General features: G+C 54.2%; 63 protein-coding genes (1 of these 63 cut by a window edge). 52 read left to right on the top strand and 11 right to left on the bottom strand.

Annotated elements, in window-relative coordinates; all coding sequences use genetic code 11:
- The 3 genes in view from gcvT to gcvPB are tightly spaced (at most 25 nt apart) and all read left to right on the top strand, a layout consistent with a single transcriptional unit that may run on beyond the window.
- Positions 1-300, top strand: partial view of a glycine cleavage system aminomethyltransferase GcvT gene (gene gcvT, locus KNP85_RS08735; protein ID WP_214802677.1) — the final stretch only. The gene continues 774 nt to the left of window position 1, outside the view; only the last 300 of its 1,074 coding nucleotides appear in the window; the start codon falls outside the window, past its left edge; the stop codon is at positions 298-300.
- A 25-nt stretch (positions 301-325) separates the two neighbouring features.
- Positions 326-1,663 (top strand): aminomethyl-transferring glycine dehydrogenase subunit GcvPA, encoded by a 1,338-nt coding sequence (gcvPA, locus tag KNP85_RS08730; RefSeq protein WP_214802841.1) that lies wholly within the window; start codon positions 326-328, stop codon positions 1,661-1,663.
- Positions 1,663-3,138 (top strand): aminomethyl-transferring glycine dehydrogenase subunit GcvPB, encoded by a 1,476-nt coding sequence (gene gcvPB / locus KNP85_RS08725; protein WP_021067714.1) that lies wholly within the window; start codon positions 1,663-1,665, stop codon positions 3,136-3,138. Before gcvPA ends, gcvPB begins: the two co-directional genes overlap by 1 nt.
- 87 nt (positions 3,139-3,225) lie before the next feature.
- Here the strand turns inward: gcvPB and KNP85_RS08720 are convergent, their stop codons facing one another.
- Entirely contained in the window at positions 3,226-3,600 is a 375-nt protein-coding gene (locus KNP85_RS08720) for a rhodanese-like domain-containing protein (protein ID WP_081637957.1), read from the bottom strand.
- Between the two features lie 170 nt (positions 3,601-3,770).
- Here KNP85_RS08720 and mntR point away from each other — a divergent pair, with 170 nt between their 5' ends.
- On the top strand, positions 3,771-4,199 hold the full coding sequence (gene mntR, locus KNP85_RS08715) for a transcriptional regulator MntR (RefSeq protein ID WP_021067712.1): 429 nt from the start codon (positions 3,771-3,773) through the stop codon (positions 4,197-4,199).
- Between the two features lie 179 nt (positions 4,200-4,378).
- Positions 4,379-4,906, top strand: coding sequence for a hypoxanthine phosphoribosyltransferase (gene hpt, locus KNP85_RS08710; RefSeq protein WP_029595267.1), 528 nt, complete (start codon positions 4,379-4,381; stop codon positions 4,904-4,906).
- A 35-nt stretch (positions 4,907-4,941) separates the two neighbouring features.
- Here the strand turns inward: hpt and KNP85_RS08705 are convergent, their stop codons facing one another.
- Both KNP85_RS08705 and KNP85_RS08700 read right to left on the bottom strand, forming a co-directional pair.
- Positions 4,942-5,355, bottom strand: a complete 414-nt coding sequence (locus tag KNP85_RS08705; protein WP_021067710.1) for an SA1362 family protein — start codon at positions 5,353-5,355, stop codon at positions 4,942-4,944.
- Positions 5,356-5,371: 16 nt separating this feature from the next.
- A complete protein-coding gene (locus KNP85_RS08700; protein WP_029595268.1) occupies positions 5,372-6,316 on the bottom strand; it encodes a DUF1385 domain-containing protein in 945 nt (314 codons plus the stop codon).
- A 142-nt stretch (positions 6,317-6,458) separates the two neighbouring features.
- Between KNP85_RS08700 and aroQ the strand changes: the two genes are divergently transcribed.
- From aroQ to spo0A, 15 genes are all read left to right on the top strand, one after another.
- Positions 6,459-6,896, top strand: a complete 438-nt coding sequence (gene aroQ / locus KNP85_RS08695) for a type II 3-dehydroquinate dehydratase (RefSeq protein ID WP_021067708.1) — start codon at positions 6,459-6,461, stop codon at positions 6,894-6,896.
- Positions 6,892-7,959, top strand: coding sequence for a M24 family metallopeptidase (locus KNP85_RS08690; RefSeq protein ID WP_031200299.1), 1,068 nt, complete (start codon positions 6,892-6,894; stop codon positions 7,957-7,959). The genes aroQ and KNP85_RS08690 overlap by 5 nt, the downstream gene beginning before the upstream one ends.
- Positions 7,960-7,988: 29 nt before the next feature.
- Entirely contained in the window at positions 7,989-8,555 is a 567-nt protein-coding gene (gene efp, locus KNP85_RS08685; RefSeq protein WP_021067706.1) for an elongation factor P, read from the top strand.
- A gap of 112 nt (positions 8,556-8,667) precedes the next feature.
- Complete coding sequence (gene accB / locus KNP85_RS08680) at positions 8,668-9,123, top strand: acetyl-CoA carboxylase biotin carboxyl carrier protein (RefSeq protein ID WP_021067705.1); 456 nt, start codon at positions 8,668-8,670, stop codon at positions 9,121-9,123.
- Positions 9,124-9,130: 7 nt separating this feature from the next.
- Positions 9,131-10,474, top strand: a complete 1,344-nt coding sequence (gene accC, locus KNP85_RS08675; RefSeq protein ID WP_214802674.1) for an acetyl-CoA carboxylase biotin carboxylase subunit — start codon at positions 9,131-9,133, stop codon at positions 10,472-10,474.
- 112 nt (positions 10,475-10,586) lie between these two features.
- Complete coding sequence (gene nusB, locus KNP85_RS08670; RefSeq protein ID WP_021067703.1) at positions 10,587-10,970, top strand: transcription antitermination factor NusB; 384 nt, start codon at positions 10,587-10,589, stop codon at positions 10,968-10,970.
- Between the two features lie 88 nt (positions 10,971-11,058).
- A complete protein-coding gene (gene folD / locus KNP85_RS08665) occupies positions 11,059-11,895 on the top strand; it encodes a bifunctional methylenetetrahydrofolate dehydrogenase/methenyltetrahydrofolate cyclohydrolase FolD (protein ID WP_021067702.1) in 837 nt (278 codons plus the stop codon).
- Positions 11,888-13,237, top strand: coding sequence for an exodeoxyribonuclease VII large subunit (gene xseA, locus KNP85_RS08660; RefSeq protein WP_021067701.1), 1,350 nt, complete (start codon positions 11,888-11,890; stop codon positions 13,235-13,237). Before folD ends, xseA begins: the two co-directional genes overlap by 8 nt.
- Positions 13,206-13,436 carry an exodeoxyribonuclease VII small subunit gene (gene xseB, locus KNP85_RS08655; protein WP_029595272.1) on the top strand — a complete coding sequence of 77 codons (231 nt, stop codon included), beginning with the start codon at positions 13,206-13,208 and terminating at the stop codon, positions 13,434-13,436. The genes xseA and xseB overlap by 32 nt, the downstream gene beginning before the upstream one ends.
- Entirely contained in the window at positions 13,433-14,311 is an 879-nt protein-coding gene (locus tag KNP85_RS08650; protein ID WP_214802671.1) for a polyprenyl synthetase family protein, read from the top strand. The genes xseB and KNP85_RS08650 overlap by 4 nt, the downstream gene beginning before the upstream one ends.
- 123 nt (positions 14,312-14,434) lie before the next feature.
- Entirely contained in the window at positions 14,435-16,327 is a 1,893-nt protein-coding gene (gene dxs / locus KNP85_RS08645) for a 1-deoxy-D-xylulose-5-phosphate synthase (RefSeq protein WP_058764538.1), read from the top strand.
- Between the two features lie 6 nt (positions 16,328-16,333).
- Positions 16,334-17,155 (top strand): TlyA family RNA methyltransferase, encoded by an 822-nt coding sequence (locus tag KNP85_RS08640; protein ID WP_029595275.1) that lies wholly within the window; start codon positions 16,334-16,336, stop codon positions 17,153-17,155.
- A 141-nt stretch (positions 17,156-17,296) separates the two neighbouring features.
- Entirely contained in the window at positions 17,297-17,746 is a 450-nt protein-coding gene (gene ahrC / locus KNP85_RS08635) for a transcriptional regulator AhrC/ArgR (protein WP_021067696.1), read from the top strand.
- Between the two features lie 13 nt (positions 17,747-17,759).
- Positions 17,760-19,457 carry a DNA repair protein RecN gene (gene recN, locus KNP85_RS08630; protein ID WP_021067695.1) on the top strand — a complete coding sequence of 566 codons (1,698 nt, stop codon included), beginning with the start codon at positions 17,760-17,762 and terminating at the stop codon, positions 19,455-19,457.
- Positions 19,458-20,189, top strand: coding sequence for a sporulation transcription factor Spo0A (spo0A, locus tag KNP85_RS08625; RefSeq protein ID WP_021067694.1), 732 nt, complete (start codon positions 19,458-19,460; stop codon positions 20,187-20,189).
- A 615-nt stretch (positions 20,190-20,804) separates the two neighbouring features.
- On the opposite strand, the gene KNP85_RS08620 is transcribed toward spo0A, so the two are convergent.
- Complete coding sequence (locus tag KNP85_RS08620) at positions 20,805-21,053, bottom strand: DUF2627 family protein (protein ID WP_021067693.1); 249 nt, start codon at positions 21,051-21,053, stop codon at positions 20,805-20,807.
- A 131-nt stretch (positions 21,054-21,184) separates the two neighbouring features.
- Between KNP85_RS08620 and KNP85_RS08615 the strand changes: the two genes are divergently transcribed.
- The 8 genes from KNP85_RS08615 to KNP85_RS08580 all read left to right on the top strand — a co-directional run bounded on the left by KNP85_RS08615 (position 21,185) and on the right by KNP85_RS08580 (position 30,797).
- Entirely contained in the window at positions 21,185-22,822 is a 1,638-nt protein-coding gene (locus KNP85_RS08615) for a sigma-54-dependent Fis family transcriptional regulator (protein ID WP_021067692.1), read from the top strand.
- 122 nt (positions 22,823-22,944) lie between these two features.
- Positions 22,945-23,841 (top strand): phosphate butyryltransferase, encoded by an 897-nt coding sequence (yqiS, locus tag KNP85_RS08610; RefSeq protein WP_214802668.1) that lies wholly within the window; start codon positions 22,945-22,947, stop codon positions 23,839-23,841.
- Positions 23,842-23,861: 20 nt separating this feature from the next.
- The gene (locus KNP85_RS08605; RefSeq protein WP_214720377.1) at positions 23,862-24,983 is read left to right on the top strand and encodes a Glu/Leu/Phe/Val family dehydrogenase; all 1,122 of its coding nucleotides are present in this window, start codon (positions 23,862-23,864) and stop codon (positions 24,981-24,983) included.
- Between the two features lies 1 nt (position 24,984).
- On the top strand, positions 24,985-26,076 hold the full coding sequence (gene buk, locus KNP85_RS08600) for a butyrate kinase (RefSeq protein WP_214802665.1): 1,092 nt from the start codon (positions 24,985-24,987) through the stop codon (positions 26,074-26,076).
- Positions 26,060-27,469, top strand: coding sequence for a dihydrolipoyl dehydrogenase (gene lpdA, locus KNP85_RS08595; protein ID WP_214802661.1), 1,410 nt, complete (start codon positions 26,060-26,062; stop codon positions 27,467-27,469). Before buk ends, lpdA begins: the two co-directional genes overlap by 17 nt.
- Before the next feature lie 21 nt (positions 27,470-27,490).
- Positions 27,491-28,489 carry a thiamine pyrophosphate-dependent dehydrogenase E1 component subunit alpha gene (locus KNP85_RS08590; RefSeq protein WP_214802839.1) on the top strand — a complete coding sequence of 333 codons (999 nt, stop codon included), beginning with the start codon at positions 27,491-27,493 and terminating at the stop codon, positions 28,487-28,489.
- Positions 28,489-29,466, top strand: coding sequence for an alpha-ketoacid dehydrogenase subunit beta (locus KNP85_RS08585; RefSeq protein WP_029595281.1), 978 nt, complete (start codon positions 28,489-28,491; stop codon positions 29,464-29,466). The genes KNP85_RS08590 and KNP85_RS08585 overlap by 1 nt, the downstream gene beginning before the upstream one ends.
- 11 nt (positions 29,467-29,477) lie before the next feature.
- A complete protein-coding gene (locus KNP85_RS08580) occupies positions 29,478-30,797 on the top strand; it encodes a dihydrolipoamide acetyltransferase family protein (RefSeq protein ID WP_214802658.1) in 1,320 nt (439 codons plus the stop codon).
- Between the two features lie 81 nt (positions 30,798-30,878).
- On the opposite strand, the gene KNP85_RS08575 is transcribed toward KNP85_RS08580, so the two are convergent.
- Positions 30,879-31,655: a sporulation protein gene (locus KNP85_RS08575; protein ID WP_029595283.1), complete on the bottom strand. Its 777-nt coding sequence runs from the start codon at positions 31,653-31,655 to the stop codon at positions 30,879-30,881.
- Positions 31,656-31,754: 99 nt separating this feature from the next.
- Between KNP85_RS08575 and KNP85_RS08570 the strand changes: the two genes are divergently transcribed.
- The 8 genes from KNP85_RS08570 (at position 31,755) to KNP85_RS08535 (ending at position 37,507) form a co-directional block, all read left to right on the top strand.
- Positions 31,755-32,939 (top strand): class I SAM-dependent methyltransferase, encoded by a 1,185-nt coding sequence (locus KNP85_RS08570; protein ID WP_029595284.1) that lies wholly within the window; start codon positions 31,755-31,757, stop codon positions 32,937-32,939.
- 34 nt (positions 32,940-32,973) lie between these two features.
- On the top strand, positions 32,974-33,402 hold the full coding sequence (locus KNP85_RS08565; RefSeq protein WP_021067682.1) for a BrxA/BrxB family bacilliredoxin: 429 nt from the start codon (positions 32,974-32,976) through the stop codon (positions 33,400-33,402).
- 55 nt (positions 33,403-33,457) lie between these two features.
- Positions 33,458-33,799, top strand: coding sequence for a DUF952 domain-containing protein (locus KNP85_RS08560; protein WP_021067681.1), 342 nt, complete (start codon positions 33,458-33,460; stop codon positions 33,797-33,799).
- 183 nt (positions 33,800-33,982) lie between these two features.
- On the top strand, positions 33,983-34,771 hold the full coding sequence (locus KNP85_RS08555; protein WP_029595285.1) for a transporter substrate-binding domain-containing protein: 789 nt from the start codon (positions 33,983-33,985) through the stop codon (positions 34,769-34,771).
- Positions 34,772-34,827: 56 nt separating this feature from the next.
- On the top strand, positions 34,828-35,487 hold the full coding sequence (locus KNP85_RS08550) for an amino acid ABC transporter permease (protein ID WP_021067679.1): 660 nt from the start codon (positions 34,828-34,830) through the stop codon (positions 35,485-35,487).
- On the top strand, positions 35,484-36,206 hold the full coding sequence (locus KNP85_RS08545; protein WP_029595286.1) for an amino acid ABC transporter ATP-binding protein: 723 nt from the start codon (positions 35,484-35,486) through the stop codon (positions 36,204-36,206). Before KNP85_RS08550 ends, KNP85_RS08545 begins: the two co-directional genes overlap by 4 nt.
- A 39-nt stretch (positions 36,207-36,245) precedes the next feature.
- Positions 36,246-36,920, top strand: a complete 675-nt coding sequence (locus KNP85_RS08540; protein WP_021067677.1) for a metal-dependent hydrolase — start codon at positions 36,246-36,248, stop codon at positions 36,918-36,920.
- Positions 36,920-37,507 carry an HD domain-containing protein gene (locus tag KNP85_RS08535; protein ID WP_251136269.1) on the top strand — a complete coding sequence of 196 codons (588 nt, stop codon included), beginning with the start codon at positions 36,920-36,922 and terminating at the stop codon, positions 37,505-37,507. Before KNP85_RS08540 ends, KNP85_RS08535 begins: the two co-directional genes overlap by 1 nt.
- Before the next feature lie 32 nt (positions 37,508-37,539).
- Here KNP85_RS08535 and fadH read toward each other — a convergent pair whose 3' ends face one another.
- Together fadH and KNP85_RS08525 are read right to left on the bottom strand one after the other, a co-directional pair.
- On the bottom strand, positions 37,540-38,304 hold the full coding sequence (fadH, locus tag KNP85_RS08530; RefSeq protein ID WP_021067675.1) for a 2,4-dienoyl-CoA reductase: 765 nt from the start codon (positions 38,302-38,304) through the stop codon (positions 37,540-37,542).
- Positions 38,305-38,397: 93 nt separating this feature from the next.
- Positions 38,398-39,477 (bottom strand): N-acetylglucosaminidase, encoded by a 1,080-nt coding sequence (locus tag KNP85_RS08525; protein ID WP_353048046.1) that lies wholly within the window; start codon positions 39,475-39,477, stop codon positions 38,398-38,400.
- Between the two features lie 68 nt (positions 39,478-39,545).
- On the opposite strand from KNP85_RS08525, the gene KNP85_RS08520 reads away from it, so the two are divergent.
- Positions 39,546-40,535, top strand: a complete 990-nt coding sequence (locus KNP85_RS08520; protein ID WP_021067673.1) for an aromatic acid exporter family protein — start codon at positions 39,546-39,548, stop codon at positions 40,533-40,535.
- A 179-nt stretch (positions 40,536-40,714) separates the two neighbouring features.
- Positions 40,715-41,845 (top strand): M20/M25/M40 family metallo-hydrolase, encoded by a 1,131-nt coding sequence (locus tag KNP85_RS08515; protein ID WP_029595289.1) that lies wholly within the window; start codon positions 40,715-40,717, stop codon positions 41,843-41,845.
- A gap of 44 nt (positions 41,846-41,889) precedes the next feature.
- Here KNP85_RS08515 and KNP85_RS08510 read toward each other — a convergent pair whose 3' ends face one another.
- Entirely contained in the window at positions 41,890-42,063 is a 174-nt protein-coding gene (locus tag KNP85_RS08510; RefSeq protein ID WP_021067671.1) for a hypothetical protein, read from the bottom strand.
- A 75-nt stretch (positions 42,064-42,138) separates the two neighbouring features.
- On the opposite strand from KNP85_RS08510, the gene rnz reads away from it, so the two are divergent.
- From rnz to KNP85_RS08475, 7 genes are read left to right on the top strand one after another with little or no spacing between them, the layout of a single operon-like run.
- Positions 42,139-43,044 (top strand): ribonuclease Z, encoded by a 906-nt coding sequence (rnz, locus tag KNP85_RS08505; protein ID WP_131471245.1) that lies wholly within the window; start codon positions 42,139-42,141, stop codon positions 43,042-43,044.
- A gap of 1 nt (position 43,045) precedes the next feature.
- Positions 43,046-43,936 carry a hypothetical protein gene (locus tag KNP85_RS08500; RefSeq protein ID WP_029595291.1) on the top strand — a complete coding sequence of 297 codons (891 nt, stop codon included), beginning with the start codon at positions 43,046-43,048 and terminating at the stop codon, positions 43,934-43,936.
- Positions 43,933-44,343, top strand: a complete 411-nt coding sequence (locus KNP85_RS08495; RefSeq protein WP_021067668.1) for a DUF4430 domain-containing protein — start codon at positions 43,933-43,935, stop codon at positions 44,341-44,343. Before KNP85_RS08500 ends, KNP85_RS08495 begins: the two co-directional genes overlap by 4 nt.
- Positions 44,321-44,989, top strand: coding sequence for a hypothetical protein (locus tag KNP85_RS08490; RefSeq protein WP_214802655.1), 669 nt, complete (start codon positions 44,321-44,323; stop codon positions 44,987-44,989). Before KNP85_RS08495 ends, KNP85_RS08490 begins: the two co-directional genes overlap by 23 nt.
- Complete coding sequence (locus KNP85_RS08485; protein ID WP_214714676.1) at positions 44,958-45,917, top strand: ATP-binding cassette domain-containing protein; 960 nt, start codon at positions 44,958-44,960, stop codon at positions 45,915-45,917. Before KNP85_RS08490 ends, KNP85_RS08485 begins: the two co-directional genes overlap by 32 nt.
- Positions 45,893-46,438, top strand: a complete 546-nt coding sequence (locus KNP85_RS08480; protein WP_214802652.1) for a hypothetical protein — start codon at positions 45,893-45,895, stop codon at positions 46,436-46,438. Before KNP85_RS08485 ends, KNP85_RS08480 begins: the two co-directional genes overlap by 25 nt.
- A gap of 34 nt (positions 46,439-46,472) precedes the next feature.
- Positions 46,473-46,793 (top strand): hypothetical protein, encoded by a 321-nt coding sequence (locus KNP85_RS08475; RefSeq protein WP_214714680.1) that lies wholly within the window; start codon positions 46,473-46,475, stop codon positions 46,791-46,793.
- Between the two features lie 67 nt (positions 46,794-46,860).
- On the opposite strand, the gene KNP85_RS08470 is transcribed toward KNP85_RS08475, so the two are convergent.
- Positions 46,861-47,655 (bottom strand): SDR family NAD(P)-dependent oxidoreductase, encoded by a 795-nt coding sequence (locus KNP85_RS08470; RefSeq protein WP_021067663.1) that lies wholly within the window; start codon positions 47,653-47,655, stop codon positions 46,861-46,863.
- Positions 47,656-47,805: 150 nt separating this feature from the next.
- Here KNP85_RS08470 and KNP85_RS08465 point away from each other — a divergent pair, with 150 nt between their 5' ends.
- The 3 genes from KNP85_RS08465 (at position 47,806) to KNP85_RS08455 (ending at position 51,435) form a co-directional block, all read left to right on the top strand.
- Positions 47,806-48,708: a peptidase U32 family protein gene (locus tag KNP85_RS08465; protein WP_021067662.1), complete on the top strand. Its 903-nt coding sequence runs from the start codon at positions 47,806-47,808 to the stop codon at positions 48,706-48,708.
- Between the two features lie 9 nt (positions 48,709-48,717).
- On the top strand, positions 48,718-49,971 hold the full coding sequence (locus KNP85_RS08460; protein WP_214802649.1) for a peptidase U32 family protein: 1,254 nt from the start codon (positions 48,718-48,720) through the stop codon (positions 49,969-49,971).
- A gap of 81 nt (positions 49,972-50,052) precedes the next feature.
- Positions 50,053-51,435: an MATE family efflux transporter gene (locus KNP85_RS08455; protein WP_021067660.1), complete on the top strand. Its 1,383-nt coding sequence runs from the start codon at positions 50,053-50,055 to the stop codon at positions 51,433-51,435.
- Here KNP85_RS08455 and KNP85_RS08450 read toward each other — a convergent pair.
- Positions 51,430-52,299 (bottom strand): DMT family transporter, encoded by an 870-nt coding sequence (locus KNP85_RS08450; protein ID WP_029595301.1) that lies wholly within the window; start codon positions 52,297-52,299, stop codon positions 51,430-51,432. The genes KNP85_RS08455 and KNP85_RS08450 overlap by 6 nt on opposite strands.
- A 124-nt stretch (positions 52,300-52,423) precedes the next feature.
- Between KNP85_RS08450 and KNP85_RS08445 the strand changes: the two genes are divergently transcribed.
- A complete protein-coding gene (locus KNP85_RS08445) occupies positions 52,424-54,550 on the top strand; it encodes a DNA topoisomerase III (protein WP_214802646.1) in 2,127 nt (708 codons plus the stop codon).
- A 25-nt stretch (positions 54,551-54,575) separates the two neighbouring features.
- Here the strand turns inward: KNP85_RS08445 and ytzI are convergent, their stop codons facing one another.
- A complete protein-coding gene (ytzI, locus tag KNP85_RS08440) occupies positions 54,576-54,743 on the bottom strand; it encodes a YtzI protein (RefSeq protein WP_021067657.1) in 168 nt (55 codons plus the stop codon).
- 161 nt (positions 54,744-54,904) lie between these two features.
- Between ytzI and KNP85_RS08435 the strand changes: the two genes are divergently transcribed.
- From KNP85_RS08435 to KNP85_RS08425, 3 genes are all read left to right on the top strand, one after another.
- Complete coding sequence (locus KNP85_RS08435) at positions 54,905-56,017, top strand: PP2C family protein-serine/threonine phosphatase (protein ID WP_214802643.1); 1,113 nt, start codon at positions 54,905-54,907, stop codon at positions 56,015-56,017.
- A 114-nt stretch (positions 56,018-56,131) separates the two neighbouring features.
- Positions 56,132-56,449, top strand: a complete 318-nt coding sequence (locus KNP85_RS08430) for a helix-turn-helix domain-containing protein (RefSeq protein WP_029596097.1) — start codon at positions 56,132-56,134, stop codon at positions 56,447-56,449.
- A partial coding sequence (locus KNP85_RS08425; protein ID WP_214802833.1) for an IS3 family transposase occupies positions 56,377-56,983 on the top strand: 607 nt, incomplete at its 3' end. The genes KNP85_RS08430 and KNP85_RS08425, both read left to right, overlap by 73 nt.

Genomic DNA, 56,983 nt, shown 5'->3' with positions numbered 1-56,983 from the left:
CTCGATACTGAGTTCATCGGTAAGGACGCCCTCGTGAAGCAAAAAGAAGACATCCCGCGCCGATTGATCGGCTTGCGTCTGCTCGGGCGCGGTATCGCTCGTCAAGGCGCGACGGTCGAAGTTGACGGAGAGACAATTGGTGTTGTCACGACTGGTACGATGCCGCCGACGGTGAACGAATCAATTGCCTGGGCGCGCGTCGATCGCCGTTTCGCGGAGGCGACACACTTTATCGTTGAAGTTCGGGGTAAAAAAATAGAAGCCGAACGTGTACCGACACCGTTTTATAAACGTAAATGAAACAGGGGGATTCAGCATGAATAGAATGGAGTTTCGTTATTTACCGATGACAGAGCAAGATGAGCGTGACATGTTGCAGACGATTGGCGTAGAGTCGATTGAAAACCTACTCGAGGATATCCCAGCATCGCTCCGGGAGACGGCTTCTTTAGCGGCCATCGGTGCGCCGCTTCCGGAAGTTGATCTCGTTCGTCATATGACGAAGCTGGCTGAGAAAAACGTGCACACGAAATCGACTCCGAGTTTCCTCGGGGCTGGGATGTACGATCACCTCTCTCCAAGCGTCATGAACCATATGCTTCTCCGTTCCGAGTTCTATACAGCTTATACGCCGTATCAGCCTGAAATCTCGCAAGGTGAACTCCAAGCGATGTTCGAGTTCCAAACGATGATTTGCGAATTGACGGGGATGGACGTGGCCAACTCGTCAATGTATGACGGAATCACTGCCCTCGCCGAAGCAACGTATCTGGCGAGTGCCCATACGAAGAAAAAACGTGTCGTCGTATCAGGAGCGGTCCATCCGGAAGCGAAGGATGTCATCCGAACATACGCCGGTGGGCCAGGGCTCACGGTCGAATATACGGACGTGAGTGCGGGGGTGACCGATATTTCTGACATCGATTTGACGGACGCCTCGTGTCTCGTCGTCCAATATCCGAACTTCTACGGTCGTGTCGAGGACTTGTCAGCCCTCGCGAAAGCAGCGCACGACGCCGGCGCCTTGTTCGTCGTGTCGAGCAATCCGCTCGCGCTCGGTATACTGGAATCACCGGGTGCGCTCGGTGCCGACATCACAGTCGGTGACGCCCAACCGTTCGGAATCCCGCAAAGCTTCGGCGGTCCTTCATGTGGATACTTCGCCGTCAAACAAGCACTCATGCGCAAACTTCCAGGCCGCCTCGTCGGTCAAACGGTCGATGAGGATGGGAAGCGCGGTTTCGTCTTGACGCTTCAGGCGCGGGAACAACACATCCGTCGTGACAAAGCGACGTCAAACATCTGCTCGAACCAGGCGCTCAATGCGCTCGCGGCATCAATCACGATGTCTGCCCTCGGGAAGTACGGAATTCGTGACATGGCCGTCCGTAACATTCAAACGGCCCATTACATGAAAGAAGCACTCAAGACTGCCGGATACACGGTAATCGATGAAGGGCCGATGTTCAATGAGTTCGTCGTCGACTTCGGAGTCGATGCGGAAGATGTGTCGCGTCATCTGCTCGAGGCCGGCATCATCGGCGGCTTGCCACTCGGCTCGTATGAGACAGAACGGCAGACGCAAATGTTGCTCTGTGCGACGGAGCTTCGGACGAAAGAAGAAATCGATCAATTTGTTGAAGTGGTTGGGGGGATGAAGTGATGCAACACGAACAAACATTAATTTTCGAAGTGTCACGTGCAGGACGAACGGGCTATAACTTGCCGACACCGACCGTGCCGGAAGTCGATTTGGACACGCTCTTACCGGCTTCGATGATCCGTCAAGAAGCGGCCGAGCTTCCGGAAGTATCGGAACTTGATGTCGTCCGCCATTATACGTCGCTGTCGACACGCAACCACGGTGTCGATTCCGGCTTCTATCCGCTCGGCTCGTGCACGATGAAATATAACCCGAAAGTGAATGAAGATATGGCCCGCCTCCCTGGCTTCGCCCATATCCACCCGTTGCAGCCGGTCGAGTCGATTCAAGGGGCGCTCGAGCTCATGGTCGACCTGCAAGAACAACTTGCCGAAATCACCGGCATGGACGAAGTGACGCTTCAACCGGCAGCCGGGGCCCATGGAGAATGGACCGGTCTCATGCTCATCAAGGCGTTCCACCATCACAACGGTGATATGGAACGGACAAAAGTACTCGTGCCGGATTCGGCACACGGAACGAACCCGGCCTCGGCCGTCGTCGCCGGTTTCGAGACGGTGACCGTCAAATCAGATGAGCGTGGGCTCGTCGATTTGGAAGACTTGAAGTCAAAAGTCGGGGCCGATACGGCAGCGCTCATGCTGACGAACCCGAATACACTTGGTTTGTTCGAGGCCGACATTTTGGAGATTGCCAAAGTCGTCCACGAGGCCGGCGGCAAACTTTATTACGACGGAGCCAACTCGAATGCGATTTTAGGGATCGCCCGTCCTGGGGATATGGGCTTCGACGTCGTCCACTTGAACTTGCATAAGACGTTCACGGGCCCGCACGGTGGTGGCGGTCCAGGATCTGGACCGGTCGGAGTGAAGCGCGACTTGATTCCGTATTTGCCGACGCCGATTGCGCGCCGTGCCGAAACGGGCTTCACGCTCGATTATGATCGTCCGCAATCGATTGGCCGCATCAAACCGTTCTATGGCAACTTCGGGATTAACGTCCGTGCCTACAGCTACATCAAGACGATGGGCGCGGAAGGGTTGACGCGCGTCTCACGCGAAGCGGTATTGAACGCCAACTATATGTTCGCCCGCTTGAAAGATGCGTTCGATGTGCCGTACGATACGTTCTGCAAGCATGAGTTCGTCTTGTCTGGAAAACGTCAAAAAGCGCTCGGCGTGCGTACGCTCGATATCGCCAAACGATTGCTCGATTTCGGCTACCATCCGCCGACGATTTACTTCCCGCTCAACGTCGAGGAGTGCATCATGGTCGAACCGACGGAGACGGAATCGAAAGAGACGCTCGACGCATTCTGCGACGCGATGCTCCAAATCGTCAAAGAGGCAGAAGAGAATCCGGAAATCGTTCAGACGGCCCCGCATACCACGGTCGTCAAACGACTCGACGAGACGCTCGCTGCTCGCAAGCCGGTGCTCAAATACGAACGACGCCAACCGTCGTCCATCAATTGAAAACGAACCCGTTCGCTATAAGCGAGCGGGTTTTTTGGCGCAAAAAAACGTCCATCTCCGCTAGAAGGAGTGGACGTAGTGAGCGGGTCAGTCTTTTTTGACTTTCCCTTTCCAGTTTTTGAAGCCGCCGTCGAGCATGTAGATGTCCGTATAACCATTTTTCATGAGCAGCTTGGCCGCTTGGTTCGTACGTGACTTGCCTTGGCAATACATGAGGATCGGTTGATCTTTGCGAAGTTCTTTCATGCGCAGTTTCATTTGTCCGACCGGGATGTTACGGGCGCCGACGATGTGGCCTCCCTTGTACTCGTTCGGTTCACGGACGTCGATCAATTGACCTTTACGGAGCGATGCACGGAACTCTTCTTGCTTCATTTTCTTCAAACCGCGAGCCGGCAAGAAACGCCAGACGATGTATGCGATGAGCGCAGCCCATAGGATGATGACGAGGATAGTTTCGATTCCCATTGATGTTCTCCCTTTCTCTATTAAGTTTCACCAACATCCATTATAAAGAATTTAAGGTCATGAGACAATGATTGACTGATGGATTTCCCCGTTCTGCTTTCGGTTTCTAAATTGTTGCGTTAAAATAGAGATTGCAGAACGGAACATAAGGGGAGGCTATGCCCATGCCGACACCGAGTATGGAAGATTACTTAGAACGAATTTATTTGCTGATGGTGGAGAAAGGATACGCTCGCGTATCCGATATCGCCGAACATTTAGGGGTGCATCCCTCCTCTGTCACGAAAATGGTGCAAAAGCTCGACCGGGAAGACTATTTGATTTATGAGAAATATAGAGGTCTCATGCTGACGAACAAAGGCCAGAAAATCGGGAAACGGCTTGTCGAACGGCATGCGATGCTCGAGTCATTTCTACGCTTGATTGGCGTCGACGAAGCTCACGTCTATGAGGATGTCGAAGGGATTGAGCACCACTTAAGCTCAAATACGCTCGACTGTATGACCCAATTCGTCGAATTTTTCGAAGACAAACCGGAACTAATGGCACAGTTTCGTGCGTTTCAAGAGGTGAACCGCTCTGAAGACGAGTGAATGTAAACGACCGCGACCGATGAATCGAATCGGAAACGGTCGTTTTTTACGTAAATCTAACCTAAAACCGAACGATGACTTCATATTTTTCAAGTAAAGTCTATTTTTAAGCCGTTTTTATGATAGAATGGGTGCTGGTAAGAAAGATAAGGGGGTGACGGCGAACAATCGCCGACATTATGGATATTCAAATCAAAGGGAAACTGTTTGACGAAGCGCAGATTAAACAACGTGTGGCGGAACTCGCCCAACAAATCGAACGCGATGCGGCAGGGACACCGATCGTCCTCGTGGCCGTCTTAAAAGGGTCGCTCGTCTTCGCAGCCGACTTGATGCGCGAGATGACGGGCAGTGTCCAACTCGACACGGTCGCGACGTCGTCATACGGGAAGAAATCGGTCTCGAGTGGGAACGTCCAACTCCGTAAAGATTTAGATCTCGATGTCGAAGGAAAGTACGTCGTCATCATCGAGGACATCATCGATACGGGACAGACGCTCAAATTCTTATGCCAGCACATGACGTTACATCAACCGGGAGAATTGAAGATTTGTACACTTCTCGATAAACCGGCCCGCCGGCTCGTCACGTTGGATGCGGATTATGTCGGTTTCGAGATTCCAGATGAATTCGTCATCGGGTATGGCATCGATTATGCCGAACAGTACCGCAATCTGCCGTACATCGGCTTCGTCGAGACAGAATGAAAAACGAACCAGGCCGGATATGGCCTGGTTCGTTTTCACATATTGGCTTTCTTTTTCTTCTTGCCTTTCTTGCCTTCGATGACGGTCAAGTGAGGGGCGTCACTGCGATGCGCCGAGCGGGTCGGACGCTTCGACAGTTTCGTCACGTTCGAACTGGGTTTCACTTTCTTCTTGGCCGCAGTGGACGGCTTGACTTTCGGATTCGCACCTGGGCGTTGCATTCGTTTTTTCGAGGCTTGAGCGGTCTTCCGGTAACGCATATCCTCAGCCGAAATTTTCGGCGCCATGAACACTCGATAAATCACATAGAAAATCAACCCGAAAATCCCGATGAAGAGCAACTGTCTGAACAATCGACCAGGGTCGGTCGCGAGCATATGTCCGACACCGATGAAGCCTAAGATGAACACGATCGTGGCTGCGGTCGAGCCGATTCTTTGTCTGATCATGGTGCTTTCCTCCTCTTTATCCCTCTCTTTGCACGGCCGGTTGACCTAGTTCTGAACGTTCCCATGTCTCGAACGCCTCGATGGCGACACGGATTTGTTCGTCATTCGGTTCGCGCGTCGTCAACAATTGTAAAGACAATCCAGGCTTGCCGAGAACGGACAAGAAGCGATGTTCACGGAAGCGGTTTGTGAATTGGAGCACCTCGAACGAGATGCCGATGACCACTGGCAACAAAGCGATGCGGCTGACGAGTCGGACCCAGAGGGGGTCGATCGGGACGATCATGTAAACGCCGATGCCGACGAAAACGGTGAATAGGATGAAACTCGATCCACAGCGATAGTGGAGGCGTGAGCTTGCCCGAACGTTATCGACGGTAATCGGTCGTCCGGACTCATAACAGTTGATCACCTTGTGCTCGGCCCCGTGATATTGGAACACGCGCCGGATAAGTGGCGTCAAGGAAATCAAATAAAGGTAACTGAGCAACAATACTAATTTTATTCCCCCTTCGAGGAGGTTTTGAATCACATGACCGGACAATGCGGGCACGCTTTGGAACATGGCGGCGAGAAGGGCCGGGGTGACGTTGAAAATCAGCTTCCCGAACACGTATGAGATGACGCCGACGATGGCGATCATGACGACCATCAAGATGTTCTGTTTTTTCTCTTCTGGTTTCGTTGCCTCGTCCTCACTCGGGTCGACGTCATAACGATCGCTTGCGAACGTCATATGTGCCGAACCATTTTTGAGTGATTCGTATAGCGCGACCACACCACGCAGGAATGGGATTTTTTTTAACGATTGGACCCACGGGACGAGAATGCGGGGCTGCTGGAACGTCTCGATAGACCCGTCTTTCCGTCGAATCGCCGAAGCGCTCTCGGCGCGTCCTTGAAACATGACGCCTTCCACGAGCGCCTGGCCACCGACGGGAATCATTGGTTTAGTTTTCATGTCATTTCCTCGATTCCTACAGTTATATAGTTGAATTATACCGTGATTCACGTAAAAAACGAAACCTCACGAACGTCGATTGTCGCACGAACCGTTAAATTTGTTACAATAGAGGCGACTTGACGAACAGGGGGGAAGACTTGTGCATATACTCGTCTTAAATGGACCGAATTTGAATCTGCTCGGGAAGCGGGAACCGGACGTATACGGGGACGTCTCGTTGAAGGGATTGACGGCGGAGCTATTGCTCGCCGCCCCGGAGGATGTTCAGTTGACGTTCGTCCAATCCAACCATGAAGGCGAACTGATTGACGCGCTCCATGAAGCGTACGATTATGCGGGGGTCATCTTTAATGCGGGGGCGTACACGCATACGTCGATTGCGCTCCGTGATGCCATCGCCGCCATCAAAGCCCCGGTCGTCGAAGTACATATCTCGAACGTGCATGCACGGGAGTCGTTTCGTCATGAGTCGAAACTTGCCGCCGTTTGTCTCGGTGTCATCAGCGGTTTCGGCCTGACGAGCTATACGCTCGCGTTGCAGGCATTGCTCGTACATTGGAGGAATCGACATGATTGAACGGGTCAACAAACTGCAAGGTCAGCTAGAAGCGAACGGCATCGACGGATTGCTCGTGACGAAACGGGAAAACATCCGCTACTTATCTGGTTTCACCGGGTCGAGCGGTGTCCTCGTAATCACGGCGCAGTCGGCGAGCTTCATCACGGATTTCCGCTACACGGAACAAGCCGCTAGCCAAGTAAAAGGCTTCGACATCATCGAGCATAAGACGTCGCTCATCAAGTCGGTGGCGGAAGTCGTGACAGAGCAAGCGGTGAAGCGCCTCGGCATCGAACAAGATGACATGACGGTCGGCCAGTTCCGGACGTATGAAAAAGAAGTCGCAGCCGAGCTCGTCGAGACGTCAGGTATCGTCGAAAAGCTACGCTTGATTAAGGATGAGTCAGAGATTAAGATAATGAAGGAAGCCGCGGCGATTGCGGACGCGGCGTTTGCGCACATCCAGACGTTCATCCGTCCAGGGCGGACTGAAAAAGAAGTCGCGAATGAACTGGAAATGTTCATGCGGGCCCAAGGTGCGGACTCATCTTCGTTCGATATGATCGTTGCGTCAGGGCATCGTTCGGCATTGCCGCACGGTGTGGCCAGCGACAAGGTCATCGAGGCGGGAGAACTCGTGACGCTCGATTTCGGTGCCTACTATCAAGGATACTGCTCGGATATCACACGTACGCTCGCTATCGGGGACATCTCGGACGAGTTGCGCACGATTTACGATACGGTGCTCCGGGCTCAACTCGCAGGTGTCGAGGGCACGAAAGCTGGCATCACGGGAATCGAGGCGGACGCATTGACGCGTGACGTGATTAAAGATGCGGGCTACGGTGAGTACTTCGGACATTCGACAGGCCACGGTCTCGGCATGGAAGTGCATGAGGCACCAGGCTTGTCATTCCGTTCGGAGACGGTGCTCGAGCCGGGGATGGTCGTCACGATCGAACCGGGTATCTATATCGCCGGGATCGGCGGTTGCCGCATCGAGGATGACGTGGTCGTCACGGAGACGGGGAACATCCGTCTCACGCAGTCGCCAAAAGAGTTAATTACGATTGAGGCTTGAGTCTCAGCTCATTTTAGGAGGAAATCAACATGGTATCAGTAAACGATTTAAAAACAGGCTTAACGGTCAAGACGTCTGACGGTTCGATTTGGCAAGTCATCGAATTCCAACACGTCAAGCCAGGTAAAGGCGCGGCCTTCGTCCGCACGAAAATGCGTAACTTGCGCACAGGCGCGATTCAAGAGACGACGTTCCGTGGTGGCGAGCGCATCGAACGTGCGCACATCGAACGGAAACGCATGCAGTACCTCTATCCGATGGGCGATACGTACGTGTTCATGGACACAGAGTCGTATGAACAGCTCGAATTGACGGGCGAGCAAGTGAAAGCGGCGCTCCCGTACATGCTCGAGAACATGGAAGTAAGTATCGCTGACTACGACGGTGAGATTCTCGGAATCGAGCTTCCGACGACGGTCGTCTTAACGATTGTCGAAGCCGATCCAGGCGTCAAAGGCGACACGGCATCGAACGTGAAGAAAAACGCGACGGTCGAAACGGGCCACATCATTCAAGTGCCGCTCTTCATCGAGCCAGGCGAAAAAGTAACGGTCGACACGCGCACAGGCGAGTTCACGGGCCGCTATAACGGGTAAACCAAGGGTGTCCATTCTTCGGAATGGGCCCTTTTTTTGTCGTTGCATTCACTGGTCTGACCAGTTATAGTAGAGTAGAGATTAGTACCAGGTATAAACAGGGGGTTATTTCATGCAAATCGAACACATTAAAGAGCTGATCACATTACTCGATCAGACGTCCGTTCACGAGATGGAACTCGAGACGCCGGAGTTTAAACTTTCATTGAAAAAAGAAGCGGCCCCACAATTCGCCGCTACTCATACACCGATCGTGCACGCGGCCCCGGTCGCAGCACCTGCGCCAGTCGTCGAGACAGAACAAGAAGCGGCACCAACACCTGCGCCGAGCAACTTGCGCACGATCACGTCACCGATGGTCGGGACGTTCTATTCGCGTCCGGCACCGGACAAAGACGCTTACGTTCAAGTCGGCGACCGCGTCGAAGCCGGACAGGTCGTCTGTATTTTAGAAGCGATGAAATTGTTCAATGATGTCGAGACGGAAATCAGCGGGGAGATCGTCGAGATCCTCGTCGCAGATGGCGATTTAGTCGAATACGGCCAAGCGCTCTTCAGCGTGAAGTGAGGTATGTATGAAACTACTCATTGCTAACCGTGGAGAGATTGCGGTCCGCATCATCCGGGCCGCGAAAGAGTTGAATATCCCGACGGTCGCCGTCTTCTCGGAAGCGGACCGCGAGGCGCTGCACGTCAGTCTGGCCGATGAGGCATACTGCATCGGACCGAACCCGTCGAAAGACTCATATTTGAATATCCCGAATATCTTGTCGGTCGCGTGCGCGGTCGATGCGACGATGATTCATCCAGGTTATGGTTTCTTGGCCGAGAACGCCGAGTTCGCCGAAATGAGCGAGGCGTGCGGCATCCAGTTCGTCGGACCGAGTAGCTATGCGATTCGGAAGATGGGCATCAAGGACGAGGCGAAGCGAACGATGATCGAATCGGGCGTTCCGGTCGTCCCGGGGTCGAGTGGTGTCGTCACCGACGAGGAAGCAATCGAACTCGCCCGCGAGATTGGATATCCGGTCATCATCAAGGCGACGGCCGGAGGCGGAGGACGTGGAATCCGTGTCGCCTTCGACGAGTCTGAGCTCGTGAAAGGGCTCACCGACACACGTAAAGAAGCGAAGCAGGCGTTCGGCAACGGCGACGTCTATTTGGAGAAATACATTGAGTCGTTCCGCCACGTCGAGGTACAAGTGCTCGCCGATCAATACGGCAACGTCATCCACCTCGGGGAGCGGGACTGTACGATTCAGCGCCGGATGCAGAAGTTGGTCGAGGAAGCACCGTCTCCGGCAATCGATGAGACGACCCGTCAAGCGATGGGCGACGCAGCCGTGAAAGCGGCCAAAGCGATTCAGTATTCGGGTGCGGGTACAATCGAGTTCATTTACGTACCGGAAGTGAACGAGTTTTACTTCATGGAGATGAACACGCGAATCCAAGTCGAACACCCGGTCACCGAAATGATCACCGGCTTCGATCTCGTCCAAGCACAACTCGAAGTCGCGCTTGGCCATCCGCTTGCCATCAGCCAGGCGGACATCAAATTTAGTGGTCACTCGATCGAATGTCGCATCAATGCGGAAGATCCGTTTGCAGATTTCCGTCCGATGGCCGGGAAAATCGATCAGTATATCGTTCCTGGCGGCATGGGCGTCCGGGTCGACAGCGGTCTCTATGCCGGTGCCGTCATCCCGCCGTTCTATGATTCGATGGTGGCGAAGCTGATCGTCCATGCCCCGACTCGGGAAGAGGCGATCGCGAAGATGCTTCGCGCCCTCGACGAGTTCACCGTATCGGGCATCCACACGACGATCCCGTTCCATCAACAAGTCATGGCCCATGAACGTTTTCGAACAGGGGCGTTCGACACGAAATTTGTCGAAAAAGAAATGACGCTCACGAAATGACCTTGACCAGGAAGTCCGAACATTATTTGGGCTTCCTGGTTTTTTGTACTGAATTTATGGAGGCTTTATGCTAAACTATCACAATGAAAGCATGCAAAAGGAGAGTATCTGAATGAAACGTCATGAAGCACGGGAAAAAGCGATTCAAACGCTTTTTCAAATCGAAGTATCAAAACTTGAGGTAGACGAGGCCATCGAATTTGCCCTCGATGGCATGGAGTCGGATCCATTCTACGAACAACTCGTCGTTGAGACGTTAGAAAAGAAAGATGAGATTGACGAATTGCTCATCGAAAACTTGAAAAACTGGAGACTCGATCGTCTCGGAAATGTCGAGCGGACGATTCTTCGCATGGCGACGTACGAGTTGCTCTACGTCGAGACGATTCCGGACAAAGTGACGATCAACGAGGCGGTCGAACTCGCCAAATCATTCGCCGATGAAGAAGCGGCCAAGCTCGTCAACGGCGTGCTCGGTAACATCATCAAAGCGTAAGCGAAGACAAGCATTACGGTCTGTTAAACAAATAGAGAAGACACCACACCAACTACAGAGAAACCTAAGACAACGGGGGATGAGAGAGATGGCAGTAGTGATCGACGGGAAACAAATCGCAGCATCATATCGGGAGACGTTAAAGGAACGGGTCAGTGCGCTGCGCGCACGCGGCATCGTACCGAAACTGAAAGTCATTTTAATCGGAGATGATCCGGCGAGCCACAGCTACGTCCGGGGGAAAGAACGGGCAGCGGCTGACATCGGCATCGATTCGCAAGTGATTCGCTTCGATGACACGATTTCAGAACGTGAAGTGCTCGAACTGATTGATTCGATGAACGCGGACGACGAGTTGCACGGTATTCTCGTGCAGTTGCCGTTGCCGAAGCATATCGATGAGAATCGCGTCATTATGCGCATCTCACCGGACAAAGACGTGGATGGGTTCCATCCGACGAACGTCGGGAAGATGATGCTCGGTCTCGAGACGCTATTGCCATGTACACCGCACGGGATTCTGCACCTCGTCAAGACGCAGACCGACTTGGTCGGCAAGCACGTCGTCGTCGTCGGTCGCAGCCAAATCGTCGGGAAACCGGTCGGGATGCTGTTCTTGAACGAATCCGCGACCGTGACCTACTGCCATTCGAAGACGAATGATCTCGGGGCGATGACACGGCAGGCCGATATTTTGATTGTCGCCGTCGGTCGGGCCGGTCTAGTCACAGCTGACATGGTCAAACCTGGGGCGATCGTCATCGATGTCGGTGTCAACCGCGTCGACAGTCGTCTCGTCGGGGACGTCGACTTTGCAGGTGTCCGTGATGTCGCGAGCGCCATCACCCCTGTTCCAGGTGGTGTCGGCCCGATGACGATTACGATGCTCATGCACAACACGGTCGAGGTCGCCTCTCGTGGCTAATCCGATTCAAGTTTCCGAAGTCGTCCGCTACGTGAAGCGACAGCTCGACGATGACCCGATTCTGCAACAACTTGCCGTCATCGGCGAGATTTCGAACTTCAAACGGTACGCCTCCGGGCACTGTTATTTCACCCTCAAAGACGAATCGTCGCGGATGAAGGCGGTCATGTTCTCTCGTGACGCCCGGACGCTCAACTTCGAACCGAAAGACGGGATGAATGTGATCGTCGTCGCCCGCGTGACGATGTACGAGTCGACAGGCGACATCCAGCTGTACGTCGAACTGATGCGACAGGACGGCATCGGGATCTTGTTCGAACGGTATGAGGCACGAAAACGTGAACTCGAGGCGAAGGGATGGTTCGCAGCGGAACGGAAACGTCCGCTGCCGGCCTTCCCGGAGCGAATCGGGATAATCACTTCGCCGAAAGGCGCGGCCCTCCACGATATCGCCACGACACTCAGACGACGTGCGCCGCACGTGGCCATCACGTTCGCGCCCGTCGCCGTCCAAGGCGATCAATCCGCCCCGCAAGTGGCGAGCGCGATTCGGTGGATGAACGAACGCACCGATTGCGACGTGTTAATCGTCGGCCGAGGTGGCGGGTCGATTGAAGAGTTATGGGCGTTCAACGAGGACGTCGTCGTCGAAGCGATTCACGAATCTAGGATTCCTGTCATCTCGGCCGTCGGGCACGAGACCGATTTCACGTTGGCTGACTTTGTCGCCGACGTGCGGGCCGCGACACCGACGGCGGCGGCAGAGCTCGCGACAGCGACGATCGAGGCGCAACGAAAAGACGTCGAACGGTTGACGGCCCAGTTGACCCGGTCCGTCACGAATCAGATGTCGTCGATTCGGGAACGGCTCGGTCGGGCGACGAACAGTTACGGCTTAAAGTCGCCCCGCTTCACGCTCACACAAAAGCGGGAGCGGTTCGAACAAGCCGAGATTCGGCTCGAACAAGGTGTCACGAAACAAGTGACACATGCCAAACATCGCCTTGCCCAGTCCCGACAACAGCTCGATGTCCGAAAGCTGGCGCAGACGCTTCGTCGCAACGAGGAGACACACCGACAATTCGACGGTCGCCTCAAGCGCATCCGCCCACTCGAACGACCGACGGACCGCTTTGCAGCCCAAGTCGGTCGCTTGAACGCGGTCAGTCCTCTCGCCGTGCTCGCTCGAGGATATACGTTGATTGAGCAGGATGGGACGTACGTGAAAGATGTCAAACAACTACATGACGGCCTGGTGACAATCCGGTTTCGGGATGGCCAAGCCGTTGCGGAAGTGAAGGAGAGACATGATGGCGAAACAACAAGCAGAACAGACGTTTGAAGCGGCACTCGCCCGCCTCGAGGAAATCGTGACGCAACTCGAGACAGGAGAAGTCGCCCTTGAAGAAGCGATGACCCTCTATGAGGAAGGTGTCCGCTTGTCGGCACTCTGTCAGGCCAAATTGACGGCCGCGGAACAGAAGATGGACGAGATTCTCGAACTCGACGGGACGCTCCGTGAAAAGGGTGGCACCGTATGAGCGCGCAAGCCTATCTTCAAGAGTGGAAACAGGAAGTCGAGACGGCGACACGCCGTCTCATTGACGCGTCGTCGATGCCGGAGCGTTTGTTCCAATCGATGACGTACTCACTCGAGGCAGGGGGGAAACGGATTCGTCCGGCTCTCCTTTATGCCGTCCTCGATACATACGGACGTCCGCGGGCGCTCGGTCATGAAGCGGCTGTCGCCCTCGAGATGGTCCACACGTACTCGCTCATCCACGACGACCTTCCGGCGATGGATGATGACGACGTAAGGCGTGGGCGTCCGACGAATCACCGTCAGTTCGATGAGGCGACCGCGATTCTCGCAGGCGACGCCCTATTGACGGACGCGTTTCGGATTCTGGCCCATGCGGAGCTCGAACCAGTGAAGAGCGTCGCGCTCATCGCCCGCTTCAGTGAAGCGGCCGGCAGCGCCGGCATGGTCGGTGGTCAGCTCGATGACATGCTCGCCGAAAAACGCGCCGGCGTGTCGCTGTCGACCTTGCAATCGATTCATGAGCGAAAGACGGGGGCACTGCTCGTATATGCCCTCGAAGCAGGCGCGATTTTGGCGGACGCCCCATTGGCGGACCGACAGGCGCTCGTTCGCTTCGGGAAACATCTCGGTGTCGCCTTCCAAATCCAAGACGATATTTTAGACGTCGAAGGAGACGAGGCGCTCATCGGGAAGCGGGTCGGTTCGGACGAAGGCAACGATAAAGCGACGTATCCGAAACTGCTCGGGCTCGATGGGGCGAAGCAAGCGCTCGAACGGGAAGTCATGGAAAGTGAGGCCGCATTGGCCGAACTATCGGTCGAGGCCCCCCGTTTACGAGAGCTTCTCGACTTCGTCGTGCAGCGCAATCATTAATCTCGGTGACACGATGAGCACATCGTGTCACCTTTGTTTTTGTGAATGTATAGCATCTATGGACACATTCTTGTAAAATGTAAGGTACGAATCAGTAATAAGACAGGAGAAAGGATGGTCATCATGGACTTGACATCCATTCAAGACCCGTCATTCTTAAAAAAGATGTCGGTACCCGAGTTAGAAGCACTCGGCGCGGACATCAGACGGTTTTTGATTGAAAAATTGGCTGAAACGGGAGGGCACTTGGGACCAAACCTAGGGGTTGTCGAATTGACGCTTGCCTTGCACCGTGTATTTGACAGTCCGAAAGACCAACTCGTATGGGATGTGGGGCATCAAGCCTACGTCCACAAAATCTTGACAGGACGAACGAGTCAGTTCGACACGCTCCGTCAATACAACGGCTTATGCGGGTTCCCGAAACGTTGTGAGAGCGATCATGACGTCTGGGAGACGGGGCACAGCTCGACGTCCTTATCGGCCGCGATGGGAATCGCCATCGCGAACGAATTGAAAGGGCGCGCGAACGACCGGGCCATCGCCATCATCGGGGACGGGGCGCTCACAGGGGGAATGGCGCTCGAAGCACTCAACCATATCGGCGCCGAGAAACAAAACGTCATCGTCATCTTGAACGACAATGAGATGTCAATCGCCCCGAACGTCGGTGCCTTGCACAACATGCTCGGTCGGATGCGCTCGTCTCGTAAACTGAAACACGCCCGTGAGGAAGTCGAGACGCTCATCAAACATATCCCGATCGTCGGCAACTCGCTCGAACGGAGCGGGGAACGTGTGAAGGATATGTTGAAATCAGCGCTCATCCCGGGGACGTTCTTCGAAGAGCTCGGATTCACGTACTTCGGACCGACAGACGGTCACGATTTACGCGACCTGCTTGAGACGCTCGAATATGCCAAGAAAATCGATGGACCGGTCATCGTCCACGTCATCACGAAAAAAGGCAAGGGCTATCGCCCGGCCGAACTCGATGGTGTCGGAACGTGGCACGGCCTCGGACCGTATAAAATCGAGTCGGGAGAAGTCATCAAAGGCAAGGTCAAAGGACCGAGCTATTCGAAGGTCGTCGCTGAGACGATCACGAAAGTTGCCGAGACGGACGAGCGCGTGACACTCATCACACCCGCGATGAGCGTCGGCTCGAAACTCGATTGCTTCAACAAGCAATTCCCGGAGCGGATGTTTGACGTCGGCATCGCCGAACAGCATGCGGTCACATTGGCCGGAGGACAGGCGACACAAGGCTTGAAGCCGGTCGTCTCGATTTATTCGACGTTCTTCCAACGCGCCTATGATCAGCTCGTGCACGACATTTGCCGTCAAAACTTGAACGTCGTCTTCACAATCGATCGTTCTGGTCTCGTCGGAGCGGACGGGGAGACGCACCAAGGGGTATTCGATATCGCCTTTATGCGTCATGTCCCGAATATTCGCATCTTGATGGCGAAAGACGAGGAAGAGTTGCAACATCTTGTCTATTCAGCGCTGAAGTATGATGATGGTCCAATTGCCGTCCGCTTCCCGCGTGGTGAAGGAATCGGCACACCGATGAGCGAGACGCTCCGCGAATTGCCGCTCGACGTCTGGGAGACGGTTGCAGACGGGACGGACGTCGCCATCTTGACGTTCGGTCCACAAGTGCAAGACGCGCTCGAAGTACGCGCACTGCTTGAAGGACAAGTGAGCGTCCGCGTCATCAACGCTCGGACGATTAAACCGCTCGACGATGTTATGCTCTCCGCTTTATATGCGGAAGGCATCCCGCTCGTCACGTTAGAGGAAGCGGCGCTCGCCGGAGGCTTCGGCAGCAGCGTGCTCGAACATGCGAGCGATGCTGGGCAGTTCCCGCGTGTGCTCCGACTCGGCATTCCGGACCGCTATATCGAACACGGCGGCGTCAATCAGCTGCTCGAAGAAATCGGGCTCCGTCCGACGCAAATCGCTGACTCGGTTCAGCAGTTCGTTCAAGTGACAAATCGACAGAATGTGTGAGGAACTATGGAAAAACGAAAGAAAACTAGATTAGATGTGCTCCTCGTCGACCGCGGCTTAGCGGAGACGAGAGAGAAGGCGAAGCGGTCTGTCATGGCCGGGCTCGTCTATAGCGGGACCGAACGGCTCGACAAGGCGGGCGACAAAGTGTTCGACGACATCCCGCTCGAAGTGAAAGGCCAAGTGTTGCCATACGTCGGACGGGGCGGACTGAAGCTTGAAAAAGCGCTCCAAGTCTTCCCGTTCGATGTGGCTGGTAACATCGGCATCGATATCGGCTCATCGACAGGCGGTTTCACCGATTGTGCGCTCCAAAACGGGGCCACGCAAATGTATGCCGTCGACGTCGGCTATAACCAGTTGGCGTGGAAACTTCGGAGCGATGACCGTGTCGTCGTCATGGAGCGGATGAACTTCCGCCATGCGACCGCTGACCAGTTCCCGGTGACGCCGGATTTCGCGACGATCGATGTCTCGTTCATCTCACTTCGGCTCATGATTCCGCCGTTGAAGACGATTTTGAAGCCTAACGGTATCGTCATGGCGCTCGTCAAACCGCAATTTGAGGCCGGGAAGGCCGATGTCGGCAAAAAAGGCATCGTCCGGGACCGCGCCATCCATGAACGGGTCGTCGACGACATGGTCCGTTACTTCGCCTCGGAAGGATTCGAAGTCGCGGGACTCGACTTTTCACCGATCACCGGTGGGGATGGGAATATCGAATTCTTATTGTTCGCCCGTTTCACCGGTGTCGGCAGTGTCGACCCAGCCATCGACGTGGACGCGGTCATCGACGCCGCCCACGCGCAATTAAAGAAGAACGCTTGAGCTGCAGACGTTTCGTCTGCAGCTTTTTCATGCGCGAATGCGACCGACTGGGGAAATCATCCTGCGAATGCTAGACCTTTTTTCGACAATACTTTAGAATGATACTGAGTATGTGAAACATAAAATGAGGTGTCAGCGAGTATGAATAAAGGACAGCGCTTGATTAAGATTCGAGAAATCGTGACAAACCGTGAAATCGAGACGCAAGACGAGCTCGTCGACGAGCTGCATCGCTCTGGATATCCAGTGACCCAGGCAACAGTGTCAAGGGACATCAAAGAGCTCCATCTCGTGAAAGTACCGCTCAACGACGGGCGCTATAAGTATAGCCTTCCGGCCGATCAACGCTTCAACCCGTACGGCAAGATGAAACGGATCCTCGGCGACAGTTTCGTCTCGGTCGACTCGGCCCAAAACTTGGTCGTCATGAAAGTATTACCGGGCAATGCGGATGCAATCGGTGTCTTGATTGACCATTTGTCATGGGATGAATTGATTGGGACGGTGTGTGGCGATGATACGATTCTGATGATCGCCCGCGACGAAGACCAGGCAAAGCGAATCATCGAACGACTACTCGGAATGTTATGAGGTGAACTATCGTATGTTAGCAGAACTATCGATCAAACAATTTGCGATCATCGATGAACTGAATATCACGTTCAAACGTGGGATGACCGTATTGACGGGTGAGACCGGAGCCGGGAAATCAATCTTGCTCGATGCGATCGGCCTGCTCGTCGGGGGCCGCGGCTCGAGCGAGTTCGTCCGCTATGGCCAAGACAAGGCGGAGATCGAAGGGCTGTTCAACGTCGAACCAGACCATCCGATCATCGAGGCGGCGACCCAATACGGCATCGAGATTGAAGAAGGGACCGTCATTTTGCGCCGCGACCTACATAGTAGCGGAAAGAGTGTTTGCCGTGTCAACGGCAAGATGATGCCGCTGTCGACGCTTCGCGAGCTCGGACGGCTGCTCGTCGATATTCATGGCCAGCATGAGCACCAGCACTTGATGGATGCCGAATACCATCTCGGCATTTTAGATAGTTTTGCCGAAACCGAGCTCGCCCCGCTCCTCGAACGTTATCGAGAGGCTTACGTCGATTGGAAGAACGTCGCCGACGAGTTGAAACGATTGAGTCAAAGCGAACAAGAACTGGCCCAGCGCATGGACCTGCTCGCGTTCCAGACGAATGAGATTGAGGCGGCCGAACTGAAGGTCGGGGAAGAACAGGCGCTCACCGAGGAACGGAACGAGCTCGCCAACTTCGAGCGGATTCATCAGCACGTCCGGTTATCGTATGAGGCCGTCGCGGATGAGGCGAAAGGTCTCGATCAAATCGGGATCGCCATGCGCGAGATGGAGGAAGCTTCCTCATTGTCGACTTCGCTCGCGCCGATGGCCGAAACGATCTCGAACGCTTATTTCTTGCTCGAGGACGCCAAATTCCAGTTGCGCGATCAGCTCGATTCACTCGAATTTGATCCGATTCGGCTCGATGAAATTGAGACGAGGCTCGCCTTGTTCCAACAGTTGAAACGGAAATACGGGGCCACGATCGACGAGGTCATCACGTATGGGGAAAAAATCGCCGACGAGTTAAAATCGATGACGAATCGGGAAGAACACTTGCAAGAACTATCGGACCGGCTCGCCCAGCTCGAACAAAAAGTGCGTACGACCGGACTAGCGTTATCGGCGGCCCGCAAACAAGCGGCGACCGAGCTCGAGAAAGCGATTCAGCGTGAATTGAAGGAATTGTATATGGAGAAGACCCAGTTCGAAGTCCGGTTCAAAGAAGGGCCGTTCAAGGCAGACGGACTCGACCAAGTCGAGTTCTATATGATGACGAACGTCGGCGAACCGTTCAAGCCGCTCGCCAAAGTCGCTTCAGGCGGAGAACTATCCCGCGTCATGCTCGCGTTGAAGTCGATTTTCTCGCGCACGGTCGGTGTCGCGTCCATCATCTTCGACGAAGTCGACACAGGCGTGTCGGGACGGGTCGCCCAAGCGATGGGCGAGAAGATTTTCCGGTTGTCGGTCGGGTCACAAGTGCTCTGCATCACCCATTTGGCTCAAGTGGCCGCCATGGCGGACCAACACTTGTATATCACGAAGACGGAGACGGATGAGCGCACGAAGACGAACGTCTCGACGCTCGGGCATGCCGAACGGGTCGATGAGCTCGGACGGATGATTGCTGGGGCGCAGATGACGGAATTGACGAAACAACACGTGGAGGAACTGCTCACTATGTCTCTCCAATTAAAACGGAAGTTTATCGAAGGGGTGTCTTAATTGATTACATTATGCATCGCGGACGACAATCGAGAAATCGTCGATTTGTTGACCCGCCAACTCGAGTCCGAAGACGACTTAAAAGTCGTTGGGACCGCCTACGACGGCGAGGCATGCTTAGACGTCGTCAAGACACACCAGCCGGACGTGCTGTTGCTCGACATCATCATGCCTCACTTAGACGGCATCGGCGTCCTCGAACGGTTACAGACGGAATTGGCGCACGCTAAACCAGAAGTGATTATGCTCAGTGCGTTCGGGAAAGATGAAGTCACGAAGCAGGCCGTTCAACTCGGCGCTTCTTACTTTCTGGTCAAGCCGTTCAACATTCAACAATTGATCACGAAAATCCGCGAACTCGCTGCCGGTTCGAGCCGTGAGTTCGAAGCGATGTCGCCGGAAGAACTCGACATCTCGCTCTTGCTGCAACAACTCGGCATCTCGCCACGCATCAAAGGGTTCAAATATATCCGCCAAGCCGTCGTCTACGTCCGAGAGCGTCAGGAGCTGCTCGGATTGATTACGAAGGAGCTCTATCCGATGATCGCGAAAGAGCATGAGACGACCTCGTCCCGCGTCGAGCGGGCGATGCGCCACGCCATCAAGACGGCGTGGGAGAACGGGATGCGGGACCACGAGATGTTCAACGGTCGCCCCGAGCGCGAGCGCAGTCCGAAAAACTCGGAATTCATCTCGTATTTCGTCACGTATCAATCGTTTAAACAGCAATAATCGATCAGGAGGCCCGCCTCCTGATTTTCTTTTACTTTGTGAAAGAAATCGCTTGCAAATCATGCGGAACTTGTTATAATAAAGGTGTACCAAGTTACTTGGACGAGCGTCAGATGAACGCTTTCTAACGTGTTCCGGAACGTGTTAGAGCAAGAAATCATCTCGGACCGCTATCCGTCAATAGCTCAGAGGTGGGAACGACATCTCAAATCGTCATCGTCCCGACGAGAGGTCGCGACGTACGCTCATTCGCGAGGCGATTCCGGCATCGAGTTCGAAGCTAGGGACCGTGACCGGGGAAAACGAATCGTTCAGTTGACCAAAAGGAGTGTTGTCAACCGTTGAACAGTTTATGGCAAGCGTTCGACTTCACGATGGATGGTTCGACATGACCCGATGAATAATCGTTAGTAACTCGAATGGGTACGTTTCCGTTCACGCAAGACGGCAGTTACTAATTTCTTTCAAACTTCTTCATTAAGAAGACCATTGGACCCTCATGTCACAAGATTGTAGCAAGTAGGAGAGGAGATCATCCGTAGTGATCACAATTCAATACGAATAAAAAGGTTCCGCACTTGAAATGAAGTCAAGTTAGGGAACCTTTTTTTGTGTTCAAGAATCTATTCGTGGGACTTTGCCTGTTTTCTTGTCACGATTGAAGATATAACCTGCCACGAAACCGATCCCGCCCATCGCAATCAACAGTCCAAACGTTCCTTGTAACATCGAGGCGGCTGCCACCGACTCGATCCAAGAGAACGGGACGCTCGTCTTGAGGAAGAAACTGTCGCGAAGTAACTTGATGCCATAGACACCGAAGAGGCCAGGGATGATTAAGATCAACAGTGCGATGATGCGCATAGGATCTCCTCCTTAACACTCATAAGTTTACCAGAAAATACATAGCTCGACACGGCCTTTTTTGTGAGGTTGCGAAATCAGTTCAGGTTCAGTAGCATGAATGCAGAACGGTAAAAATGGGGGATGTCTGAATGAATAAACGATTGATGATTGTCGGTGCGGGGAAAGGCGGGACCGAAGTGCTGAAAATGTTGCTCGACTCGCCGCTCGTCACCGTCGTCGCCGTCATCGACCCGGAACAGACGGCCGAAGGGATGCAACTCGCGCGGAACCAGGGGATTATGACGGCGGAGGATTGGCGGGCATGTGCCGACAAGCGTCTCGATTTCGTAATCGAGACGACGGGCCGCTCCGAGACGTTCGATGAATTGAAAGGACATTTCGCCGACGCGGTCGTCTTGCCCGGCGAGTTCATCCGCATCGTCGTCGAACGGCTGAAGCAAAATCAACAGATGCTCGAGGCGATTATCGACTGTACGAGCGAGGCCATCTCGGTCGCCGATCACAACGGGAACACGATTTTAATCAACCCGTCCTATACGCGACTGACGGGATTCAAGAAAGAAGACGTCGTCGACAAGCCGGCGACGGCCGACATCGGCATGCAGGAGAGTGTCCACTTGAAAGTGCTGTCGACCGGGCAAGGAGTCCGCGATATCCGGATGCAAATCGGGGCGACGCGGCGCGACATTCTCGTCAATGCCGAACCGATTATCGTCGAAGGGAAGTTGCGCGGGTCGGTCGGTGTCATCCGGGACGTGTCTCAAATCCGAGCGCTCCGTGACGAGCTGCAAGAAGCGAAGACACGCATCCGCAACCTCGAGGCGAAATACCAGTTCGCCGACATCATCGCGTCGAGCGACGCGATGCGCTTCGTCATCGAACAGGCCCGCCTCGCCGCGGTCACGCCGGTCACCGTCCTTATTCGCGGGGAGTCGGGGACGGGCAAGGAACTGTTCGCCCACGCCATCCACGGTGAGTCCCCGCGCAAATACAAGAAATTCGTCCGCGTCAATTGCGCGGCCATCTCCCCGACGCTCCTCGAGAGTGAATTGTTCGGCTACGAGGACGGCGCATTCAGTGGGGCGAAACGTGGTGGGAAGGTCGGCTATTTCGAAGAGGCCGATGGCGGCTCACTCTTCTTAGATGAAATCGGCGAACTGCCGGTCGATGTCCAAGTCAAACTACTCCGTGTCCTGCAGGAGCATGAAATCGTGCGGGTCGGGGGTACGAATGCGATTCCGGTCGACGTCCGCATCATCGCGGCGACGAACGCCGACCTTGAACAAAAAGTGGCGGACGGCACGTTCCGTGAAGACTTATATTACCGGATCAACCGGATGCCGATCCACATCCCGCCGCTCCGGGACCGGCTCGAAGAAATCGAGCCACTCTGCGAACGCATCGTCCGCAAGCTGAACCAAGAGTACGGCCGCAGCGTGCGTGGGGTGAACCGCGAGGCGACCGAGCTGTTGAAGAATCAGTATTGGAAAGGCAACGTCCGAGAGCTCGAGAATGTCCTCGGGCGGGCGATCATCTATATGGCGAGTTCCGAGCAGTGGATCGCGCCGCACCACCTACAGCTGTCACCGCGTGTCGCATCGGCCCGACCGACCGACGCGCTGTCGTTACAGGATGCCGTGTCGCGCTATGAGCGTGATTTGATTGAACGGGCCATCGAGGAGGCGGACGGCAACAAGTCAGAGGCCGCCCGGCGATTACACATTTCGATTCGGACGCTGTATAATAAACTTGAACGCATGCAATAAATTACCTGCATTTTTTTTCATACCACGCAAAAAAGTGCAGAGTCTACGACCTATTAAAGCGCTTTCAAAAGTGGAAACAAAATTGCTTGTTAGTAGATGAAGACAGGCAAGGGGGGACATGCATGAATTTTGAACGGATGCTCGAAAAGGCGAAGCAGTTGGACGGGCGCACCGTCTCGATTGCCGGGGCCGCCGATGTGGAGGTCATTCGCGCCGTCAAACTCGCGACCGATCACGGTCTATCTCGATTTAAATTGATTGGAGATGCCCGGGAGATTAAACGATTATGCGACGAGCACGGCATCGAAGATCACGCGGTCGATATTATCCACGTCAAAGGCGATAAAGAGATTGCCAAACGGGCGACGCTCGCGGTCAAGACAGGAGAAGCGGATGTGCTCATGAAAGGAATGGTCGCGACGTCGACGTTCATGAAAGCTGTGCTCAGCCGAGAGGCAGGACTCCGGACGAACCGGACGCTCAGCCATATCGCCTTATTTCAAATCCCGAACCGGGAACGACTAATTGGTGTGACCGACGCGGCCATCCATATCGCGCCGACGCTCGAAGAGAAAGTGGACATCATCGCCAATGCGGTCGATGCGATGACAGACATCGGGTACGAGCTACCGCGTGTCGCTGCCATCGCCGCCGTCGAAGTGGTCAATCCACAGATGGCCGCCACGACAGACGCGGCGCTGCTCGCCCAAATGAACCGTCGCGGCCAAATCAAAGGATGTGTTGTCGACGGACCGCTTGCGCTCGATAACGCCGTCGACATGATCGCGGCCAAACAAAAAGGCATCGAGAGTGAGGTCGCCGGACAAGCCGACCTATTGCTCGTCCCATACATAGAGGTCGGCAACGTCCTTTATAAGTCGATGATGTACTTTGCCGGAGCGAGCGTGGCGGCGATCGTCGTCGGCGCAGCCGCACCGGTCGTTTTGACGAGCCGGGCCGATACGGCCGAGGCCAAACTGTACTCACTCGCATTTGCGCTCTTGCACGCTAAAAAATAAATTTTATGGAGGAATCATCAATGATGGAAACAAACATGGAACCACGCTTTCGAATTTTCGACGTCTTGCAGGCCGAGGACTATGAGCAAATCGTCTTTTGCCAAGACCAGGCGTCAGGACTGAAGGCGATTATCGCCATTCATGACACGACACTCGGGCCGGCTCTCGGGGGGCTGCGGATGTGGAACTATGCGTCGGAAGAAGAAGCGCTCACGGACGTCCTTCGTCTCGCAAAAGGGATGACGTACAAAAACGCGGCGGCGGGACTCAATCTTGGTGGCGGGAAGGCCGTCATCATCGGCAATGCGAAGACGGACAAATCAGAGGCGTTGTTCCGTGCATTCGGTCGTTACGTGCAATCGCTCAGCGGGCGCTACATCACGGCCGAGGACGTCAATACGTCGGTCGCCGATATGGACTTCATCCACATGGAAACGGATTACGTGACCGGCGTCAGCCCGGCGTTCGGATCGAGCGGCAACCCATCACCGGTGACGGCGTATGGCGTGTATCGCGGCATGAAGGCGGCGGCGAAATGGAAGTTCGGTTCGGATTCGCTCGCCGGCAAGACAGTCGCTGTCCAAGGGGTCGGCAACGTCGCCTACAACTTGTGCCGTCACTTACATGAAGAAGGGGCCCACTTGGTCGTCACCGACATCAACGAAGAGGCGCTCAAACGCGCGGAGACGGACTTCGGCGCGACGGTCGTCAAACCGGACGAGATTTATGCGGTCGATTGTGACATCTTCGCCCCGTGTGCGCTCGGTGCGATCATCAATGACAAGACGATCCCGATGCTCAAGGCTCAAATCGTCGCCGGTGCGGCCAACAACCAGCTCGCTGAGGATCGTCACGGGGACGTGCTCGAGGAGCGCGGCATTCTGTATGCGCCGGACTTCGTCATCAACGCGGGCGGTGTCATCAACGTGGCCGACGAGCTCGAAGGCTATAACCGTGAGCGGGCGATGAAGAAAGTCGAACTCATCTATGACAACATGCAGCGCGTCTTCGAGATCGCCGAGCGCGACGGGGTACCGACGCATGTCGCCGCCGAGAAGATGGCAGAGGAGCGGATTCAGATGATGTCGCGTTCGCGCAGCCAATTCTTGAAAGTCGAAAAGAGCTTACTCGGTGGGCGCTGAGATGACACGACAGCTCATTCTCGCCATCAACCCGGGGTCGACTTCGACGAAGGTCGGCTTGTTTGACGGAGCGGACGAGATTTTATCTCGTACCGTCCGTCACGAGGCCGACGTCACAGGATTGTCACTTCCGGAGCAACTCCCGCATCGAGAACGTGAAGTGCGGAACTTATTGGCCGAAACGGGCATTGCGGGCGAGGACTTGTCCGCAATCGTTGGTCGCGGGGGATTACTGGCCCCGATGACATCGGGGACGTACGCCGTCAATCCGCTCATGCGTGAGGATTTAGCGAGCGGTCGTTTCGGAATGCATGCCTCGAACTTGGGTGGACTACTCGCTTATAAACTCGGTGAATTATTTCAGGTACCGAATTTCATCGTCGATCCAGTCGTCGTCGATGAGCTCGGCCCGCTCGCGCGTGCGACGGGAATGCCGGAAATCAATCGTCGCAGCATCTTTCACGCCTTGAATCAGAAGGCGGTCGCAAAACGTTTCGCAGTCGAAAATGGAAGCGATTACAAACAGCTCAACTTGATTATCGCCCACCTCGGAGGAGGTATCACAGTCGGTGCCCACGCCAAAGGCGCCGTCATCGATGTGAACAACGGACTCGACGGCGATGGGCCGCTCGCACCAGAACGGGCAGGCTCGATTCCTGTTGGACAGGTAGTAGAACTATGTTATAGTACCAGGTATAAAGAGTCGGAAATGAAACAGAAAATCGTCGGACGCGGAGGGCTGTTTGCCCACCTCGGAACGTTCGACGCGATCGAGATCGAACAGCGCATGGCAGATGGCGATGAACAGGCCGCTCTTCTTTACGAGACGATGGCATACCGCGTCGCCCAGGAAATCGCCAAACATGGCGCCACCCTACGCGGCGACGTCGACGCGATTCTGTTGACGGGTGGCATCGCCTATTCGACTTGGCTGACCGAGCAAATCAGTGCGCGCGTCGGCTATTTGGCGCCGGTTCACATCTATCCGGGCGAAGATGAGCTGAAGGCACTCGCCGAAGGCGCACTCCGGGCCATCCGACATGAAGAAGCAGTTCGAGAATATGAGGGGGATACACATGGCACGAGAATTTGAAATCGTCGTCATCGGCGGCGGTCCTGGCGGATATGTCGCAGCCATCAAGGCGGCCCAAGCCGGGAAAACTGTCGCAATCGTGGAGGCCGAGAAACTCGGCGGGACATGTCTACATAAAGGCTGCATCCCGACGAAGGCGTTGTTGAAAGCGGCCCACGTCTATCAGACGGCAAAACACGGGAGCACGTACGGTGTTGAGACGGGATCCGTTTCGTTCAGCATGGAGCGGGCCCAGTCGTTCAAACGCGACTTGGTCGCGGGACTAGAAAAAGGTATTGAGCATCTGATGAAGCAAGGTAAAATCGAGGTGTTTCGCGGAAAGGCATCGATTTTGGGACCGAGCATCTTCTCGCCGCAGCCGGGAACGGTCGCGGTCGAAGACGAATCCGGGGAGTCCGAGCTCATCTTGCCGAACCAGCTCATCATCGCGACAGGGTCGATTCCGCGCGAATTGCCAGGGCTGCCGTGTGACCATACACGCATCTTGAACTCGGACGACCTGCTCCAGTTCGAACAGTTGCCAGAATCCATCGCCATCGTCGGCGGTGGGGTCATCGGTGTCGAATGGGCCTCGATGCTCATCGACCTTGATGTCGCGGTCACGCTGATTGAAGTCGGGGAGCGTCTGTTGCCGCTCGAAGACAAGGCTGTGTCACGGGAAGTCGAGCGACTCCTGAAAAAACGGGGCGTCCGTGTGTTGAAGAACGTCACCGTCGACCCGGAGCGTACAGAAGTAGCAACCGATGCCGTCTCGCTCGCGGTCGGCGAAGAAACGATCTCGGTCGAGTGTGTACTCGTCTCGGTCGGACGGGTCGCCAATACGGAGCATCTCGGGTTACAGAACACGTCGATTGTCGTCGAGAACGGTGTCATCCAAGTCGATGAACAGTATCGGACGAAAGAACGTCACATCTTCGCCATCGGAGACTGCATCGGCAAGCTTCAACTCGCCCATGTCGCCTCGGCGGAAGGTGTGAAGGCGGTCGAGACGATTCTCGGTCACGAGCCGACTCCGCTCGACTACGCCTTGATCCCGCGTTGTGTCTATGGGGTCCCGGAAGTCGCATCGGTCGGCATGACCGAAGAAGGTGCCAAAGCAGCCGGGCATGAAGTCAAAACGGGCACGTATCGTTTCAACGGCCTCGGCAAGGCCCGTATCGAAGGGCAAGCGGATGGATTCGTCAAACTCGTGTCGGACAAGACGACGGACGACCTGCTCGGTGTACACATCGTCGGGCCAAAAGCGACGGAATTAATCACAGAAGGCGGACTCGCTCTCGTCTTGAACGCCACGGCATGGGAAATGGGCCAACTCGTCCATCCTCACCCGGCGCTGAGCGAAGCGTTCCAAGAAGCGGCACTGGCCGTTGACGGATTACCGATTCACGCCTAAGGAGGAAACAGAATGGAACAGATGACTGTGAATTCATATGAGGAATTAGGATTGACGAAACAAGACCTCGGTGCGATGTACGAGACGATGGTCCGTGCCCGTAAAATCGATGAGCGCATGTGGAAATTGAACCGTGCCGGAAAAATCCCGTTCGTCGTCTCGTGTCAAGGACAAGAGGTGGCCCAAGTCGGGGCGGCGTTCGCGCTCGAAAAAGGGACGGACTATATTCTTCCGTATTACCGCGATGTCGCCGTTGTCCTCCACTTCGGACAGACGGCTCGCGATTTAATGTTGTCGGCGTTCGCCAAGGCGGAAGACCCAAACTCAGGCGGCCGTCAAATGCCGGGCCATTTCGGTTCGAAACAGCATCGCATCGTGACGGGCTCGTCTCCGGTGACGACACAAGTGCCGCATGCGGTCGGTGTGGCGCTCGCCGCCAAACTGAAAAAAGAAGAGCTCGTTACGTTCGTCTCGTTCGGAGAAGGCTCGTCGAACCAAGGTGACTTCCACGAAGGTGCGAACTTCGCGGGCGTGCATAAGTTGCCTGTGATTTTGTTCTGTGAGAACAACAAATACGCCATCTCGGTACCACTCTCGAAGCAACTCGCTTGCGAGCGCGTATCGGACCGCGCCAAAGGTTACGGGATGCCAGGCGTCACGGTCGATGGGACAGATCCGATTGCCGTTTATGTCGCCGTGAAAGAAGCCCGCGCCCGCGCCCTTCGCGGCGAAGGCCCGACGCTCATCGAAGCCGAAGTCGAACGTCTCGTACCGCACTCGTCGGATGACGATGACAAAGCGTATCGCTCGGTCGAAGAGTTGGCCGACCTTAAGAATCGTGACGGGAATCAATTGTTCCGGAAGCGTTTGATTGAAGATGGCGTCATGACCGAGGAAGAACTCGCAGAGATCGAGGCGAACGTCGATCGTGAAGTCAATGAGGCGACTGCTTACGCCGATAAGGCACCGTATGCGTCTCCTGAATCGACGATGGACCATGTGTACGAGGGGGAAATGTGATGAAAACGTTTATTGAAGCGATCAATGAAGCGATCCATGAAGAAATGGAACGCGATGAGAACGTCTTCGTGCTCGGGGAAGATGTCGGCGTCCGAGGCGGTGTGTTCCGCGCGACGCAAGGCTTGATTGAGAAGTACGGCGAGGACCGCGTCATCGATGCGCCGCTCGCCGAGAGCGCGATCGCAGGTGTCGGGATCGGGGCGGCCATGTATGGCATGCGTCCGATCGCCGAAATGCAATTCGCCGACTTCATCATGCCAGCGGTCAACCAAATCGTCTCCGAAGCGGCAAAAATCCGCTACCGTTCAAATAACGATTGGACGTGCCCGATGGTCATCCGTGCACCGTTCGGCGGCGGGATTCATGGCGCACTCTATCACTCCCAATCGGTCGAGGCGATGTTCAACTCGACGCCTGGACTCAAAGTCGTCATCCCATCTGACCCGGTCGATGCGAAAGGGTTGCTCAAGGCAGCCATCCGCTCGAACGACCCGGTCCTCTTCTTCGAACATAAACGGGCGTACCGCCTCTTGAAAGCCGACCTTCCGACCGACGACTATACGGTCGAAATCGGCAAGGCCGCCGTCAAGCGGGAAGGTGACGACATCACAATCATCACGTACGGTCTGTGCGTCCACATGGCCCAGGAAGCGGCGAAGACGCTCGAAGCCGAAGGCATCAGCACGCACATCCTCGATTTGCGCACGATCTATCCGCTCGACCAAGAGGGGATCGTCGAAGCCGTCAAGAAGACCGGGAAAGTGCTCCTCGTCACCGAGGACAATAAGGAAGGCAGCATCATCGGGGAAGTCGCGGCCATCATCGCGGAGAAAGCGCTGTTCGAACTCGATGCGCCGATCGAGCGTCTGGCGGGACCGGACGTTCCGTCGATGCCGTATGCACCACCGATGGAGAAGTTCTTCATCGTATCCCCTGAAAAAATCGCGGAGCGGGCACGTCAGCTCGCCGCCTTTTAAGGAGGGGTCATATGGAACAGACAATTAAAATGCCACAGCTCGGAGAAAGTGTGACCGAGGGGACGATTACAACGTTTCTCGTCAAACTAGGTGACCGCGTCGAGGAGTATGAGCCGCTCGCCGAGGTCATGACCGATAAAGTAACCGCCGAGATTCCGGCGACGAGTGCCGGTGTCGTGAAACAGATTTTAATCAGTGAAGGCGACACGGTCGCCGTCGGCACACCGGTCCTCGTCATGGAAGTCGAAGGTGCCGATTCGGCGCCAGCGAAAGCAGAAGTGGTAGCAGAACCGGCACAAGTCGAAGCGGCCCCGGTCGAGACGAAGCAAGCGGTCACTGCAGCGTCGGCCGCGCCACGAAAACAGAATAACGGTCGTTTCTCGCCGGCCGTCATCCGACTCGCCAATGAGAACGCGATCGACTTGAACGAACTCGACGGCAGTGGCCTCGGTGGTCGCATCACGCGCAAAGATGTCCTCCGCTACTTATCGGAAGGCCGTCCGGTCAAGCCGGAAGCGGCGACGCAAGTGCCGCTTCAAGAGACGATGACAAAAACGAAGCTCGACGTACCTGAGTCGGCCGCGGCACCTTCCGTGTCACCATCTGTGCCGGCAACCGACGCGTCGTCGGACCGAGTCGAATTCATTCCGACGGCAGGTGTCCGTCAAGCGATTGCCAACAACATGGTCCGCTCGAAACATGAGGCCCCGCATGCGTGGCTCATGATCGAGGTCGATGTGACAAACCTCGTCACGGCTCGGGCCAAGTTGAAAGACGAGTTCTTCAAACGGGAAGGTGTCAAACTGACGTTTATGCCGTTCTTTATGAAAGCGGCGATCGAGGCGCTCAAAAAACATCCGATGATGAACTCGGAATGGGCGGGCGATCACATCAAAGTCCATCAAGACATCCATCTATCGGTCGCCGTCGCGGCGAACGACGCCCTCTACGTCCCGGTCATCAAGCACGCGGACGAGAAGAACATCAAAGGTCTCGCCGTCGCACTTCAAGACGTCGCGGCCCGTGCCCGCGGCAACCGCTTGAAAGCGGACGAGATGCGGGGCGGCACGTTCACGATCAACAATACGGGTGCGTTCGGTTCGATTCAGTCGGCACCGATTCTGAATTACCCGCAAGCGGCGATCTTGTCGGTCGAGTCGATCGTGAAGCGCCCAGTTTGGGTGAACGGGATGTTCGCGGCGCGTGACATGGTCAACTTGTGCATGTCGGTCGACCACCGTGTCCTCGACGGTCTCGTCGCCGGTCAGTTCTTGCAGGCGATCAAACAGTCGCTCGAGTCCATCGACCCGGACACGTATACGCTCTATTGATTCACGTCCTGCCTTCGACCGAGGGCAGGATTTTTTATATGGAAAATAAAAAAGCCACGGAATTGTCCGTGGCAACATGGTTCAGATGGAACGTTCAATCAACGCTTCGATATCGCGGCGAATTCGTTCGGGCGAAGTGAGCTCGGCGTTCGTGTAGCTGAGGCGGTGTGTCGATTCGTCGGTCCCGGTCAAGTCGGCGAACAGGCTGCCGAGATTGTGGACGCTCTTGTCGACTTGAATCAATAAATCTAACGACGATTCTGTTTGGAGCATGACGACTTCGAGCTCATCGAGTTTACGTCCGTAGCTCGTCCCGTTCGGCGAGTATTCGAGCTCTTGGGCAATCGGGAGACGGCCGGAACGATGGCGGGCCGGAAGCATCTCCGTATCGGCCTTCTTCAAGCGGAAGCCGATGTCGTCGAGCACGTCGAGGACGACCTGCTGGGCCTGGTTCGGTTTGACGAGAATCGAGTCCTCGTCTTTCGGGTCGACGGCCTGGGCGATATCGAGACCGGTCTCGATCCACGATTTCGATTGGCTGACCGAAATCGGCGTGTTGAACGGCACGTCAATCGTGAACGGGATTTCCTTCACTTCTTCGGGATCGATCATGAACGGCGCTTCGTTCAACAAAATCTTCTCGATCGTGAACGTCGAATACGTCGTCTTGTCGTTCACCTCATGCTTATAGAGCGTGTTGAAGAAGATGTAAATCCGGTCGACCGATTGCTCGGTGCTGCCGCCCTTGATATGGACGACACCATTCAGTGTCCCGCCTGGCACACAGGCACTCTCTTCGAGTCGCGTATCCACCGTCGCGGCGCCGATTCCAATCGATGATAATAACTTTTTGAACATACAATGATCCTCCTTTGACGTTTGCACGTGTTCGTGTAATAGTATGTACGAATACACGTGAACAAAAGTTTCGAAACTATTGAAAAAAGGATGAACGCAGTGGAATATACAGCATTAACCGAACGGCTGGCTGATGTGATTCGCCAGAACGAGCTCGTCACAGCGACAATCAGTCAACCGCGTCAAAAGTCGAACGATTTACGCCGGGTCAAATTGAAGCCGGTCCTGTTGAAAGGCGAGTACCATATACAATTCGAATACCAATTTGAACGGGTAATGAAACATAAAAATCTCACACCGGACGAGGCGGTCATCGAACTCGATGAATTGCTCGAGACGTTCCGCCAAGGACAGTTCCAGTTGAAGGCGTCCGAGTTCCACTTTCAACTGTCTAAAAAGTTCAAAGTGACGTTCAAGGAGCGCGAGACGGCCGTCAAACAAGTGAAGCTGAGTCATAACCGCGAGAAGCAGTACCTGTTGCCGCTCGATGAGCCGGTACCGTTCCTCATCCGACTCGGCGTCCAGTCCGAGGATGGGAAAGTGAAACGCCAAAAGTATGACAAGTTCAAGCAAATCAACCGCTTCCTCGAATTTATCGAAGACTCGATCAAACATTTACCGACCGACCGGACCATCCGGATTCTCGATTTCGGCTCCGGGAAGTCGTATTTGACGTTCGCCCTCTATCACTTCTTGCATGAGATGAAAGGCTATGACGTCCATATCACCGGGCTCGATTTGAAGAAAGAAGTCATCGAGGAATGTGCCGGGATTGCGCGCGACCTTGGGTATGAACGTCTCGAGTTCCTCGTCGGTGACATCAATGAGTTCGAAGGGGAGACGGCGGTCGATATGGTCGTCACACTTCATGCGTGCGACGTCGCAACGGATATGGCGCTCGCTCGGGCCGTGCGTTGGGGGGCGAAAGTCATCTTGAGCGTGCCGTGTTGTCAAAAAGAATTGAACCGTCAACTTGAGGCACCGAGCCTTGACGTCATGTTGCAGCATGGACTCATCAAAGAACGGTTCGCGGCGCTCGCCACCGATTCGATTCGGGCCGAATTACTTGGACTCGTCGGCTATGAGGCGCAACTCCTCGAGTTCATCGATATGGAGCACACGCCGAAGAACATCCTCATCCGGGCCTATTTGACGAACCGGGAAGCGACCGCTGAAGCGCGGGCCCGCTATGTGGCCTTCAAGACGCTGTTGAACGCGACACCGTTCCTCGAAGGACAATTGAGCGATAGACTTGTCCTAACCGATCCACTAGACGTAAAATAAGAAAGAACAGACGCAAGTCGAAAGGGGAAACAATATGGATTTTCAATTATACTTTCAAGATGTAGTCGAACAAGCTCGCAATGAGGTACGCTCTGCAGGTTACACAGAACTCACCACACCGGAAGAAGTCGACGCGGCGTTAACGAAAGAAGGCAAAACGCTCGTGCTCGTCAACTCGGTATGTGGCTGTGCCGGTGGCATCGCTCGTCCGGCAGCAGCGTACGTGAATAAGATGGAAGGCGTCAAACCGGACCAGTTCGTGACTGTGTTCGCGGGTCAAGACCGTGAAGCGACTGACCGCGCCCGTGAATACTTCGAAGGTTACGCCCCGTCGTCACCATCGATCGCGCTGTTAGAAGACGGCAATATCGTCACGATGGTCGAACGGAGCACAATCGAGTCATCAACGGCCGAAGAGCTCGTCGAGCAGTTACAGACGTTGTTCGATATTTACTACGCCTAAGAAGTGAGCGCAGAGGCATTGCCTTTGCGCTTTTCCTTAAGAAGGGATCGATGAGATGGAACCAGTCGTCAAAATCATGAGCGAGGCCGAATATACGATTGCTTTGTCGCGCGGCGAGATCAACGAGCCGACCCTCCAAACGGAAGGGTACATTCGTTGTTGCACCCCGCAACAAATCGGGAAATTCGTGCGTCGACATTATCATGGGGAGCGAGTCGTGCTCGTCTCGTTCCATGTCGGACGTCTCGGCAGCCTGCTCCACTATGAGTTTGACGAGGACGGGGAACGCTATCCCCACGTGTATAGCGCCATTCCCATCGCTTCGGTCAAACGAGTGCAGCCCTACGGCTCTCGGGACAATGGTACGGTCACTTATTTTGCTTACGAGCGAATGTGACCGTATTTTTTTTAGATTTTATGCATGAATATACTTTACAAGTAATAATTATGTGTATATAGTGGTTGAAGAACAAGTCGGACATATGATGAGTCAGAGAACAGTTGAGCAACATTCACATATATGTCATAATTTTGTTAAAGTTCTGATAATTTCATCCTATTGAAGAAAGGGACGATGAACATGAAAAAAGGTTTTCTAGCATTATGTATCGCAAGCCTAGCCGCTTTTACTGTAGCCTGTGGGGCAGACGTGAACGAAGGAGGTTCGACATCGACCGATGAAGATGACAAAGTCATCGTCATGGGGACGAGTGCGGACTACTTCCCATATGAATTCGTCGATACGGCGAACGGGGATGAGATTGTCGGATTCGATATCGATATCGCCAAGCAAGTGGCCGAGAACATGGGCTACGAATTGAAAATTGAAGACATGGACTTCGGGAGCCTGCTCGGGGCGCTCAACGCCGGTCGTGTCGATTTCGTCATGGCGGGTATGACACCGACAGAAGAACGGAAAGAGAACGCCGATTTCTCAGACATCTACTTCACGGCGAAGAACTTGATTTTGTCAAAAGGGGATGCCATCCAGTCGCTTGAGGACTTGGACGGGAAACAAGTCGGGGTCCAACTCGGATCGATTCAAGAAGGGATTGCCAAAGAGCAAATCCCGGGTGCTGAAATCGTCGCCTTGAACAAGATTCCAGAGATTATTCAAGAAATCAAGACCGGCCGCATCGATGCGATGGTCATCGAGGACACGGTCGCGAAGAAATATCTCGATCAAGACAGCGAACTCACGACGTTTGAAATCGTCGACGAGGAAGAGGCCGGTTCAGCCGCTGCCTTCCGTAAGGACGACGAGCTCCGTGATCAGTTCAATGAAGAGTTGAACAAGATGATCGATTCAGGAGAAATCGAGAAGTTGGCTCAAAAATGGTTCGAACAAGAAGCTGCACCAGCTGAATAAAGATTGTAGAAGGCTGACTGAAAGCATCAGTCAGCCTTTTTTAGGAGGAACTCACAATGGATTTTAGTCGGATTTATGATTCTATCCCGTATATTCTCGAAGGGATTCCCGTCATGTTCCAAGTCGTGCTCGTCTCGGCCTTGTTCGGGATTACGCTTGGCGTCGTCGTCGCCACATTCAAAATCGTCCCAAACCGTCTCGTCAACTTCATCGGGCACGCCTATACGGCCGTGTTCCGCGGAACCCCGCTCATCTTGCAACTCGCGATCATCCACTTCGGATTGCCGCAGTTGACCGGATATATCACGACGCCATACCAATCGGCCGTCATCGCCTTCTCACTGAACTCGGCGGCGTATATCTCGGAAATCATTCGGGCCGGGATTCAAGCGGTCGATAAAGGCCAGTGGGAAGCGTCGGATGCCCTTGGCGTCCCGTACGTCAAACAACTGCGATCAATCATCTTGCCGCAGGCGTTCAAAAACATCTTGCCGGCCCTCGTCAACGAGATGATCACGCTCACGAAAGAATCGGCGCTCGTCTCGACGGTCGGTGTGCTCGACATCATGCGCCGGGCGCAAATCGTCGGTGGGCAAAAGGCGATCTACTTTGAACCGCTCCTGTTTGCCGGTGTGATATACTTTACAATAGTGATGGTGTTGACGTATCTTGGTCAACGTCTAGAAAAACGGCTTAGAAAGAGTGATGGCAGATGATACAAGTAAACGATTTATACAAACAATTTGGTGACCTCGAGGTCCTCAAAGGCATTACGACATCGATTGAGAAAGGGGAGGTCGTCGCCGTCATCGGTCCGTCCGGTTCGGGGAAATCGACGTTCCTCCGTTGCTTGAACATGCTCGAGGTGCCGACGTCTGGAACGGTCAGCGTCGCCGGCTATGAGCTCACGAAAAAAGGGGCGAACGTCTCGAAAGCACGCCAAAATATCGGGATGGTGTTTCAACAGTTCAACTTGTTCCCGCATATGAGCGTGCTCGACAATTTGATATACGCGCCGATCAACGTCTTGAAAGTGAGCAAGGCCGAGGCGATTGAACGGGCGAAAAAGCTCCTCGAACGGGTCGGATTGTCCGAGAAAATCGACGCCTATCCGAGTCAACTGTCGGGTGGACAAAAACAACGTGTCGCGATCGCCCGGGCGCTCGCCATGGAGCCGAACGTCATGTTGTTCGATGAGCCGACGTCAGCGCTCGACCCAGAGATGGTCAACGAAGTGCTCGATGTCATGAAAGGGCTCGCCGAGTCTGGGATGACGATGGTCGTCGTCACGCACGAGATGGGCTTTGCCCGTGAAGTGGCGGACCGTGTCCTCTTCCTCGACGAAGGCATCTTGATGGAGGAAGGCAAACCGGCCGACTTGCTTCTCAACCCGCAAACCGACCGCGCAAAACGCTTCTTAGAAAAAGTCTTATAACTGAAACGATCCATCTGACACCAGAAAGGGAGGATTTCAATGAAGATCACATACTATGGCCACGCGACCGTGCAACTCGATATCGACGGGACTTCCGTCTTAATCGACCCGTTCCTGACGAGCAATCCGCATACGGACGTCGACCCGGCAAGTGTCAAAGCAGACTATATCTTGCTCACCCACGCCCATTTTGACCATATCGAAGACGTCGAATTGATTGCGAAACAGACGGGCGCAACGATCGTCGCGACACACGAGCTGGCGACATATTATGAGAAGAAGGGTTTTTCGGTCCACGGCATGAACATCGGGGGCGGCCATTCGTTCGCGTTCGGCCGCGTCACGATGACGCAGGCGTTCCATAGCTCGAGTCTCGACATGGGCGACATCCCGGTTTATATGGGAATGCCGGGCGGGTTCATCATCGAGACGAACGCACTCACGGTGTACCACGCCGGGGACACGGCGCTATTTTCGGATATGAAACTGTACGGCGAACGCTTCGAGATTGACGTCGCCTTCCTCCCGATCGGGGATAACTTCACGATGGGACCGGTCGACGCACTCGATGCGGCGCACTGGCTCCAAGCGAAACGAGTCGTCCCAATCCATTTTGATACGTTCCCGCCCATCAAACAAGACGCACGGGCGTTCTGCGATCAATTGCACCAACGTGGTCTCTTGATTGAGCCGAACACGACGATTGAGATTTGATGATGCATCCAGCGGTGCTCGAGACCGAACGGTACGTGGCGAAGCTGCATGCCGGAGACCATACCGGCCATGATATGGCCCATCTCGACCGCGTGCGCCGTTTGACGACGCATCTCGCGGAAGGCGAAGCGGTCGACGGTCTCGCTTTGACGCTCGCGGCGCTCTTGCATGATGTCGAGGATGAGAAGCTTGGACGTGATAAAGGTCTCGTCGCACGTCACCTTGACACGTTACCGATCGACCCCGAACAACGGGCTCACGTCCTGACGATGATTGAAGAGTCGTCCTTTTCAAAAGGACGGTCCCCGTCGTCACGTGAGAGCGCGATGCTGCAAGACGCCGACCGGCTCGACGCGATTGGGGCAATCGGCATCGCCCGGACGTTCCAATTTGCCGGCGCACGTGGCAATAGCCTCCACGGCGAGGGTGACTCGAAAAGCGCGATCGCTCATTTCGAGGAGAAGTTGCTCCGGCTCGCGAATCAAATGCATATGGAACGGGCGAGACGAATCGCCCGGGACCGCCACGCGTTCATGGTTACTTTTTTGGACCGGTTCGAAGCGGAATGGACAGGGCAAGACATATGAAACGGCCGAGGAATCCCTCGGCCGTTTTTTGGTTAGAACGGATGTTTATTTAGCCAATGGCCACCGTCGAGGGAAATGCATTCCCCGTTCAAATAGCGCATCTCGTCCGACGCCATCCAAAAGGCGAGGTCGGCAATCTCTTCCGGTGTCCCGAACCGTCCGAGCGGCACATTGCGGCGGATGCGCTCGACTTCTTTGACGTGGACGGCTAGTTTGTCGGCTCCACCTGTCCGCTCGATTGGCCCCGGGCTAATCGCGTTCACACGCGCCCCGAACTGATATCCCCATTCGACGGCGAGCGTTCGCGTCAAATTGAGCACACCGGCCTTGGCGGCCGCGCTCGGTGCGACACCGGCGCCCGCTTGCCAGGCATACGACGCGACCATGTTGATGATGGAGCCGTCACGCAGTTGCTCCCGTTCCCAATGCTTGCCGAGCACGTGGGTGCAGTTGAACGTCCCGTTCAAGACGATGTCGATGACGCTCGTCCATCCGTTCGGCGTCAAGTCGAGCGTCGGGCAGACGAAATTACCGGCCGCGTTGTTAACGAGCGCGTGCACTGGACCGAACCGTTCAATGATTTGATCGAGCGCAACGGCACACCCCTCATAGTCACGCACATCGTGTTGCACGGCTATCGCCGCTCCGGCCCCGATGGTCTCCAGTTCGCCCATCGCTTCTTGTAGCCGCTCCTCGTTGCGGCCGCTGATGGCGACGTTCCAGCCCTCGGTCTTGAATTTTAGCGCCATCGCCTTGCCCATCCCCGATGAGCCACCTGTGATCCAAATCGTTTTCATACAAATCCCCCTTTGGAATGAATGGTCGTTCAGTTTATGTATTCGCTCAGCGAAGAGGGGATTCCTGCAAAAAAAGTGACGGCCGTTGGGCCATCACTTCAACTGCTCTAAATAGGTCAATCCGAGTTCACGGTCGATGCGATACATCGTCCCGGCGACTTTCTCGCCCCAATACGGGTCCGAGGCGTAATTGACGTTGACGCCTTCTTGTTTATTGCCAGGGAACGGTCCTCGGTCATAGGCGCCCGTCACGTACTTTTCGGCGAATAAACGAGCCGCCGCATCGATGCTCGCCTCGACAGACGGGTAGGAGGCTGCATTTCCGCTCGGGTCGTTGTCAGTCGCTTGGAAGCCGAACAAGTTATTCTTTTCCCGGGCGATGGCTGACGTACCGAACCCGGACTCGTGTCCGGCGACGGCCATGAGGAACAAGGCGTTGATGCCGAACTCTGCCTCGGCATCTTTGAAGGCGTCGCCTTTACCGGTGAGCGGGCTGTCGTCGAGTGAGCCGAGGAAGGCGTCGAGCTCGCGAGCCGAATACGGTGCCTTCGACGCGATCGAGGCGAACTGGTATGGCGAATCGAACACGTCGCGCACGTCCTCCGTGTAATAGCGGTCGGACGACTGTTGCGGCGCCGGTCCGACGAGGAACGTCCCGGCCAAGTTGCCGTTCGCCTCGACGGTATGGAACACTTGTCCGTCCCGCATCTGATAGAAGCCGCGACGCTCGACGACGGCGTCCGGATAAAGCGTCATGTCGGCCGGCTTCACGTAGACGTCGGCGCCGGAAATGTTCACCAACAAATGCTTGTCGGCCGTCTGCACGAGACGGAGGCGGGTCCCGCCGGCGACATACGACTGCCGTTTCTTAAACTCGGCGTCTTGATACAAGTTCGTGATTCGGTCGGTCGGGGTGACGGCGATACCGGTACCTATGAAGTCGATGACGTCGCCTGACGCATCGAGCAGGGCCCGGTTGCCCCCACGTTCCATATAGGCCCGCGCCTCGTCGAGTGACTCAAATGATCGGGTCGAGACGTCCCCGCTGTCATAGGTCTGAACGGTATACGAGCCGCTCGGACGGTCTTGGAGCCAAAGGAAACCTAAAACGGCGAGGGCGAGCGTGAGCAGCGTGGGAATCACGCCACGTTTTTTTCTTTTCAATACGATCACTTCCAAACATATGGATTGCCAAACGGAACAAACTAGTGAACAATTTTGTGAGAGAGGAGGAGATATTTATGAAAATCGGATCACGCACGCTCAAGACTGCGGCGGCAGCCGGGATCGCCATGCTCATCTCCGAGACGATTCATCTCGATTACTACGTCTTCGCAGCCATCATCGCCATCCTCAGTATTCAGGAGACACGGAAAAAGTCGTTTCGGGCTTCCTATGAGCGGGTCATGGCCAGCCTGATTGCAATCGGCATGGGGGCATTGATGTTCACCTTGCTCGGTTATTCACCGGCGACGCTCACACTTTATTTTGTCATGTTCATCCCGCTCGTTCAACAGCTCAAACTGCAGGACGGCATGATCACGAGTGTCGTCATCTTGACCCATCTATATACGGAAGGGCAGTTCTCGCTCGATTTGTTCGTGAACGAGCTGTTATTGATCGCCATCGGCGTCGGGGTCGGACTCGTCGTCAACATGTATATGCCGACACTTGATAAAGAGATCGAGCGCATCAAAGACAATATCGACCGGGCCCTCGCCGTTCACTTTTATGATGTGGCCGCCTGTGTCGAGACGGGCGTCTATAACGACCATTCGATGATGCTCTTGAAGACGCGGGATTATTTGAAACAAGGGAAAGACCTCGCGCTCCGTCGCATGGGGAACTCGATTGGGAAGCGGAACGAGGACATGGATTACCTGTACTTCCGAATGCGGGAGCGGCAATATGACATCTTGAAGCGCATCGCCGAGAACTCACGGGAGATCACGATGGTCGTCAATGAGGCCAAACCGGTCGCGACGTTCCTTCGGCGCGTCGGCGACAACGTCAACCAACGGGCCGACGCTTCGACGTTCCTACGGGAGCTCGAAGAGACGATTGAGCATTATCGAAAAAACGTACCCCTCCCCACGTCGCGTGAGGAATTTGAGGTACGTTCATCGTTATTAAATATTTTGTCGGACGTGAAGAGCTACTTGATTTTAAAAGAGCGGTATATCCTGCTGTTACAGGAACATGGCCACCCCGGACAAAAACGTGCTCAATAAAAAGATGGATACGATGACGACGACACCGATTTGAATGATGCGTTGACGCTTTTTCTGTTTCTTACTCATGACGTTCCTCCAAATGTGTTTGTCCTCATTGTACAGAATGGAAAAGGTTCGTGCAAACGGCACGAGTTTGTTATAATAACCTAGAAATGTTTGGATGGAGGGATGTTTTCATGGTAAACGAGAAACGAGTGCTTGACACATTTTTACAACTGGTCGGGATCGACTCAGAGACGAAAGAAGAAGCAGTCATCTGTGAGCATTTAAAGGCGGTCTTCACAGAGCTCGGATGCGACGTCTATGAAGACGATGCGTCGACGAAAACGGCTCATTCAGGTAACAACTTGATTATTACGCTACCGGCGACGAAACAAGGCGTCGACCCGATCTATTTCACGGCGCATATGGATACGGTCACACCTGGTAAAGGGATCAAGACGAGTATTCAAGACGGTTACGTCGTGACGGATGGGACGACCATCCTCGGGGCGGATGATAAAACCGGATTGACGGCGATGATCGAACTCGTTCGCGTGTTGACGGAACAAGCGATTCCACACGGTCAAATCCAGTTCGTGATCACAGTCGGAGAAGAATCTGGGCTCGTCGGGGCAAAAGTGCTCGATCTTTCGAAAATTGATGCGAAGTTTGGATTCGCGCTCGATTCGGATGGCCCGGTCGGCGACATTATCGTCGCAGCACCGACTCAGGCGAAAGTGAACGCCAAAATCTATGGCAAGACGGCTCATGCCGGTGTAGCCCCGGAAAAAGGTGTATCGGCGATTCAAATCGCGGCGAAAGCAATCGCGAAGATGAAGTTAGGTCGCATCGATGATGAGACGACGGCAAACATCGGACGCTTCGAAGGCGGCCGTGCCACGAACATCGTCTGCGACTACGTCGAAGTCCTCGCCGAGGCGCGTTCATTGATTCATGAAAAAATGGAAGCACAAGCCGAAGCGATGAAACAAGCGTATCTTGACGCAGCTGAAGAACATGGCGGACGTGCGGAAGTCGACATCGACATCATGTACCCAGGCTTTAAGTTCGAAGAAGGGGACGAAGTCGTCGAAGTGGCGAAAGCAGCCGCGACAGCGATTGGCCGTCCAATTCGAATCTTGCATTCGGGCGGCGGTTCGGACGCCAACGTGATTGCCGGCGGCGGGATTCCGACCGTCAACCTTGCTGTCGGATATGAAGAAATTCATACGACGAACGAGCGTATGCCACTCGTCGAACTGTACAAGTTGGTTGAATATGTCGTTCAAATTGTCGAGCTCGTCGCGACACCTAAAACGAAATGAAAAAGAGCCGACGTGATGTCGGCTCTTCCTATGTGTTCGAGCTATTATGCGGCGAACTCCAACGATTCTAAAACGAGTTCGTCTGAACAGTGAAGTTCCATCGCTATGTCGTGAATGAGGATTGAGGTGCCTAATTCTTGTTGGTGTTTGCGATTCATTGAAGTCGCCCGTTCCCGGATCTGTTGATAGATCGAGTCGGAATGTTCAACTTTCTTCATCACGGATCACATCCTTTTTCAACGATTGCCTACAGTATAGCATGGAATGGACGACAAGAAAGGACAATATTATTTATGAAGTTACAATTTTTAGGAACTGGCTCCGGTATGCCGTCGAAACAACGGAACGTCTCGGGGTTGGCACTTACGCTTGCGAAACAGACGTGGCTTATCGATTGTGGCGAGGCGACCCAGCACCAAATGTTGCATACGAAAGTCAAGCCGCGCAAAGTCTCAGCCGTCTGGGTGACACACCTTCACGGGGATCACGTCTTCGGTCTGCCCGGGTTTCTGTCGACGCGCTCGGCGCTCGACGGATCGAGCCCGCTCACCTTGTATGGACCGAAAGGCATCAAGAAATGGCTCGAGTTGACGATGAAAGTAACCGGTTCTTATCTCGGCTATGATTTGACGATTGTCGAGTACGAGGACGGCGATACGTTCGAACAGGACGGGCACATCGTCACGGTCAGACGGCTTGAACATCGCTTTCCGTCTTATGGATTCCGCATCGAAGCGCCGGAACGACCGGGCGCATTGCTCGTCGAAAAAGTGAAGGCGCTCGGCATCCCGAGCGGACCGATTTATCGGACGATCAAGCAGTCTGACACGTTCGAGTTTGAAGGGAAAACGTACGCCTCTAAAGAATACGTCACTGACGCGGTTCCCGGACCGGTCGTGGCGATTCTAGGCGATACGGTCCCTTGTCCGAACGCAGCCATCCTCGCCACTGGCGTCGACGTGCTCGTTCATGAAGCGACGTTCATGCAAGCAGAGGCGAAACTCGCCCGTCAATACGGCCACTCGACGACAGTTGAGGCGGCAACGCTCGCAAAAACGGCGCAAGTTGGCCGTTTGATTGTCACGCATATCTCGGCCCGCTATCAAGGTCGAGACGAGGCGTTTGTGGATGAAGTGCGCACCGTGTTTCCAGACAGCCATGTAGCGACTGACTTCTTCGAGTTTACAGTGGGGGATTAACGTGACAGTACAACTATACGTATGGCTAGGCTTTTTCGTCATCAGTACGTTGCTAGGTTTACGCTTAAATCAACTGAAAGAACCGGAACCAAACTTTCTTATCAAATTTTTATTTTTCTCATTGCTCGGGATCGTTTCATTCCCGATTGGTGGCTTTCATATTCCAATCGGATTCCTGATGTCGTTCTTATTCTTCCCGAAACGCAATAGCCGCTATAAATGGTACGGGGCGCTCGTCGGATTCTTTTTCTTCATCGTCCTCTTGTTCGTCCCACTCTTTGATCAATCCGAATTCCGGGCCGAGTCACAACAGATTGGAACGGTGTCGATTCAAGACGAGACGTTTGACGAGATGACGGACAACATTCTGCGCCGAATCAACAGTGAGTCCATCAAACTCGACCGAAGCAAAATGATTTTCAGCGAGGACGGTGAACTCCGTTCGCTCGAATATTTGCTCATGGTCGAACGCGCAAATTCGTATCAACAGATTCGAATCAACTACGACGAATCGGGCGAGCTGACGTATCGTCAAGTCGATGAATTGAATAAGGACTCGGGAAGTGCGTTCTTCGAGAAACTCGTCGACTTTGAACATATGCTCGACGCGATCCGGAAACCGGCCTGGTCTGAATTCACGACACAAGTCGATGCCCCGTTCCTCCAGTTCTCATTCGATGGGCTGTACGACATGTACACGTTCGAGAATGAGTCGATGCTCATGATCAATCGGGATAATCGCCTCGTCAAGTTCTGGTTGCAACGCGAGCCGGTGCTCGCCAACAGCATTCAATTGTCGGGATTGAGCCAGCAAGGGCGGACGACGGGTGAGAAATACACGATTCTATACAACTACTCTATCCATCAACGAGAGGATTTGACTGATTTATGAAAAAATTGCTTCTGATGAGTTTACTTGTCCCGCTTTTGACCGCATGCGGAGGAGATACGACATCGACCGAGGAAGCGGCTTGTGATGTCGAGCCGACGATTTCTGTTTACAATGCGGCGACCGAAGAGACGCTGTTCAATGAGAAGAGTGTCTGCTTAGAAGAAGGGGCGACGGTACTCGATGCCCTTGAAGCGACCGAGCTTGACATTGAATCGGTCGGCGACGGAGACATGACTTATGTCACGGCCGTTGACGGGATTGAAGAGAAGTCGGCCGGACAATCCTCAGGCTGGGTTTACGCCTTCAATGGTAGCCCGGGCGATGAAGGCGCCGGAGCCAAAGAAGTCGAATCGACCGACATCATTCAATGGCGGTTCGAAGAAGATGCGATTTCTTTCTTCGAATGAGGCAGATTGGGAGCGCAGACATCCGGTCACGCTCCTTTTCTTCTTACTCGTCCATTTGTACGTGTTGACATACTTGAATGACTCGATTTGGCTCCTCCTCGGTCTGTTCGGTTTGTTACTGATGGAACGACGGTTTCCACTGGCGATGCTCGGTGTTATCCTCGCGTTCTTATTGATTTCACTTGCCCCGTTCGTTCTCGGTTGGAGGATTTCGGTCGGTGGTGTCACAAATCAATTGATTCCACTCGCGACTTTTTTGTTCGGTATGATTTGGGTCAATCGATTCATGCGCCTCGAGCGTTTATTGCCGTTCTTGAACAAATGGCCTCGTTCGACAAGGTTGCTGTACGGCGGTTGGGCGCTCGTCCCGACGATGGAACGGGCGGTCCGTTTATCGTTGGCCAGTCATCCGCGACGTGACTGGCAAGAGGCCGTCGTCGTCGGCATCGACAGCCAACGCCTCGAGCCGGTATATGTGACGAATCGGATGAGACGCTTCGAACGACATGACTGGGGCCAATGCCTCGTCCTCGCTAGTTTCGGGGCGATTGCGGGTATGGTCACACCGGTCGTTTGGCTTCTGTATCCATATTTGACGAAGGGAGGGGTGCGCGATGCGTTGGTTATCCTTGGCAGACGGACATGATGAATTCGAGGAGTGGGTAAGGGAAGAACAAGCGCGAGTCGTTCGCCTCGACACTCCGCTTGCTGGGAAAGTCGCATCGCTCATTTCTGGGAGTGACGCCCTGCGAGGAGCCGAACTGGCTGCCATTCTTCAAATCGATCATCTATTTCATAAGCGATTCGACGAGTGCTCAAGTGGGGAACGGCAACTCGTCCGAATCGCTCACGCCCTGGCCGATTCATCCGAGGCGATCGTCTTAATCGAGCCGTTTCGACATTTGGATCGGTTTCGGGTCGAGCATTTGACGATGTTGCTCAGCAGGTTGACCGGGCTCGGCGTTCGGATTGCATACACGGACAGGGCGCGCGAACATACCCCATCCGACCCGTTTCACGTCAATCCGACCATGAATCAGCCCCAACTTGTCGTGACGGACGTGTCCTATCGCCATCCGTTGCAGGCTTCCTATGCGGTCGAGCATGTGTCATACGAGGCGAAGCAGGCAGGACTGACCATCTGTATCGGAACGAACGGGAGCGGGAAATCGACGTTGCTCGAATTGATTGCCAAAAGCGTGCGTCCCTTGTATGGGAAGGTCAAATGGGCCGAGCGGCCGGTTTATTTACCGGCCGAGCAAGAGTACGGCCCGTTCCCGCATGCGGCGAATCGTCGCGTCGCTCAACTGCAGGCCGTCTTCGATTCCGAAGCTTCGCTGTTCTTGTTGGATGAGCCAAGCGTGGGCTTGACCGAGCAAGAGCGCTCTCAGTTTGAACGAGCGTTAACCGAGAAAGCCATGACAGCACATGTTTTGTGTGCGACGCATGATGAGCAACTGATTCAGGCGGCAGACCGCATCCTTTGCCTGTCGAACGGTACGATTGTTTTCGATGGCGATTTAGCCGAGTATAGGAAACGGAGTGCGCTATGGTCACATACGTCCTCATCCTAATCATTGCGGCGGGAATCATGTCAAGATTTGAGCGGACGGACATCCCGATTGCCGTTCTGACACAGATTCTCGCGCTTGCCGTCATCGGGCGCTGGTTATTCGTGGCCATCCCGAACGTGCAACCGTCGACGGCGTTGCTCATGTTGACGGCCTTGTATTTCGGGTTCACGAGCGCCGCGATGCTGGCGTTGTTCGTCCCGATTTTATCGGGACTGTTGCTCGGACTCGGTCCGTTCGTCTTGTTTCAATTTTTAGGATGGCTTCTCGTCGTACTCGTCGTCATTTTACTTAAACCACTGCTTCGTCACTCGCGGTGGCTCCTAGCTTTAGTAGGTCTGGGGGCCGGTTTTCTCTTCGGCTGGACGGCCAATCTTTCGTTCGCGGAGGTCATCGGGGCCGACTTCGTCAAACTGCTCGTGCTCAGTCTACCGTTCGATGTGGCCCACGGCATCGGGAACGCCGTCTTCCTCATCTTGTTGCATGACTTGTTCGTTCGCATATTTGTGCGGGAAGACGGGTAACAAGTAGGTATCACACGAGTGAGGTGACACGTGCATGAGCGGATACGTCAATCTGGTTGAAATCGGTTGGTTTCTTTTCATCGGACTGTTGTTTATGGGGCTCAATCTGTTTTTGATGTCACGTCGGCTGCTACGGACGCGCTACGGGATGCTCAGTATCCTCGGGGCCAGCGTTTGGCCGGCACTCATGATCGTCTTGTCCGTCCAAGGTGGAAGCGTCCTCGGCGGGCTGACGGAACGGGCGCTCACCCTCGAAAGCACCTTGGCTTGGTCGGTCGTCGTGGCGACGACACTGATGGTGTGTATTCCGGGCATAACACTCATCCGGCGCATGATTCAGTTGGCGCGGTCATAATCAAATCACATAAAGCAGGAGGAAGTCCCCCGGGGGACCTCCTCCTTTTTTAACGTGCATACATGGGTTAAATCGTCGAGACGTCTTCCGATCCAGCATCTGATGGTTTTTGGAAGCGGCGCAAAATCTCAAGGCTGACTGCGCGTGGCATGAGCTTGGCCGCGGCGACAAGCAGTTGGTTCGACACACCCGGCACGATGACGCGTTTGTTGGTCATGACGCCTTTATAGCCGAAGAAAGCGACGAGATGAGACGGCATTTTTGACACCATCATCTCGCTGCCGGCCCGATTGAAGAATCCGGTATCGGTTGGACCTGGACAGAGGACACTCACGTGCACGCCTGTTCCTTTCACTTCGGCATGGAGCGCCTCGGTGAGCGATAACACGTAGGCCTTCGTCGCGTAGTAGACCGCCATATACGGACCAGGTTGGAAGGCGGCGACCGATGCGACGTTCAACACATAGCCATGATTCCGTTCCACCATGCCCGGCAAATAAGCTTTCGTCAATTCGGTCAAGGCGTTGACGTTCAAACGGACTTCTTCGGCCTCGGTCTCGGCATCGAGCTCGATAAACTCGCCGGCCGTTCCGAAACCGGCATTGTTGATTAAAAAGTCGACCGTCAGTCCGGCATCGGCGATTGCACTCGTCAATCGTTTTACGGCTTGGTGTTCAGACAAATCGAGGGCGAAGACGTGTACGCTGACACGGTAACGTTTCTCCAGTACTTTTTTTAATTCGTGCAACCGAGGCTCGTTGCGAGACACGAGGATACAATCAAATCCATCCCGGGCCGCTAACACGGCAAGATCGAGTCCGATTCCTGTCGAGGCTCCAGTAATTAAGGCTGTTTTTGTCAAAATCGTCCACTCCTTCGATATAAAAAGTCATACATTGTTACTGATTTCTTCACGAGTTGTTAAATTCCTGCTCGGCCGCGACGTCAAAACGTATGCTAGAGTATAGCAAGAATATGTGATTAGACTCACAAAGTGAGGAGAAGAAACCAGATGATGATACAGCTAGTGACTACAGCACAGGGCGTCGAGCAAGCAGAAGCGCTGATTATGGCGGGCTCTGACCGCATCTATATCGGAGAAGCAACATACGGGTTACGCCATAAGGGAGACTGGTCGTTGGAGGCTGTGCGAGAAGTCACAGCGATTGCCCACCGTTATGGCAAAGAAGTGACCGTCGCCGTCAATAATTTGATGCACAATCATCAGATTGAGACGCTGCCTGACTATTTATCGGCTTTAAAAACAATCGGGGTTGACAGTGTGACGGCCGGTGACCCGGGCGCCATCCGCTTAATCCGTAATGCAAATATCCCCTATTGGTATGATGCTCAAACGCTCGTCACGTCGGCCCGACACATTCAATTTTGGGGCAAACGCGATGCAATCGGGGCAATCGCGGCCCGTGAAGTGACGTTGACTGAGCTCGGGCTGATTCAACAGCAAATCGGATTGCCGGTCGAAGTCCAAGTGTACGGACCGACGTGTATCCATCATTCGAAACGTCCGCTCTTGACGAACTACTTCAATGAGATTGGCCGATCGAACACGTTGGCAGAAGCACGCGAATACTATGTGAGCGAACCATCGGATGCGGACAGCCGCTATCCGGTGTATGAAGACGAAAACGGGACGCATGTGTTCTCTGAGGATTTGACGCTTATGGGACAACTGCCCACTTTAATAACAGGCGGCCTACACACGTGGAAGCTCGAGGGTTGGCACGCGGGTGATGCATTCGTTGATATCGTCCGCTTGTTCGATAAGGCCCGCTCAGATTTATTGAACGGTCGATTCGACCGTCTCGTCATGGAACGGCGTCTCGCCGAACTGCAGCCGGAACAATTCCGGCTCGGGACGGGACTATTGTTACGAAATCCAGAAGAGATCAAGTGAGGGATTGAGATGAAAAAACGTCCAGAATTATTAGCACCGGCCGGCAACTTAGAAAAATTGAAGATGGCGATTTTGTATGGGGCCGATGCGGTCTTTATCGGGGGACAACAGTTCGGACTCCGCTCTCGGGCCGGCAATTTTGGGTATGACGAGATGGCCGAAGGCGTCGCGTTCGCCCATGCGCGCGGGGCAAAAGTGTATGTCGCCGCGAATATGGTGACCCATGAAGGCGATATCGATGGCGCGGGCGAGTTCTTTTGCAAGCTTCGCGATATCGGCATTGATGCCGTCATCGTGTCCGACCCGGCCATGATTGAGGTATGCCTCACGGATGCGCCGGGACTTCCGGTCCATTTGTCGACGCAGGCGTCAGCGACGAACTATGAGACGCTCCGCTTTTGGCAAGAGGAAGGATTGGAGCGAATCGTTCTCGCCCGCGAAGTATCGATGGAAGAAATCAAAGAGATGAAACGGCAAGTCGATGTCGAAATCGAGACGTTCGTCCATGGGGCGATGTGCATCTCGTACTCGGGACGTTGCACCTTATCGAACCATATGGCGCTCCGCGATGCGAACCGGGGTGGCTGTGCCCAGTCGTGCCGTTGGAAGTACGGATTCTTTGAGGCGGACGAACTGTTGACTGACGAGATGGCAGCACGCGACGAGGAACCGTTCTCGATGAGCTCGGTCGACTTGGCGATGGTACGTCACATTCCGGACTTGGTCGACGCTGGCGTCGACAGCTTGAAAATTGAGGGACGGATGAAATCGATTCACTATGTGGCGACCGTTTGTAACGTCTATCGTCAAGTCATCGACGCGTACTGTAATGACCCCGAGGGCTTCGAGTTTAATCCGGCGTGGGAAGAAGAAATCTGGAAAGCGGCACAACGAGAACTCGCGACCGGATTCTATTACGGCGTCCCGACCGAGAACGAGCAACTATTCGGTAAGCCGCGCGCCATCCCGCAATATGCATTCGCGGCACGCGTCATCGCGTATGAACCGACGACAAAAATAGCGACACTCGAGCAACGAAACCATTTTCGGCGCGGGGAAGAAGTCGAGTTCTTCGGTCCCGGCTTAGTCCGTTTCTCGCAGCGCATCGATGAGCTGTACGATGAGTCGGGAGAAAGCCTCGAGACGGCGAACCAGGCGATGATGACGGTACGTGTCAAGGTCGAGCAACCGGTCGCGACCGATTTCATCATGCGCAAGCGAAAAGCCGGCGTCGTGAACACACCTGTGCCGAGCCCGGTCTGACACATCCGGCAAGACAACATAGTCGACCGTTCCATCCAATCTTGCTAACCTGTTAACATAGACGACAAAGGGGATGGAAGCATGAATCAGAATACGGAGCAGCTCCGGACCGATCCAATCGGACGCCTGCTGTTCAAACTGTCGCTACCGGCAATGATCGGGATGCTGGTGACGGCACTGTACAACATCATTGATACAATCTTCGTCGCCCGTGGCATCGGGTCGACTGCCGTGGCTGCCATCGGGATCGCCTTTCCGATTCAAATGATTCTTATGGCCGTCTCGAGCGCTGTCGGTTTGGGCGGGGCATCCATCAGTTCAAGGAAACTCGGCAAAGGCGACGATGCCGGTGCCGCCGTCACGTTTTTGAACGTGCTCGTCCTCGTCGGTGTGTTCGCCGCTTTTGCGGTCAGTTCCGCCTTTTTCATGTTGGATGACATCTTGAAAGTGTTCGGAGCGACGTCGGCCATCATGGAACTGAGCCGACAATACTTATCGGTCGTGCTCATTAGCTCTCCGTTCTTCATGTTCACACTCGCGGCGAGCGCGATGGTACGGGCTGAAGGACAGGCGCCTTATCAGATGAAAGTGATGCTCACGACCGTTGTCGTCAACTTGGTGACGACGCCGCTATTCATCTTCACGTTCGGCTGGGGCATTTACGGGGCCGCTTGGTCGACGGCGCTCGCTCAAGTCGTCGGGTCTGTGCTCATGCTCCGTTTCTTCTTCTCAAAAAATCGCCGCACCGAGCTCGATTTCCAATGGCGGAAGTTTCGATTACGGTTCGGCGAATTGAAGGAGATTATGGCGATCGGCTCATCTTCGTTCATCATGATGGTGTCCCAGTCGATTTTATTCGTCGGGGTCAACGTCATGCTCGGAACGTACGGCGGGACCGAGGAACTTGCCATCTTTGCGATTATCAATAAATTCATGGCGCTCGTCGGGATGCCGATTATGGGCATTGTCCAAGGCATGCAGCCGATTGTCGGTTACAATTTCGGCGCCAAACAATTCGACCGGATGAGGGAAACGATTTGGACGGCAATGCGGGCTGGAATTGCCATCGCCGTCATCATCTGGTTGACGCTCCAGTTGATTCCGGAACAACTGATGCGCATGTTCACAACCGACGCCAACTTGATTGCCGGCGGCGTGACGGCGATTCATGTGTTGTTCGCCGTCTCGTTCCTCCCGAGCGTCCAAATGCTCGTCAACGGCATCTATCAATCGCTCGGGAAGGCTCGGGTCGCGATGTTCTTGTCGCTGTCGCGGCAGACGCTCTATACGATTCCACTCGTCTTCATCCTGCCGAACTTCTTCGGCGTGTTCGGTGTCTGGCTCGCGTTCCCAATCGCTGATGCGATGACCTTCCTGACAGCGGTCGGGATGGCTGTTTGGGATCGCAAGCTCTTATTCCGCCCGTCAGAAGACGAAATCGAAGCGAAAGCAACCAATTTATGAAGCGACGTCCGTTCTTGTGGAGCGGGCGTCTTCTTTTAGGAACAAGTAAATTCCGCCGAGCAGGACGGCCGCACCGACCCATTGCATCACGCCGAGACGCTCGTCGAAGAAGACGAACCCGAACAGCATGCCCCACAATGCCTCGCCAAGGATGGTGATGCTGACAACGGTCGCACTGACACGGGCGAGCGCATAGTTGAACAAGTTATGTCCTAAAATCGTCGGGAAGAAGGCGAGGGCGAGGAAATACCACCAGTTGACCGATTCGAACGCGGTGAACGTCGTCCCCCGGACGAGAAGCATGAAACAGAGGACGACCGCTGCGACGAGATAGACGCTGAACGAGTATGTATTCGTGTTCATCTCGGTCCGGACGTGTTGGCCGACGAGCCAATAGCCGGCGATGAGCAGAGCGGCGATTAAAGCGAGCAAGTCCCCGAACAGCGCTTCACGTCCGAGTTGAATGTCGCCTGCCGCGACAAGCATACCTCCGAAGACAGCGATGAGCGCGAAGGCTAACCCTTTCCGGGTCGGATTCTTTTTAAAAATCAAGGCGTTCCCGATTAAGACAAAAATCGGGCTCGAAGTGACGAACAGCGTCGAGCTGGCGACGGTTGTATAATCGAGCGATAAAAACCAGAGCCAAAAATGGAACGCGAGCAACGTCCCGCTGAGGAGCAAGGCATATCGCGTCATGAGTCGTGTCCCGAGGAGCGATTTGAAATCGACGAAGGGCAACAACATCAGGCACGTGATCAGCATACGGTAAAACGCGGCCGTCTCGGCCGGTGCGGACGTCCATTTGACGAACAAGACGCTCGTCGATAAGAAGAAGACGGCGGCGAATAAGATAAGATAAGACAAGAGACATCCCCCTTTATGTTGTACATACTCTTCTAATGATATTATAGAATAGATAAGAAAATACATTCTTTCTCGAAAGTGTCGTTCCGACGAGATTTCGGATGACTGTGAAAGTAGGGATCCTATGAGATTAATTATTGCGGAGAAACCGTCGCAGGCCCAAAAACTGGCTGCGCCGTATCCATCAAAAAAGAAAAAAGACGAGATTGAGATCGCTTCATGTGCCCGGTTCCCAGAAGGCGCCATCGTCGTCTGGGCGGTCGGTCACTTATGCGAGCTGCAAGAACCGTCCCATTATAAGCCGGAATGGAAGTCTTGGAAATATGAGTCGCTCCCAATCGTGCCGGACCGATTCGACTATCGCATCTCGAAAGGCAAGTCGAAACCGTTCCAGACGATTAAGAAATGGCTGCACGACCGGTCCATCACCGACGTCATCATCGCATCCGATGCCGAGCGGGAAGGAGAAGCCATCGTCCGTCTCATTTTACGGCTCGCCGGCAATCAAAAACCTTTGTCGCGCCTATGGATCTCGAGTTTGACCGAGCAGGCGGTCGACCGTGGTTTCGCCGCACTGCTACCAGGCGACCAGACGGTCCCGTACTATCACGAAGCAATGAGTCGCGCCTGTGCCGACTGGCTCGTCGGCATGAACGCATCAAGAGCGTATACAACGCTGTTGAAGACGATCGGCATCGAGGACGTGTTTTCGCTAGGCCGTGTCCAGACTCCGACGCTCGCTTTGATTGTCAATCGCGAACGTGAGATTAAACAGTTCGTCCCAGAGCCGTATTTTGAGGTCGAGGCGACGCTTCAAAAAGGACGCGGCACGTTCAAAGCGAAATACACGCTCGGTAAGACGACGAAACTAAAGACTCGCGAACAAGCCGACGCGGTCGTCAACCGGGCGACCGGAACAGCGGTCGTTCAATCGATCGATAAGGAAGAGAAGACGGAACACCCACCGTTCTGGTTCAGTTTATCGGGTTTGCAGGCTGAAGCCGGCAAGCGGTTCGGCTTCGGGGCGAAGAAGACGCTCGACATCGCTCAAAAGCTATATACGAAAGGATGGATCAGTTATCCGCGGACTGACTCAAGTTTCGTCACACCTGACGAGGCGACGTTGTTCCCACAGACGAAAGCAAGGCTATTGAAGTCGGCGGCCTATGCCGAGTTGAAAGACGTGTTGACCGAGAACCCGTCCCGGAACAGCCGCTACGTCAACGCGAAAAAGGTCAGTGATCACTATGCGATCATCCCGACCGAGGCGTGTGGCGATGTGGCCCGACTTAGCGGGGATGAGGCAAAACTATACGATTTGATTAACCGTCGCTTTCTTGCGGCGTTCGCCCCTCCGGCCAAGCTTGAGAAAACGACGGTCGACCTCATGGACGGCGACGACCTGTACCGGGCAAAAGGGACGGTCGTCGTCAGTGCCGGCTATCGTCAAGTCGTCGAGATGAAGTCCAAAGACGTCGAACTCCCGGCGCTCACACTCGGGGAGCCGTTGACGGAAAAGAAAGTCGAAGTATTATCGAAACAAACGGAGCCACCGAAACGGTATACAGAAGGCGCGCTCATCATGGCGATGAAGGTGGCCGGTAAGCAGCTCGATGATGAAGAACTGATTCATATCATGAAAGAAGTCGAGGGGCTTGGAACCGAGGCGACACGAGCCAATATTATCGATGGATTGAAGAAGCGGGGCTATGTCGACCTACAAAAGAAAGAGCTCGTCCCGACCGATAAAGGGCGCTTGTTGATTGACGTGCTCGGTGACAGTATCCTTGCTTCACCGGCCATGACGGCCAAATGGGAGAAACGTCTCAACGAAATCGGGCAGGCATCGGCTTCGGCCGCCGAATTTATCGACCAGGCGAAAAAGATGTCGATTCATCTCGTCGAAGAGGCGAAAGCGCGAGTCGAGACGGCGAACCCGGAAGGCTATACGATTGAAGCACGACGTTTCGGGAAGAAGTCGGCGGCGCGGCCGAAAGCATCGTTCGGCGTCTGCCCGAGCTGTGGCAAGGGACTCGTCGAGCATGCGAAATTCATCGGTTGTAGCGGCTATCGCGAAGGTTGCAAGTTTACGATGTCGAAACAAGTACTCGGCGTCGGAATTGCCAAAGATGAACTGAAACAGATGATTAACGGCGGGCAATCGAACGTGCACACGTTCAAAAAAGGGGACAAGACGTTCGATGCCGCGCTCTACCTTGAAAAAGGGGCACTTCGATTCGAATTTAAATAAAAAATAGAGCCATCCGCCGATGGCTCTATTTTTTCTGCTGTTCTTCTTCAGTGATGCGGCGATTGATTTCATCGTAATCGAGCACGATGTCGTCCTTGTTGTCTTTATAGGCATATCCTTTTTGAATGACAACGATTGACGCGATTAAGACGAGCAAAATAATCAAACCGCTCACAGCGAATATCCATCCCATGCGGCATTCCTCGCTTTCGTACTTCCAGTATGCCAAAAACGAACGAGATTCTCCATCTTTGAACCACTTCGAACTGTCACAGCATTGAAATACCTAATGAAGCGATTAGATATGATACAATAATATGCAGAAGAACACTGACAGAGAAAGTAGGGATGACTATGGCGATTTTGATTGTGGACGACGAACCGGTCAATACGATGGTTCTCGAACAATTATTGCATCAACATGATTATGAGACGATTTCAGTCTCGAGTGGTGAAGATGCGCTCGCGCTCCTGATGGACCCGCAAGCCCCGTCGCTATACGACCTTGTCCTGCTTGATGTCGAGATGCCAGGAATCTCTGGAATCGAGACGTGCAAACGGATTCGACAGATGAACGGCTATGAGGAACTTCCCGTGATTATGGTCTCGGGTCGCACCGAGGAAAAGCAAATCGCAGAAGGTCTCGACGCTGAAGCGTCTGACTATACGACGAAACCGATTAAAATCACGGAACTGCTCGCGCGCATCCGCTCCGCACTCCGTTACAAAGCGGCCGTCGATGAACGCAAAAAATATGAGGCGCGGCTCCAGTATGACCTCGATCTCGCACAAAAGATTCAACAGAGCGCGTTGACCCCGCCCATCAGCAACGATGAGATTGACGTCCGGGCCCTCTACTTGCCGTCTAAAAAACTGGCCGGGGATATGTATGCCTGGTTCCAGGTCGCACCGGATCGCTATGGGGTCATCATCTTCGACGTGATGGGGCATGGTGTCTCGTCGGCGTTGATTACGATGGGGATTCGGTCGATTTTGCCCGGTCTCGTCAGCAACGTACAATACCCGGTCGATGTGATGAGTGAGTTGAACCGTCAGATGACGTTCTTGTTCTCGGGAGAGGACATGCAGAGCTATTTCACGGCCGTCTATTGTTATATCGACACGACGAAGCGTCAAATCGAGTACGTCAACGCCGGTCATCCGCCGGTCATCGTGACGTCGGACTCGGGTGTGACCCGTCTCGAGACGACCGGTGTCCCGGTCGGCATGTTCGAGGAGCCGAATTTTGAGTCGAAGGTCATCGACATCGAACCGGGGATGACGATGCATATGTATACAGATGGATTGATGGAATGTTACAGCAAAGACATCGACGACGGCATCCGCTGGCTCGAGAAGGACGTCGCGTCATACGGGCTTGACTACGCGCGTCACGTCGCCGAACAACTCGTCCCTAAAATCGAGATTGACGATGACTTGTGTCTCGTCACGGTCAAATTGATGTAAAAAGATGGTGTCGCCGCAACGGGCAACTGGGCTAACCTAAATTTTTGAGACAATATAAAAACACCTTCGCAGTGGTACACTTTAAAAAAGTGCTAGCATCGGAGGTGTTTTTGCGTGGGCAAAAACGTATATTCAAGTGAAGTGAAATGGGCAGTGGTGAAAGACAAACTGAGCGGTGAGTTGACGAATAGAGAAATCATGGAGAAACACGGAATCAAAAGTGAATCCCAAATCCACACATGGATGAGATGGTATCGGTCCAATGAAATCTATCGATTCGACCAGCCAATCGGGAAGCAATACACCTACGGACTCGGTCCTGATTCCGCCAGCGAGGATGACAAGAAAGAGCGTCAACTATCTCACCTGAAGACGGAGAACGAAATCTTAAAAAAATTCATGGAGATCGAAAGAGAGTTGAGAAAGAAGTAGCCCTAAAGACTGTAGAGCTCCTGAAGAGGAAATATACGATCACGACGATCCTACGTGTCCTGGACGTGCCACGGGCAACCTATTACCGTTGGGCCAGAGAACCGGTGAAGCACCCTTCGGTGCTAGAGCAAACAATCGTCGCAGTATGTAAGCTTACAAATTATCGATATGGACATCGAAAGATAAAGGCCCTGTTAGAGCAAACCTATGAATTGGCAGCAAACCGGAACACCGTACAGAGAATCATGAAGAAGCACCATCTCCAGTGTCGGATCAAACCCAAACGAAAATGGAAGTCTCAGGGTGAGAGCATCGTCATCGCCCCTGACCTTCTCAAGCGAGACTTCACTGCCAGTAGACCGAATAAGAAGTGGGTGACGGACATCACCTACATCCAATACGGGGGAACGACGAAGTACCTCTCCACGATCATCGACCTATTCAACAATGAGATTGTTGCCTATAAGCTATACGATCATCAACAGACGCCCCTCGTCATCGATACGTTAAGGATGGCGTTGGAGAGTCGGAACA

Source organism: Exiguobacterium sp. s194, assembly GCF_018618275.1.
Taxonomy (GTDB): domain Bacteria; phylum Bacillota; class Bacilli; order Exiguobacteriales; family Exiguobacteriaceae; genus Exiguobacterium; species Exiguobacterium chiriqhucha.
This window is presented reverse-complemented; position numbering and strand designations above follow the sequence as displayed.

Excerpts from the sequence above, each read along its gene's own strand:
- gcvPA (WP_214802841.1), top strand. The coding sequence starts at position 326 with ATGGAGTTTCGTTATTTACCGATGACAGAGCAAGATGAGCGTGACATG.
- gcvPB (WP_021067714.1), top strand. The coding sequence starts at position 1,663 with ATGCAACACGAACAAACATTAATTTTCGAAGTGTCACGTGCAGGACGA.
- mntR (WP_021067712.1), top strand. The coding sequence starts at position 3,771 with ATGCCGACACCGAGTATGGAAGATTACTTAGAACGAATTTATTTGCTG.
- hpt (WP_029595267.1), top strand. The coding sequence starts at position 4,379 with ATGGATATTCAAATCAAAGGGAAACTGTTTGACGAAGCGCAGATTAAA.
- KNP85_RS08705 (WP_021067710.1), bottom strand. The coding sequence starts at position 5,355 with ATGATCAGACAAAGAATCGGCTCGACCGCAGCCACGATCGTGTTCATC.
- KNP85_RS08700 (WP_029595268.1), bottom strand. The coding sequence starts at position 6,316 with ATGAAAACTAAACCAATGATTCCCGTCGGTGGCCAGGCGCTCGTGGAA.
- efp (WP_021067706.1), top strand. The coding sequence starts at position 7,989 with ATGGTATCAGTAAACGATTTAAAAACAGGCTTAACGGTCAAGACGTCT.
- accB (WP_021067705.1), top strand. The coding sequence starts at position 8,668 with ATGCAAATCGAACACATTAAAGAGCTGATCACATTACTCGATCAGACG.
- accC (WP_214802674.1), top strand. The coding sequence starts at position 9,131 with ATGAAACTACTCATTGCTAACCGTGGAGAGATTGCGGTCCGCATCATC.
- nusB (WP_021067703.1), top strand. The coding sequence starts at position 10,587 with ATGAAACGTCATGAAGCACGGGAAAAAGCGATTCAAACGCTTTTTCAA.
- folD (WP_021067702.1), top strand. The coding sequence starts at position 11,059 with ATGGCAGTAGTGATCGACGGGAAACAAATCGCAGCATCATATCGGGAG.
- xseB (WP_029595272.1), top strand. The coding sequence starts at position 13,206 with ATGGCGAAACAACAAGCAGAACAGACGTTTGAAGCGGCACTCGCCCGC.
- KNP85_RS08650 (WP_214802671.1), top strand. The coding sequence starts at position 13,433 with ATGAGCGCGCAAGCCTATCTTCAAGAGTGGAAACAGGAAGTCGAGACG.
- dxs (WP_058764538.1), top strand. The coding sequence starts at position 14,435 with ATGGACTTGACATCCATTCAAGACCCGTCATTCTTAAAAAAGATGTCG.
- KNP85_RS08640 (WP_029595275.1), top strand. The coding sequence starts at position 16,334 with ATGGAAAAACGAAAGAAAACTAGATTAGATGTGCTCCTCGTCGACCGC.
- ahrC (WP_021067696.1), top strand. The coding sequence starts at position 17,297 with ATGAATAAAGGACAGCGCTTGATTAAGATTCGAGAAATCGTGACAAAC.
- recN (WP_021067695.1), top strand. The coding sequence starts at position 17,760 with ATGTTAGCAGAACTATCGATCAAACAATTTGCGATCATCGATGAACTG.
- KNP85_RS08620 (WP_021067693.1), bottom strand. The coding sequence starts at position 21,053 with ATGCGCATCATCGCACTGTTGATCTTAATCATCCCTGGCCTCTTCGGT.
- KNP85_RS08615 (WP_021067692.1), top strand. The coding sequence starts at position 21,185 with ATGAATAAACGATTGATGATTGTCGGTGCGGGGAAAGGCGGGACCGAA.
- yqiS (WP_214802668.1), top strand. The coding sequence starts at position 22,945 with ATGAATTTTGAACGGATGCTCGAAAAGGCGAAGCAGTTGGACGGGCGC.
- KNP85_RS08605 (WP_214720377.1), top strand. The coding sequence starts at position 23,862 with ATGATGGAAACAAACATGGAACCACGCTTTCGAATTTTCGACGTCTTG.
- buk (WP_214802665.1), top strand. The coding sequence starts at position 24,985 with ATGACACGACAGCTCATTCTCGCCATCAACCCGGGGTCGACTTCGACG.
- lpdA (WP_214802661.1), top strand. The coding sequence starts at position 26,060 with ATGGCACGAGAATTTGAAATCGTCGTCATCGGCGGCGGTCCTGGCGGA.
- KNP85_RS08590 (WP_214802839.1), top strand. The coding sequence starts at position 27,491 with ATGACTGTGAATTCATATGAGGAATTAGGATTGACGAAACAAGACCTC.
- KNP85_RS08585 (WP_029595281.1), top strand. The coding sequence starts at position 28,489 with ATGAAAACGTTTATTGAAGCGATCAATGAAGCGATCCATGAAGAAATG.
- KNP85_RS08580 (WP_214802658.1), top strand. The coding sequence starts at position 29,478 with ATGGAACAGACAATTAAAATGCCACAGCTCGGAGAAAGTGTGACCGAG.
- KNP85_RS08575 (WP_029595283.1), bottom strand. The coding sequence starts at position 31,655 with ATGTTCAAAAAGTTATTATCATCGATTGGAATCGGCGCCGCGACGGTG.
- KNP85_RS08565 (WP_021067682.1), top strand. The coding sequence starts at position 32,974 with ATGGATTTTCAATTATACTTTCAAGATGTAGTCGAACAAGCTCGCAAT.
- KNP85_RS08560 (WP_021067681.1), top strand. The coding sequence starts at position 33,458 with ATGGAACCAGTCGTCAAAATCATGAGCGAGGCCGAATATACGATTGCT.
- KNP85_RS08555 (WP_029595285.1), top strand. The coding sequence starts at position 33,983 with ATGAAAAAAGGTTTTCTAGCATTATGTATCGCAAGCCTAGCCGCTTTT.
- KNP85_RS08550 (WP_021067679.1), top strand. The coding sequence starts at position 34,828 with ATGGATTTTAGTCGGATTTATGATTCTATCCCGTATATTCTCGAAGGG.
- KNP85_RS08545 (WP_029595286.1), top strand. The coding sequence starts at position 35,484 with ATGATACAAGTAAACGATTTATACAAACAATTTGGTGACCTCGAGGTC.
- KNP85_RS08540 (WP_021067677.1), top strand. The coding sequence starts at position 36,246 with ATGAAGATCACATACTATGGCCACGCGACCGTGCAACTCGATATCGAC.
- KNP85_RS08535 (WP_251136269.1), top strand. The coding sequence starts at position 36,920 with ATGATGCATCCAGCGGTGCTCGAGACCGAACGGTACGTGGCGAAGCTG.
- fadH (WP_021067675.1), bottom strand. The coding sequence starts at position 38,304 with ATGAAAACGATTTGGATCACAGGTGGCTCATCGGGGATGGGCAAGGCG.
- KNP85_RS08520 (WP_021067673.1), top strand. The coding sequence starts at position 39,546 with ATGAAAATCGGATCACGCACGCTCAAGACTGCGGCGGCAGCCGGGATC.
- KNP85_RS08515 (WP_029595289.1), top strand. The coding sequence starts at position 40,715 with ATGGTAAACGAGAAACGAGTGCTTGACACATTTTTACAACTGGTCGGG.
- KNP85_RS08510 (WP_021067671.1), bottom strand. The coding sequence starts at position 42,063 with ATGAAGAAAGTTGAACATTCCGACTCGATCTATCAACAGATCCGGGAA.
- rnz (WP_131471245.1), top strand. The coding sequence starts at position 42,139 with ATGAAGTTACAATTTTTAGGAACTGGCTCCGGTATGCCGTCGAAACAA.
- KNP85_RS08495 (WP_021067668.1), top strand. The coding sequence starts at position 43,933 with ATGAAAAAATTGCTTCTGATGAGTTTACTTGTCCCGCTTTTGACCGCA.
- KNP85_RS08490 (WP_214802655.1), top strand. The coding sequence starts at position 44,321 with ATGCGATTTCTTTCTTCGAATGAGGCAGATTGGGAGCGCAGACATCCG.
- KNP85_RS08485 (WP_214714676.1), top strand. The coding sequence starts at position 44,958 with ATGCGTTGGTTATCCTTGGCAGACGGACATGATGAATTCGAGGAGTGG.
- KNP85_RS08480 (WP_214802652.1), top strand. The coding sequence starts at position 45,893 with ATGGTCACATACGTCCTCATCCTAATCATTGCGGCGGGAATCATGTCA.
- KNP85_RS08475 (WP_214714680.1), top strand. The coding sequence starts at position 46,473 with ATGAGCGGATACGTCAATCTGGTTGAAATCGGTTGGTTTCTTTTCATC.
- KNP85_RS08465 (WP_021067662.1), top strand. The coding sequence starts at position 47,806 with ATGATGATACAGCTAGTGACTACAGCACAGGGCGTCGAGCAAGCAGAA.
- KNP85_RS08460 (WP_214802649.1), top strand. The coding sequence starts at position 48,718 with ATGAAAAAACGTCCAGAATTATTAGCACCGGCCGGCAACTTAGAAAAA.
- KNP85_RS08455 (WP_021067660.1), top strand. The coding sequence starts at position 50,053 with ATGAATCAGAATACGGAGCAGCTCCGGACCGATCCAATCGGACGCCTG.
- KNP85_RS08445 (WP_214802646.1), top strand. The coding sequence starts at position 52,424 with ATGAGATTAATTATTGCGGAGAAACCGTCGCAGGCCCAAAAACTGGCT.
- ytzI (WP_021067657.1), bottom strand. The coding sequence starts at position 54,743 with ATGGGATGGATATTCGCTGTGAGCGGTTTGATTATTTTGCTCGTCTTA.
- KNP85_RS08435 (WP_214802643.1), top strand. The coding sequence starts at position 54,905 with ATGGCGATTTTGATTGTGGACGACGAACCGGTCAATACGATGGTTCTC.